General features: G+C 66.5%; 56 protein-coding genes (2 of these 56 cut by a window edge). 31 read left to right on the forward strand and 25 right to left on the reverse strand.

Annotated features, from left to right (window positions below; translation table 11 throughout):
* The 11 genes from ACAM42_RS03935 to ACAM42_RS03985 all read left to right on the forward strand — a co-directional run.
* Nucleotides 1–722: the final stretch of an acyl-CoA dehydrogenase C-terminal domain-containing protein gene (locus ACAM42_RS03935; protein ID WP_070060218.1), read on the forward strand. The gene continues 1,075 nt to the left of window position 1, outside the view; only the last 722 of its 1,797 coding nucleotides appear in the window; its start codon lies beyond the left edge, outside the window; the stop codon is at nucleotides 720–722.
* Between the two features lie 43 nt (nucleotides 723–765).
* On the forward strand, nucleotides 766–1,200 hold the full coding sequence (locus tag ACAM42_RS03940; RefSeq protein ID WP_070060217.1) for a DUF2147 domain-containing protein: 435 nt from the start codon (nucleotides 766–768) through the stop codon (nucleotides 1,198–1,200).
* Between the two features lie 23 nt (nucleotides 1,201–1,223).
* Nucleotides 1,224–1,499 (forward strand): hypothetical protein, encoded by a 276-nt coding sequence (locus tag ACAM42_RS03945; RefSeq protein WP_369631177.1) that lies wholly within the window; start codon nucleotides 1,224–1,226, stop codon nucleotides 1,497–1,499.
* Between the two features lie 168 nt (nucleotides 1,500–1,667).
* On the forward strand, nucleotides 1,668–4,067 hold the full coding sequence (locus ACAM42_RS03950) for a 3-hydroxyacyl-CoA dehydrogenase/enoyl-CoA hydratase family protein (RefSeq protein WP_369631178.1): 2,400 nt from the start codon (nucleotides 1,668–1,670) through the stop codon (nucleotides 4,065–4,067).
* 11 nt (nucleotides 4,068–4,078) lie between these two features.
* Nucleotides 4,079–5,278, forward strand: a complete 1,200-nt coding sequence (locus ACAM42_RS03955) for an acetyl-CoA C-acyltransferase (protein ID WP_070060215.1) — start codon at nucleotides 4,079–4,081, stop codon at nucleotides 5,276–5,278.
* Nucleotides 5,279–5,408: 130 nt separating this feature from the next.
* Nucleotides 5,409–6,314: an alpha/beta fold hydrolase gene (locus ACAM42_RS03960; protein ID WP_159278635.1), complete on the forward strand. Its 906-nt coding sequence runs from the start codon at nucleotides 5,409–5,411 to the stop codon at nucleotides 6,312–6,314.
* 32 nt (nucleotides 6,315–6,346) lie between these two features.
* A complete protein-coding gene (locus tag ACAM42_RS03965; protein ID WP_369631179.1) occupies nucleotides 6,347–7,186 on the forward strand; it encodes an acyl-CoA thioesterase in 840 nt (279 codons plus the stop codon).
* Between the two features lie 4 nt (nucleotides 7,187–7,190).
* The gene (locus ACAM42_RS03970) at nucleotides 7,191–7,937 is read left to right on the forward strand and encodes an SDR family oxidoreductase (RefSeq protein WP_369631180.1); all 747 of its coding nucleotides are present in this window, start codon (nucleotides 7,191–7,193) and stop codon (nucleotides 7,935–7,937) included.
* A gap of 55 nt (nucleotides 7,938–7,992) precedes the next feature.
* A complete protein-coding gene (locus ACAM42_RS03975; protein ID WP_369631181.1) occupies nucleotides 7,993–8,586 on the forward strand; it encodes a 2-hydroxychromene-2-carboxylate isomerase in 594 nt (197 codons plus the stop codon).
* A gap of 201 nt (nucleotides 8,587–8,787) precedes the next feature.
* Nucleotides 8,788–9,552 carry an enoyl-CoA hydratase gene (locus ACAM42_RS03980; RefSeq protein WP_070060210.1) on the forward strand — a complete coding sequence of 255 codons (765 nt, stop codon included), beginning with the start codon at nucleotides 8,788–8,790 and terminating at the stop codon, nucleotides 9,550–9,552.
* Between the two features lie 195 nt (nucleotides 9,553–9,747).
* Nucleotides 9,748–10,866: an ABC transporter substrate-binding protein gene (locus ACAM42_RS03985; protein ID WP_139701560.1), complete on the forward strand. Its 1,119-nt coding sequence runs from the start codon at nucleotides 9,748–9,750 to the stop codon at nucleotides 10,864–10,866.
* Between the two features lie 7 nt (nucleotides 10,867–10,873).
* On the opposite strand, the gene ACAM42_RS03990 is transcribed toward ACAM42_RS03985, so the two are convergent.
* Nucleotides 10,874–11,317: an acyl-CoA thioesterase gene (locus ACAM42_RS03990; protein WP_139701454.1), complete on the reverse strand. Its 444-nt coding sequence runs from the start codon at nucleotides 11,315–11,317 to the stop codon at nucleotides 10,874–10,876.
* Between the two features lie 42 nt (nucleotides 11,318–11,359).
* Here ACAM42_RS03990 and ACAM42_RS03995 point away from each other — a divergent pair, with 42 nt between their 5' ends.
* Nucleotides 11,360–13,195 (forward strand): ABC transporter ATP-binding protein/permease, encoded by a 1,836-nt coding sequence (locus ACAM42_RS03995; protein WP_369631182.1) that lies wholly within the window; start codon nucleotides 11,360–11,362, stop codon nucleotides 13,193–13,195.
* 49 nt (nucleotides 13,196–13,244) lie between these two features.
* Nucleotides 13,245–14,183, forward strand: coding sequence for a 2-hydroxyacid dehydrogenase (locus ACAM42_RS04000; RefSeq protein WP_369631183.1), 939 nt, complete (start codon nucleotides 13,245–13,247; stop codon nucleotides 14,181–14,183).
* A gap of 10 nt (nucleotides 14,184–14,193) precedes the next feature.
* Here the strand turns inward: ACAM42_RS04000 and ACAM42_RS04005 are convergent, their stop codons facing one another.
* Complete coding sequence (locus tag ACAM42_RS04005) at nucleotides 14,194–15,636, reverse strand: amidase (protein WP_369631184.1); 1,443 nt, start codon at nucleotides 15,634–15,636, stop codon at nucleotides 14,194–14,196.
* 61 nt (nucleotides 15,637–15,697) lie between these two features.
* Here ACAM42_RS04005 and ACAM42_RS04010 point away from each other — a divergent pair, with 61 nt between their 5' ends.
* From ACAM42_RS04010 to ACAM42_RS04030, 5 genes are all read left to right on the forward strand, one after another.
* Nucleotides 15,698–16,687, forward strand: a complete 990-nt coding sequence (locus ACAM42_RS04010; RefSeq protein WP_369631185.1) for a LysR substrate-binding domain-containing protein — start codon at nucleotides 15,698–15,700, stop codon at nucleotides 16,685–16,687.
* 384 nt (nucleotides 16,688–17,071) lie between these two features.
* Nucleotides 17,072–17,971: an amino acid ABC transporter substrate-binding protein gene (locus tag ACAM42_RS04015; protein ID WP_062471058.1), complete on the forward strand. Its 900-nt coding sequence runs from the start codon at nucleotides 17,072–17,074 to the stop codon at nucleotides 17,969–17,971.
* A gap of 96 nt (nucleotides 17,972–18,067) precedes the next feature.
* Nucleotides 18,068–18,799: an amino acid ABC transporter permease gene (locus tag ACAM42_RS04020; RefSeq protein ID WP_139701450.1), complete on the forward strand. Its 732-nt coding sequence runs from the start codon at nucleotides 18,068–18,070 to the stop codon at nucleotides 18,797–18,799.
* Nucleotide 18,800: 1 nt separating this feature from the next.
* A complete protein-coding gene (locus ACAM42_RS04025) occupies nucleotides 18,801–19,490 on the forward strand; it encodes an amino acid ABC transporter permease (RefSeq protein WP_070060204.1) in 690 nt (229 codons plus the stop codon).
* Between the two features lie 44 nt (nucleotides 19,491–19,534).
* A complete protein-coding gene (locus ACAM42_RS04030) occupies nucleotides 19,535–20,272 on the forward strand; it encodes an amino acid ABC transporter ATP-binding protein (RefSeq protein ID WP_056576214.1) in 738 nt (245 codons plus the stop codon).
* Between the two features lie 73 nt (nucleotides 20,273–20,345).
* Here ACAM42_RS04030 and ACAM42_RS04035 read toward each other — a convergent pair whose 3' ends face one another.
* The 4 genes from ACAM42_RS04035 to ACAM42_RS04050 are packed head-to-tail and all read right to left on the reverse strand — an operon-like array spanning nucleotide 20,346 to nucleotide 24,291.
* Nucleotides 20,346–21,284 carry a nucleoside hydrolase gene (locus ACAM42_RS04035; RefSeq protein ID WP_369631186.1) on the reverse strand — a complete coding sequence of 313 codons (939 nt, stop codon included), beginning with the start codon at nucleotides 21,282–21,284 and terminating at the stop codon, nucleotides 20,346–20,348.
* 46 nt (nucleotides 21,285–21,330) lie between these two features.
* Nucleotides 21,331–22,368, reverse strand: coding sequence for a DctP family TRAP transporter solute-binding subunit (locus tag ACAM42_RS04040; protein ID WP_062471046.1), 1,038 nt, complete (start codon nucleotides 22,366–22,368; stop codon nucleotides 21,331–21,333).
* Between the two features lie 40 nt (nucleotides 22,369–22,408).
* Entirely contained in the window at nucleotides 22,409–23,707 is a 1,299-nt protein-coding gene (locus tag ACAM42_RS04045) for a TRAP transporter large permease (protein WP_307635951.1), read from the reverse strand.
* Nucleotides 23,704–24,291: a TRAP transporter small permease gene (locus ACAM42_RS04050; protein WP_095743548.1), complete on the reverse strand. Its 588-nt coding sequence runs from the start codon at nucleotides 24,289–24,291 to the stop codon at nucleotides 23,704–23,706. Before ACAM42_RS04050 ends, ACAM42_RS04045 begins: the two co-directional genes overlap by 4 nt.
* A gap of 508 nt (nucleotides 24,292–24,799) precedes the next feature.
* Here ACAM42_RS04050 and ACAM42_RS04055 point away from each other — a divergent pair.
* From ACAM42_RS04055 to ACAM42_RS04065, 3 genes are all read left to right on the forward strand, one after another.
* Nucleotides 24,800–24,946 (forward strand): hypothetical protein, encoded by a 147-nt coding sequence (locus ACAM42_RS04055; RefSeq protein WP_369631187.1) that lies wholly within the window; start codon nucleotides 24,800–24,802, stop codon nucleotides 24,944–24,946.
* A gap of 808 nt (nucleotides 24,947–25,754) precedes the next feature.
* Entirely contained in the window at nucleotides 25,755–26,135 is a 381-nt protein-coding gene (locus tag ACAM42_RS04060; RefSeq protein ID WP_369631188.1) for a hypothetical protein, read from the forward strand.
* A gap of 264 nt (nucleotides 26,136–26,399) precedes the next feature.
* Nucleotides 26,400–26,882, forward strand: coding sequence for a GreA/GreB family elongation factor (locus ACAM42_RS04065; RefSeq protein WP_062471040.1), 483 nt, complete (start codon nucleotides 26,400–26,402; stop codon nucleotides 26,880–26,882).
* 79 nt (nucleotides 26,883–26,961) lie between these two features.
* Here ACAM42_RS04065 and ACAM42_RS04070 read toward each other — a convergent pair whose 3' ends face one another.
* Nucleotides 26,962–28,428, reverse strand: coding sequence for a PLP-dependent aminotransferase family protein (locus ACAM42_RS04070; RefSeq protein WP_369631189.1), 1,467 nt, complete (start codon nucleotides 28,426–28,428; stop codon nucleotides 26,962–26,964).
* Nucleotides 28,429–28,814: 386 nt separating this feature from the next.
* Between ACAM42_RS04070 and ACAM42_RS04075 the strand changes: the two genes are divergently transcribed.
* Nucleotides 28,815–29,051, forward strand: coding sequence for a hypothetical protein (locus ACAM42_RS04075; protein ID WP_062471033.1), 237 nt, complete (start codon nucleotides 28,815–28,817; stop codon nucleotides 29,049–29,051).
* A gap of 435 nt (nucleotides 29,052–29,486) precedes the next feature.
* Here ACAM42_RS04075 and ACAM42_RS04080 read toward each other — a convergent pair whose 3' ends face one another.
* A complete protein-coding gene (locus tag ACAM42_RS04080) occupies nucleotides 29,487–29,930 on the reverse strand; it encodes a hypothetical protein (RefSeq protein ID WP_369631190.1) in 444 nt (147 codons plus the stop codon).
* Nucleotides 29,930–30,337 carry a hypothetical protein gene (locus tag ACAM42_RS04085; RefSeq protein ID WP_369631191.1) on the reverse strand — a complete coding sequence of 136 codons (408 nt, stop codon included), beginning with the start codon at nucleotides 30,335–30,337 and terminating at the stop codon, nucleotides 29,930–29,932. Before ACAM42_RS04085 ends, ACAM42_RS04080 begins: the two co-directional genes overlap by 1 nt.
* Nucleotides 30,338–30,651: 314 nt before the next feature.
* Here ACAM42_RS04085 and ACAM42_RS04090 point away from each other — a divergent pair, with 314 nt between their 5' ends.
* Nucleotides 30,652–31,215 carry a hypothetical protein gene (locus ACAM42_RS04090; RefSeq protein ID WP_369631192.1) on the forward strand — a complete coding sequence of 188 codons (564 nt, stop codon included), beginning with the start codon at nucleotides 30,652–30,654 and terminating at the stop codon, nucleotides 31,213–31,215.
* Between the two features lie 215 nt (nucleotides 31,216–31,430).
* Here the strand turns inward: ACAM42_RS04090 and ACAM42_RS04095 are convergent, their stop codons facing one another.
* Nucleotides 31,431–31,940: a DUF1993 family protein gene (locus tag ACAM42_RS04095; RefSeq protein ID WP_062471023.1), complete on the reverse strand. Its 510-nt coding sequence runs from the start codon at nucleotides 31,938–31,940 to the stop codon at nucleotides 31,431–31,433.
* Between the two features lie 379 nt (nucleotides 31,941–32,319).
* On the opposite strand from ACAM42_RS04095, the gene ACAM42_RS04100 reads away from it, so the two are divergent.
* Complete coding sequence (locus ACAM42_RS04100) at nucleotides 32,320–32,907, forward strand: GIY-YIG nuclease family protein (protein ID WP_369631193.1); 588 nt, start codon at nucleotides 32,320–32,322, stop codon at nucleotides 32,905–32,907.
* A gap of 413 nt (nucleotides 32,908–33,320) precedes the next feature.
* Here ACAM42_RS04100 and ACAM42_RS04105 read toward each other — a convergent pair whose 3' ends face one another.
* From ACAM42_RS04105 to ACAM42_RS04165, 13 genes are all read right to left on the reverse strand, one after another.
* Nucleotides 33,321–33,590: a hypothetical protein gene (locus tag ACAM42_RS04105; protein ID WP_082817980.1), complete on the reverse strand. Its 270-nt coding sequence runs from the start codon at nucleotides 33,588–33,590 to the stop codon at nucleotides 33,321–33,323.
* Between the two features lie 384 nt (nucleotides 33,591–33,974).
* A complete protein-coding gene (locus ACAM42_RS04110) occupies nucleotides 33,975–34,946 on the reverse strand; it encodes a nitronate monooxygenase family protein (protein ID WP_070060187.1) in 972 nt (323 codons plus the stop codon).
* A 12-nt stretch (nucleotides 34,947–34,958) separates the two neighbouring features.
* A complete protein-coding gene (locus ACAM42_RS04115) occupies nucleotides 34,959–35,891 on the reverse strand; it encodes an electron transfer flavoprotein subunit alpha/FixB family protein (RefSeq protein WP_369631194.1) in 933 nt (310 codons plus the stop codon).
* 13 nt (nucleotides 35,892–35,904) lie between these two features.
* Entirely contained in the window at nucleotides 35,905–36,654 is a 750-nt protein-coding gene (locus ACAM42_RS04120) for an electron transfer flavoprotein subunit beta/FixA family protein (RefSeq protein ID WP_369631195.1), read from the reverse strand.
* Nucleotides 36,655–36,691: 37 nt separating this feature from the next.
* Entirely contained in the window at nucleotides 36,692–37,690 is a 999-nt protein-coding gene (locus tag ACAM42_RS04125; RefSeq protein ID WP_369631196.1) for a Bug family tripartite tricarboxylate transporter substrate binding protein, read from the reverse strand.
* Between the two features lie 52 nt (nucleotides 37,691–37,742).
* A complete protein-coding gene (locus ACAM42_RS04130; RefSeq protein WP_369631197.1) occupies nucleotides 37,743–39,698 on the reverse strand; it encodes an acyl-CoA synthetase in 1,956 nt (651 codons plus the stop codon).
* Between the two features lie 46 nt (nucleotides 39,699–39,744).
* Nucleotides 39,745–40,743 (reverse strand): Bug family tripartite tricarboxylate transporter substrate binding protein, encoded by a 999-nt coding sequence (locus ACAM42_RS04135; RefSeq protein WP_369631198.1) that lies wholly within the window; start codon nucleotides 40,741–40,743, stop codon nucleotides 39,745–39,747.
* Between the two features lie 44 nt (nucleotides 40,744–40,787).
* Nucleotides 40,788–41,996: a CaiB/BaiF CoA transferase family protein gene (locus ACAM42_RS04140; protein ID WP_369631199.1), complete on the reverse strand. Its 1,209-nt coding sequence runs from the start codon at nucleotides 41,994–41,996 to the stop codon at nucleotides 40,788–40,790.
* 73 nt (nucleotides 41,997–42,069) lie between these two features.
* On the reverse strand, nucleotides 42,070–42,885 hold the full coding sequence (locus ACAM42_RS04145; RefSeq protein WP_369631200.1) for an oxepin-CoA hydrolase, alternative type: 816 nt from the start codon (nucleotides 42,883–42,885) through the stop codon (nucleotides 42,070–42,072).
* On the reverse strand, nucleotides 42,882–44,024 hold the full coding sequence (locus tag ACAM42_RS04150) for an acyl-CoA dehydrogenase family protein (RefSeq protein ID WP_369631201.1): 1,143 nt from the start codon (nucleotides 44,022–44,024) through the stop codon (nucleotides 42,882–42,884). The genes ACAM42_RS04145 and ACAM42_RS04150 overlap by 4 nt, the downstream gene beginning before the upstream one ends.
* A 13-nt stretch (nucleotides 44,025–44,037) precedes the next feature.
* A complete protein-coding gene (locus ACAM42_RS04155) occupies nucleotides 44,038–45,246 on the reverse strand; it encodes an acyl-CoA dehydrogenase family protein (RefSeq protein WP_369631202.1) in 1,209 nt (402 codons plus the stop codon).
* Between the two features lie 18 nt (nucleotides 45,247–45,264).
* Nucleotides 45,265–46,455, reverse strand: coding sequence for an acetyl-CoA C-acyltransferase (locus ACAM42_RS04160; protein WP_062478557.1), 1,191 nt, complete (start codon nucleotides 46,453–46,455; stop codon nucleotides 45,265–45,267).
* 31 nt (nucleotides 46,456–46,486) lie between these two features.
* Nucleotides 46,487–48,622 (reverse strand): 3-hydroxyacyl-CoA dehydrogenase NAD-binding domain-containing protein, encoded by a 2,136-nt coding sequence (locus ACAM42_RS04165; protein WP_369631203.1) that lies wholly within the window; start codon nucleotides 48,620–48,622, stop codon nucleotides 46,487–46,489.
* A 155-nt stretch (nucleotides 48,623–48,777) separates the two neighbouring features.
* Here ACAM42_RS04165 and ACAM42_RS04170 point away from each other — a divergent pair, with 155 nt between their 5' ends.
* Entirely contained in the window at nucleotides 48,778–49,695 is a 918-nt protein-coding gene (locus ACAM42_RS04170; RefSeq protein ID WP_062478562.1) for a LysR family transcriptional regulator, read from the forward strand.
* Here ACAM42_RS04170 and ACAM42_RS04175 read toward each other — a convergent pair.
* Complete coding sequence (locus ACAM42_RS04175; protein WP_369631204.1) at nucleotides 49,680–49,922, reverse strand: hypothetical protein; 243 nt, start codon at nucleotides 49,920–49,922, stop codon at nucleotides 49,680–49,682. The genes ACAM42_RS04170 and ACAM42_RS04175 overlap by 16 nt on opposite strands.
* Before the next feature lie 47 nt (nucleotides 49,923–49,969).
* Complete coding sequence (locus ACAM42_RS04180) at nucleotides 49,970–50,308, reverse strand: Rieske 2Fe-2S domain-containing protein (RefSeq protein WP_070060176.1); 339 nt, start codon at nucleotides 50,306–50,308, stop codon at nucleotides 49,970–49,972.
* Between the two features lie 176 nt (nucleotides 50,309–50,484).
* Here ACAM42_RS04180 and ACAM42_RS04185 point away from each other — a divergent pair, with 176 nt between their 5' ends.
* The 6 genes from ACAM42_RS04185 to ACAM42_RS04210 form a co-directional block, all read left to right on the forward strand.
* Nucleotides 50,485–51,228 (forward strand): peptidoglycan-binding protein, encoded by a 744-nt coding sequence (locus tag ACAM42_RS04185; protein WP_369631205.1) that lies wholly within the window; start codon nucleotides 50,485–50,487, stop codon nucleotides 51,226–51,228.
* 148 nt (nucleotides 51,229–51,376) lie between these two features.
* Nucleotides 51,377–51,586, forward strand: coding sequence for a DUF2892 domain-containing protein (locus ACAM42_RS04190; protein WP_307582927.1), 210 nt, complete (start codon nucleotides 51,377–51,379; stop codon nucleotides 51,584–51,586).
* A gap of 3 nt (nucleotides 51,587–51,589) precedes the next feature.
* Nucleotides 51,590–52,111 (forward strand): RNA polymerase sigma factor, encoded by a 522-nt coding sequence (locus ACAM42_RS04195; protein ID WP_369631206.1) that lies wholly within the window; start codon nucleotides 51,590–51,592, stop codon nucleotides 52,109–52,111.
* A 135-nt stretch (nucleotides 52,112–52,246) separates the two neighbouring features.
* On the forward strand, nucleotides 52,247–53,278 hold the full coding sequence (pyrC, locus tag ACAM42_RS04200) for a dihydroorotase (RefSeq protein ID WP_369631207.1): 1,032 nt from the start codon (nucleotides 52,247–52,249) through the stop codon (nucleotides 53,276–53,278).
* Nucleotides 53,275–54,093, forward strand: coding sequence for an NYN domain-containing protein (locus ACAM42_RS04205; RefSeq protein ID WP_369631208.1), 819 nt, complete (start codon nucleotides 53,275–53,277; stop codon nucleotides 54,091–54,093). Before pyrC ends, ACAM42_RS04205 begins: the two co-directional genes overlap by 4 nt.
* Nucleotides 54,069–54,547, forward strand: the 5' portion of a protein-coding gene (locus ACAM42_RS04210) for a DUF3025 domain-containing protein (protein ID WP_369631209.1). It continues 307 nt past the right edge of the window; the window shows 479 of its 786 coding nt (coding positions 1–479); the start codon lies at nucleotides 54,069–54,071; its stop codon lies beyond the right edge, outside the window. Before ACAM42_RS04205 ends, ACAM42_RS04210 begins: the two co-directional genes overlap by 25 nt.

Raw genomic sequence — 54,547 nt, forward strand, 5'->3', positions numbered from 1 at the left:
CCGAAGGCGGCCGCGCGCTGCAGATCTTCTGCACGCTGCTGCTGGACAAGGAACACAACCACCCTGACGAAAAGGTGCGCAAGGACAGCGGCGAGCTGGTCGCGCTGCTCACGCCCATCGTCAAGGCCTTCATCACCGACAACGGCCACATCGCGACGAACTCGTGCATGCAGGTCTTCGGTGGCCACGGCTTCATCAAGGAATGGGGCATGGAGCAGTTCGTGCGCGACAACCGCATCAACATGATCTATGAAGGCACCAACACCATCCAGTCGCTGGACCTGCTGGGCCGCAAGATCCTGGGCAACAACGGCGCGTCGCTGAAGAAGTTCGGCAAGCTCGTCGCCAAGCTGGTGGAAGAAGAAGGCGTGAACGAGAAGATGGCCGAGTTCATCAACCCGATCGCAATGCTGGGCGACCAGCTCACCAAGTTCACCACCGAGATCGGCTTCAAGGGCTTCCAGAACCCCGACGAAGTGGGCGCCGCCGCCGTCGACTACCTGCGCGTGGCTGGCCACTTCGTGTTCGGCTACCTGTTCGCCCGCATGGCGCAAGTGGCGCTGCGCGAAATCGCTGCCGGCAACAACGATCCGTTCTACGTCGCCAAGCTGCAGACCGCACGCTTCTACTTCGCCAAGCTGTTCCCCGAGACCGTGATGCTGATGCGCACCGCGCGCGCCGGCAGCAAGGTGTTGATGGACACCGACGCCGCACTCGCTTAAGCGGCACACAGCCTTTCTTCATCGACCCACCGGGAGCCCGCTCATGAAAGCAACGCTTGCAGCCGTCTTGTTCACCGTCACCGCCGTCTCGGCCATGGCCCAGAGCACGCCGGTGGGCCTGTGGCGCAACGTCGACGACAAGACGGGCGAGGCCAAGGCCGAGATCCGCATCGCCGAGACCAACGGTGCGTTGCTCGGTCGCATCGAGAAGTCGTTGAAGAAAGACACCAAGCCCGACGCCACCTGCGACGAATGCGCCGACGACCGCAAGGGCAAGCCCATCGCGGGCCTGGAGATCATCCGTGGCGGCAAGAAGGCCGAGGGCAAGGACGTCTGGGAAGGCGGAAAGATCCTCGACCCCGAGAACGGCAAGGAATACCGCGCGAGCTTCACGCCGATCGACGGCGGCAAGAAGCTCGAGGTCCGTGGCTACCTCGGCCCGTTCTGGCGCACCCAAACCTGGAACCGTGTGCAGTAAGTGTGCAACGGAGGGCAGGTGACATGAGCGTCTCGTCGGGAAAGTTGATCGGTGGCCTTGCTCTCGTGGTGGTTGCTGCTGGTGCGGCCGCTGTCATCACCTTTATTGGGGTACTCGCAACTGTCCCCCTTGCACCCGGGTACAGAGGTGGCGGCGGCGCGATGGCATTCCCGTGGTGGGTCGGTTTCGGTTGGGCGATCTGCGGTCTGTTGGGTTTTGGAGGACTGGTTCTCTTTGCAAATTCACTGGAAGCAGACGAATCGCCATCGACACCAGGTGCCGAGTCGGACTCGGCGTAGCGCATCACCGATGCAGCGGAGGTTCCCTTTTGTTTTTTGATAGCTTGACCCACTCCCGTAGCTGCTCACTTCGTGTAGCAGCCTCCCCCTCAAGGGGCAGCACCAGCGGTCCGGCCAAACCGGTTCCGCGGTGTTTCCCGAACTGATTCATAACTTCGAAACTCAGCCATGTCCCGATTTCAAGTGAAGAAGGTCGCCGTGCTCGGCGCCGGCGTGATGGGCGCGCAGATTGCCGCCCACCTCGTCAACGTGCGCGTGCCTGTCGTGCTGTTCGACCTGGCCGCAAAAGAAGGCCCGAAGAACGGCATCGTCACGCGCGCCATCGACAACCTCAAGAAGCTCAAGCCCGCGCCCCTGGGCGACGTGGCCGACGCAGGCCTGATCGAGCAGGCCAACTACGAAGACGACCTCGCCAAGCTCGGCGAGTGCGACCTCATCATCGAGGCCATCGCAGAGCGCATGGACTGGAAGCTCGATCTCTACAAGAAGATCGCGCCGCACGTGGCCAAGCATTCGATCCTGGCCTCGAACACCTCGGGCCTGTCGATCACCAAGCTCAGCGAAGCACTGCCTGAAGCCCTGAAGCCGCGTTTCTGCGGCATTCACTTCTTCAACCCGCCGCGCTACATGTTCCTGGTGGAGCTGATCAACACGCCCACCACCCAGCCGCAGGTGCTCGACGACCTCGAGGCCTTCGTCACCAGCACGCTCGGCAAGGGCGTGGTGCGTGCGCACGACACGCCCAACTTCATCGCCAACCGCGTCGGCATCGCCGGCATGCTGGCCACGCTGAAGGAAGTCGAGAAGTTCGGCCTCACGCCCGACGTGGTGGACGACCTCACCGGCAAGAAGCTGGGCCGCGCGAGCTCGGGCACTTTCCGCACCGCCGACGTGGTGGGCCTGGACACCATGGCCCACGTCGTGAAGACGCTGCAGGACAACCTGAACGCCGAGACCGATCCGTTCTACGCCAACTTCGCGACGCCGCCCGTGCTCGCCAAGCTGCTGGAGCTGGGCAACCTGGGCCAGAAGACCAAGGCCGGCTTCTTCAAGAAGGCCGGTCGCGACATCCTGCGCTTCGACCTGAAGAGCGGCGAGTACGTGCCCGCCGGCGCCAAGGCCGACGAGGTGTACGGCCGCATGCTCAAGAAGCCCGCGGGCGAACGCCTGAAGCTGCTGCGCGAGAGCGAAGGACCGCAGGGCCAGTTCCTCTGGGCCATCCTGCGCGACGGTTTCCACTACGCCGCCGTGCACCTGGCCGACATCGCCGAGAGCGCGCGCGACATCGACTTCGCGATGCGCTGGGGCTTCGGCATGAAGCAGGGCCCGTTCGAACTCTGGCAGGAAGCCGGCTGGGCGCAAGTCGCCAAGTGGGTGCAGGAAGACATCGACGCGGGCAAGGCACTGAGCACCGCACCGCTGCCCAAGTGGGTCTTCGAAGGCCCGGTTGCGCAAGCGGGCGGCGTGCACACGCCCGAGGGCTCGTGGAGCGCGTCGCAGAACAAATTCGTGCCGCAGCGCAAGCTGCCCGTGCACGATCGCCAGCTGTTCCCCGAGAGCGTGCTCGGCGCGAACGCGGCCGATGCCCACACGGCCGGCACGACGATCAGCGACGAAGGCGATGTGCGCGTGTGGACGCTCGACGGTGAAGTGCTCATCGCGAGCATCCAGTCGAAGATGCATGCCATCAGCCCCGACGTGGCCGAGGCGCTGGGCGCCGCGGTTGACCTGGCCGAAGCCGAATACAAGGGCCTGGTGATCTGGTCGCCCGACGAGGTGTTCTCGGTCGGCGCCGACCTGCAGGCGATGCTGCCGGCCTTCGTGGTCGCCGGTATCGGCGCGGTCGAAGGCGCGGAAGAAGAGCTGCAGAACGTCATGCTCAAGATCCGCTATGCCAATGTGCCGGTGATTTCGGCCGTGCGCGGCATGGCGCTGGGCGGCGGCTGCGAGCTGGCCATCCACTCGGCCAAGCGCGTCGTCGCGATGGAAAGCTACATCGGCCTGGTCGAAGTCGGCGTGGGCCTGATCCCCGGCGCGGGCGGCCTGACCTACATCGCACGCCGCGCTGCGGAGAACGCATCGGCCTCGACGGGCACCGACCTGCTGCCGTTCCTCACCGAAGGCTTCACCGCCGCGGCGATGGCGAAGGTGGGCACCGGCGCGCTCGACTCGAAGAAGCTGGGCTACCTGCTGGACAGCGACGTGATCGTGCCGAACAAGGACGAGCTGCTCTACGTGGCACTGCAGCAGGCCAAGGCCATGGCCGACGCCGGCTACCGCCCGCCGCTGCGCCGCACCTTCCGCGTGGCGGGCCGCAGCGGCGCCGCGACGATCAAGGGCCAGCTGGTGAACATGCGCGACGGTGGCTTCATCAGCGCGCACGACTTCCACATTGCCAGCCTGATCGCGAACGTGGTCACCGGCGGCGACGTGGACGCGGGCTCGCTCGTGACCGAGGAATACCTGATGACGCTGGAACGCAAGGCGTTCTGCTCGCTCATCGTGCACCCCAAGACGCAAGAGCGAATCATGGGGATGCTCAGCACCGGCAAGCCCGTGCGCAACTAAGGACAGATTTCATGAGCAAGCAAGTACAAGACGCCTACATCGTCTCCGCCACCCGCACGCCCATCGGCAAGTCGCACCGCGGCTACTTCCGCAACTACCGTCCCGACGACCTGCTCGCGACCACGCTGAAGGCAGCACTCGCGGCAGTTCCCGGCCTCGACCCGAAGGCCATTGAAGACATCATCTGCGGCTGCGCGATTCCCGAATCGCAGCAGGGCCTGAACGTCGCGCGCATCGGCGCGGTGCTGGCGGGCCTGCCGACCAGCATCGGCGGCATCACCGTCAACCGCTTCTGCGCCTCGGGCCTGTCGGCTGTGCAGATGGCGGCGGACCGCATCCGCGTCGGCGAGGCCGACGTGATGATCGCGGCCGGCGTCGAGAGCATGAGCATGGTGCCGATGATGGGCAACTCGCCCTCGCTGTCGCCCTCGATCTTCGAGCGCGAAGGCGACGTGGGCATTGCCTACGGCATGGGCCTCACGGCCGAGAAGGTCGCGCAGCAGTGGAAGGTGAGCCGCGAGGCGCAGGACGCGTTCGCGCTGGCCTCGCACCAGAAGGCACTGGCCGCGCAGGCCGCCGGCAAGTTCGCCGACGAGATCACACCGATCGAAGTGACCGACCGCACGCCGAACCTGGAAACCGGCGAGGCCATCGCCAAGACCCGCACCGTGAGCCTGGACGAAGGCGCACGCCCCGACACCAGCATCGAAGGCCTGGCCAAGCTGCGCACCGTGTTCGCCGCGCGCGGCACGGTGACGGCCGGCAACAGCTCGCAGACCTCGGACGGCGCGGGCGCGCTGATCCTGGCAAGCGAGAAGGCCATCAAGCAGTACGGCCTCACGCCGCTCGCGCGCTTCGTGAGCTTCGCCAGCAAGGGCGTGCCGCCGCACATCATGGGCATCGGCCCGATCGAGGCGATTCCGGCCGCGCTGCGCTATGCGGGCCTGAAGCACGAAGACATCGACTGGTTCGAACTCAACGAAGCCTTCGCCGCGCAATCGCTCGCGGTGATGAACACACTGGGGCTCGATCCGTCGAAGGTCAACCCGATGGGCGGCGCCATTGCACTGGGCCACCCGCTGGGCGCGACCGGCGCGATCCGCGCGGCCACCGTGGTGCACGCGCTGCGCCGCGAGAAGCTGAAGTACGGCATGGTCACGATGTGCGTGGGCATGGGCCAGGGCGCTGCAGGAATTTTCGAAAGGGTTTGAGCTAACCCCCAGTCTTCGCGCACTTCGTGTCGCTTCGCCAACCCCCTTGCAGGGGGCGACACCAGCGGCCCGGCAAAGCCGGTTCCGCGGTGTCTCGCGAAGGGACCGTGTCTGTATTGAGGAGAAGGGCATGCAACAGCAGGTTCTGCCGGTCGACGCCGGCGCCCACGTGGCGGTGCGCCGCTACGACCCCGCCGGCGCCCCGCGCGCCAGCATCGTCATCGGCGGTGCGATGGGCGTGCGCCAGTCGTTCTACGAGCCCTTCGCGCACTGGCTCGCGGGGCAGGGCCTGCGGGTCTGGACCTTCGACTACCGCGGCAGCGGCGACTCGCTCGGCGATGCGCCGCTGCGTGGTTTCCAGGCCGACCTGTTCGACTGGGCGCGCGACTACGAGGCGGTGATCGACGCCGCCAAGGCCGCGCTGCCCGACGAGCCGCTGTACCTGCTGGGCCACAGCCTCGGTGCGCAGCTGCCGGGCTTCCTGCAGCGGCCCGGGCAGGTCGACGGCCTCGTGAGCATCGCGGCCGGCAGCGGCTACTGGCGCGAGAACGCGCCGAAGCTGCGACGCAGCATCCTGTATTTCTGGTTCGTGCTGGTGCCGCTGGCGACGCGCCTGTGGGGCTACTTCCCGGGGCGCAAGCTGAAGAAGGTCGGCGACCTGCCGCGCGGCGTGATCCTGCAATGGCGCCGCTGGTGCCTGAACCCGCGCTACAGCGTGGGCGCCGAAGGCGAGCCCGCGCTGCAAAGCTATGCGCGCGTGCGCTTCCCGGTGCTCGCGCTCTCGATGACCGACGACGAACTGATGACGCATGCGGGCACGCGCAGCCTCGTGAGCTTCTACGCGGGCGCGCCGAGTGCGGTCGAGCGCATCGCGCCGGCCGACGTGCAGGCGCGGCGCATCGGCCACTTCGGCTTCTTCCGCGAGCAGTTCAGTCAGAGCCTGTGGCCGAGCACGCTCGACAAGCTGCACCGGCTCGCCGCGTTGACTGCGCCTGCGGCAGTGCAGCACGCCAACGTCCCGCACACGACTGCGTGACGTCCTCCTCCGCAGGCACACTGGCGATCACCATGAGCAGCACGACCCCACACCCCCTCGACAAAGCCCTGGCCCTGCACCACAGCGACATCCGCGTGGGGCACTTCACGGGCACCACGAGTCCCGACTACTGGAACATGGTCGGTCCGTTCGGCGGCACCACCGCGGCGCTGGCGCTGCAGGCGGTGCTCCAGCACCCTGACCTGCTCGGCACGCCCATCGCGCTGACCGTCAACTACGCGGCCGCACTCGGCGAAGGCGCGTTCGACATCCAGGCCACCGCCGTGCGCACCAACCGCTCGACGCAGCACTGGACGGTGACGATCACGCAGCCCGGCGCCGACGGCACCGCGAACATGACGACCACCGCCACCGTGGTTACCGCCGCGCGCCGCGACACGTGGAGCCAGGCCGACCTCACCATGCCCGAGGCGCCCAAGCCCGAGGCGGTCGATCGCATCCGCATCGGCCCGTCAGGCGTGGCCTGGCTCGAGCAGTACGAGATGCGCCCCTTCAGCGGCGGCATTCCCGCCAGGTGGGACGGCAGCCTGCAGCACAGCGAAACGCGCCTGTGGGTGCGCGACGCGCAGGCGCGCCCGCTCGACTTCGCCTCGCTCGCCGCGTTGAGCGACGTGTTCTACCCGCGCGTGTGGCTGCGCCGCGCCACGCACGTGCCCGCGGGCACGGTGTCGATCACCACCTACTTCCATGTCGGCGCCGCCGAGTTGGCCGAGGTCGGCACGGGCTACCTGCTGGGCTGCGCGGCGGGGCAGCAGTTCTTCAACGGCTTCTTCGACCAGAAGGCGCAGCTGTGGAGCGAGAAGGGCGCGTTGCTCGCCACGTCGAACCAGATCGTCTACTACAAGGAATGACGCGATGACGCTCACCAAGGCCGCTCTCATCGTCGGCGCGGGCGACGCCACCGGCGGCGCCATCGCCCGCCGCTTCGCGTGCGAGGGCTACGCCACCTGCGTCACGCGGCGCAGCCTCGACAAGCTGCAGCCGCTGGTGGCGCAGATCGAGGCCGACGGCGGCCGGGCCCACGCCTTCGCCTGCGACGCACGCAAGGAAGAAGAAGTGGTGGCGCTCATCGAGCAGATCGAATCGACCGTCGGGCCGATCGAGGTGATGGTGTTCAACATCGGCGCGAACGTGCCCGAGAGCATCCTCACCGAATCCGCGCGCAAGTACTTCAAGGTGTGGGAGATGGCCTGCTTCTCGGGCTTCCTCAACGGCCGCGAAGTGGCCAAGCGCATGGTGGCGCGCGAGATGCCCGCCGGCGGCCATCGCGGCACGATCATCTTCACCGGCGCGACGGCCTCGCTGCGCGGCGCCGCCAACTTCGGCGCCTTCTCGGGCGCCAAGATGGCCCTGCGCGCGTTGGCCCAATCGATGGCGCGCGAGCTGGGGCCGCAGGGCATCCACGTCGCGCACGTCGTGGTCGACGGCGCCATCGACACCGAGTTCATCCGCAGCAACTTCCCCGAGCGCTACGCGCTGAAGGAGAGCGACGGCATCCTGAACCCGGACCACATCGCCGACAGCTACTGGATGCTGCACTCGCAGCCGCGCGATGCGTGGACGCACGAGCTGGACCTGCGCCCCTGGTCCGAGAAGTTCTGACCGGCGCCGCGCTACGCATCGCATCGCGGCGCACAGCCCCAAGGAGACGACACCCATGACGAAATCCGTCGCGTTCTATTTCGACGTCGGCAGCCCCGCCGCCTACCTGGCCGCCACGCAGCTGCCGCACGTGTGCGCCGACACCGGCGCCGAGCTGGTCTGGAAGCCCATGCTGCTGGGCGGCGTGTTCCAGGCCACGGGCAACCATTCGCCCGCCGAGATCAAGGCCAAGGGCCCGTACCTCACGACCGACCTGCAGCGCTTCGCGAAGCGCTACGGCGTGCCCTTCGTGCACAACCCGCACTTCCCGATCAACACGCTGCTGCTGATGCGCGGCGCCACCGGCGTGCAGATGAAGATGCCCGAACGCTTCGGTGCGTACCTCGACGCGGTGTTCCACGCGATGTGGGTCGAGCCGAAGAACCTGAACGACCCTGCGACCGTCGGCGCCGTCTTGCAAAATGCAGGCTTCGACGCCGCAGGCCTGCTTGCGCTGGCCGGCGCGCAGGAAGTGAAAGACCGCCTCAAGGCGGTCACGCAGGAGGCGGTGGAGCGCGGCGTGTTCGGCGCCCCCACCATGTTCGTCGGCGACCAGATGTTCTGGGGCCAGGACCGCCTCGATTTCGTCCGCGAATCGCTCCAAGCTTGAGAAGGTGTGAACGAACCCGCCATGTCCGCTCATCCCGCCCAGACACGCCCCCTCGGCGTTGCAAATGCTCGCCATAGCCCGAGCTATGGCTGCGCTTTGCGCCTTGAGGGGACGCGCCTGGGCGGGCTGCTCGGCCACGCCGGATTCATTCACACCTTCTGAGCGCGTCGCCCCCCGTTTTACCTACCCAAGGATCTTTCCATGAGCGACATCCTCGTCCACACCGAAGCCGGCGTGATGACCATCACCTTCAACCGCGTCGACAAGAAGAACTCGATCACCAGCAGCATGTACGCCGCGCTGGCCGACGCGCTCGCCACGGCCGAGAGCGAAGCGGCCGTGCGCTGCGTGCTGATCCAGGGCGACCCGACGATCTTCAGCGCCGGCAACGACATCGGCGACTTCCTCAACGGCCCGGCCTCCACGCAGGAATCGCCGGTGTTCCGCTTCCTGCGTGGCATCGCCACCTTCCCCAAGCCCATCGTCGCCGCCGTGTGCGGCCCGGCCGTGGGCATCGGCACCACGATGCTGTTCCACTGCGACCTCGTCTACGCGGGCGACAACGCGGCCTTCTCGATGCCTTTCGTCAACCTGGGCCTGTGCCCCGAGGCCGCGTCGAGCCTGCTGGTGCCGCAGATGCTGGGCTACCACCGCGCCGCCGAAGCCCTGCTGCTGGGCGAGCCCTTCATGGCCGAGGCCGCGCTCGAAGTGGGCCTGGTCAACCGTGTGGTGCCGCCGACCGAAGCCAACGGCATCGCCCAGACGCAGGCGCGCAAGCTCGCGGCCAAGCCGCTGAGCGCGCTGATCGAGACCAAGCGCCTGCTGAAGAAGGCGCAGATGCCCGCCGTGCTCGAGCGCATGGGCGAAGAAGGCGCGAGCTTCGGCCGCATGCTGCGCGAGCCGGCCGCGAAGGAAGCTTTTGGCGCCTTCATGGAAAAGCGCAAGCCCGATTTCTCGAAGGTCTAAGCCTTCCGTGGACTTGCCTGCGGACGGTGCCTGCGTACACTGTTCCTCGTGCCTGCTCCAGACGTCAACCCGCCCACATCGCCCGCCATGCGGGCGATGCGTGCTACTGAAAAAGTAGCACTCGAGCCGACGCGCCGGCATGCTTTGGGCTTACTCGCGGGCTCGCTCGCGGCGCCCTCGCTGGTGCTGGCGCGCGTGCGGCCGTTGCGCATCGGGGTCATCGGCTCGTGGTCGGGGCCTTATGCGGGCGGCGGGCGCCAGTTCGATGCCGGCATGGCGGTCTGGCTGGCCGACCACAAGCAGCAGATCGCGGGCCGGCCGGTCGAGCTGCTGCGCCGCGACGTGCCCGGCAGCGCGCCCGAACAGGCGCGGCGCCAGGCGCAGGACCTCATCGAGAGCGAGCGCGTCGACCTGCTCACGGGGCTGGACTTCAGCTCCAACGCCTACGCCGTCGGCACCGTCGCCACGCAGGCGCGCGTGCCGACCGTGATCATGAACGCCGCCTCCTCGGGCATCCCCGGGCGCTCGCCGTTCATGGTGCGGGTGTCGTTCACCATCGCGCAGGTCACGGCGCCGCTGGCGCGCTGGGCGCTGCAGCAGGGGCTGCGCGACGTGTGCACCGTGGTGGCCGACTACGCCTCGGGCGTCGACGCCGAAAGCGCCTTCGTCTCCGGCATCACCGCGGGCGGCGGGCGCGTGGGCGCGATGCTGCGCGTGCCGCTGAACACGCTCGACTACTCGGCCTACATGCTGCGCCTGCGCGAGCTCAAGCCGCAGGCCGTGTTCTTCTTCCTGCCCTCGGGCCAGATGCCGGCCATCTTCCTGAAGTTCTGGCGCGACCGCGGCATGGCCGACACCGGCATCCGCCTGCTCGCGACGGGCGACGCCACCGACGACCACTACCTGGACGGCATCGGCGAACTGGCCGAGGGGCTGGTCACCAGCCACCACTATTCCTTCGCCCACGAGTCGCCGGCCAACCGGCGTTTCGCGGGCGCCTTCGAGACCGAGTACGGCAGCCACCTGCGCCCGGGCTACTTCGCCGTGGCGGCGCACGACGGGCTCGCGGCCATCGACGCCGCGCTGAGCGCGCCGGGCGCGCGCGGCGGCAAGGCGGGCGCCGAGCGGCTGGTGGATGCGTTCCGCGGCCTGCGGCTGGACAGCCCGCGCGGGCCGGTCGAGATCGACGCCCACACGCGCGACGTGGTGCAGTCGGTCTACATCCGCCGCGTGGAGCGGCGCGACGCGCGCTGGATCAACCGCGAGTTCGAGTGCTTCGAGCGCGTGCGCGACGCCGGCATGGGCGTCGCCTGAAGGCGGCTCAGGCCGCCGGCTGTTCGATGGGGCGGGGGCGGCCGTTGTCGTCGATGGCCACGTAGGTGAACGTGGCCTGCGTCACCTTGATGTACTCGCCCTGCGCCCGGAAGCGCTCGGCGAACACCTCGACCGTCACGGTGATGGAGGTGCGGCCCACGCGCACCAGCTTCGAATAGAACGAGAGGATGTCGCCCAGCCGCACCGGCTGCTTGAAGATGAACTCGTTGACCGCCACGGTGGCCTGGCGGCCCTTGGCGTAGCGCGCCGGGATCACCGAGCCGGCCAGGTCGCACTGCGCCATCACCCAGCCGCCGAAGATGTCGCCGTTGGCGTTGCAGTCGGCCGGCATCGGGATGACCTTGAGCACCAGCTCCATGTCGGTGGGCAGGCTCTTGAGGGTGGCGGCGGCCGCCGCTGCGGCGGAAGCGGCACTGGAAGGGGTGGACATGGGCACAATCTGAAGCAACAACAACACCCACGATTGTCCCCCATGCGCCGAAGCGGCGAAGCCCTTTCCTCCTCTCCCCATGCGCCCGGCGGCCACCCGCCCGCGCGCTCCGACCGTTCCGACTGGGCGACCCTGCGCCGCCTCTTTCCCTATCTCTGGCAGTACAAATGGCGCGTGATGGCCGCGCTGGCTTTCATGGTGGGCGCCAAGGTGGCCAACGTGGGCGTGCCGGTGCTGCTGAAGAACCTCATCGACACGATGACGCCCAAGCCCGACATGGCGCAGGCGCTGCTCATCGTGCCGATCGGGCTGCTGCTGGCCTACGGGTTGCTGCGCTTTTCCACGGCGCTCTTCGGCGAGCTGCGCGAGCTGATCTTCGCCAAGGCCACCGAGGGTACGGCGCGGCAGATCGCGCTGGAGGTGTTCGGCCACCTGCACTCGTTGAGCCTGCGCTTTCACCTGGAGCGCCAGACCGGCGGCATGACGCGCGACATCGAGCGCGGCACGCGCGGCGTGCATTCGCTCATTTCGATGTCGCTGTACAGCATCGTGCCCACCATCATCGAGCTGACGCTGGTGCTGACCATCCTGGGCGTGAAGTTCGACGCGCTGTTCGTGTGGATCACGGGCGCGGCGCTGGTGCTGTACATCGTCTTCACGGTCACCGTGACCGAGTGGCGCACCCAGTTCCGCCGCACCATGAACGAGCTCGACTCCATGGCCCAGAGCCGCGCCGTCGATTCGCTGCTGAACTACGAGACCGTCAAGTACTTCAACAACGAGGAGTTCGAAGCCAAACGCTACGACGCCAGCCTCGACCGATACCGCAAGGCCGCCATCAAGAGCCAGCGCACGCTGAGCATGCTCAACACCGGCCAGCAGCTGTTGATCGCCGTGAGCCTGGTGCTGATGCTGTGGCGCGCCACCTCGGGCGTGGTCGAAGGGCGCATGACGCTGGGCGACCTGGTGATGGTCAACGCCTTCATGATCCAGCTCTACATTCCGCTCAACTTTCTGGGCGTGATCTACCGCGAGATCAAGCAGAGCCTGACCGACCTGGACAAGATGTTCGTGCTGATGGAAAAGGAGCGCGAGGTGCGCGACGCGCCCGGTGCGCAGCCGCTGGCGGGCGCCGACTCGACCGTCCGCTTCGAGGACGTGAGCTTCGCCTACGAGCCCGATCGCCCGATCCTCAAGCACGTGAGCTTCGAGATCCCCGCCGGCAAGACCGTGGCCGTGGTCGGCCCGTCGGGCTCCGGCAAGTCGACGCTCGCGCGGCTTCTGTATCGCTTCTACGACGTGCAGCAGGGCCGCATCACCATCGGCGGCGAAGACATCCGCGCCGTGCAGCAGTCCAGCGTGCGCCGCGCCATCGGCATCGTGCCGCAGGACACGGTGCTGTTCAACGACACGGTCGAATACAACATCGCCTACGGCCGCCCCGGCGCGACGCGCGAGGAGGTCGAGGGCGCCGCACGCGCCGCGCGCATCCACGACTTCATCTCGGCCACGCCCAAGGGCTACGACACGACGGTGGGCGAGCGCGGCCTGAAGCTCTCGGGCGGCGAGAAGCAGCGCGTGGCCATCGCGCGCACGCTCCTGAAGAACCCGCCGATCGTGATCTTCGACGAGGCCACCTCGGCGCTCGATTCGGCCAACGAACGCGCGATCCAGTCCGAGCTGCGCAGCGCCGCGCAGGGCAAGACCACGCTGGTCATTGCGCACCGCCTCTCGACCGTGGTCGAGGCGCACGAGATCCTGGTGCTCGAATCGGGCGTGATCGTCGAGCGCGGCACGCACGCCGATCTGCTCGCGCAGCAGGGCCGCTATGCCCAGATGTGGGCTTTGCAGAAGAGCGAAGCAGTGCCGATGCTCTAGCCCGATCATTCACCCCTTCTTTCTTTTCACCGATCCCAGGAGTTCAGACGTGTCGACCAAGATTCCCCTGCTGGTGCTCAACAGCCTCTCGAGCGCCCACCAGGCCCAGATTGCCGAGGTCTACGACATGACCTACGCCTTCGGCGACGCGCAGCGCGCCGCCGCCATCGCCGAGCACGGCCCCAAATTCCGCGCGGTGCTGACCATCGGTGTCATCGGCCTCACGCCCGCCGAGATCGACGCCATGCCGGCGCTCGAGCTGGTCTGCTGCATGGGCGCGGGCTACGAAGGCGTGCCGCTCGATGTCACGCGCGCACGCGGCATCGCCACCGCCAACGGCGCGGGCACCAACGACGACTGCGTGGCCGACCATGCCTTCGGCCTGCTGATCAGCATCGTGCGCGAGTTCCGCACGCTCGACCGGCTGTGCCGCGAAGGCGTGTGGCGCGAAGCCATTCCGCAGCCGCCGAACGTGTCGGGCAAGAAGCTCGGCATCCTGGGGCTGGGCACCATCGGCCAGAAGATCGCCAAGCGCGCCGCCGCCTTCGACATGGAAATCGGCTATCACAACCGCAAGCCGCGCGAAGGCGCCACGCACCGTTACTTCGACGACCTGAAGTCGCTCGCCACCTGGGCCGACTTCCTGGTGCTGGCCGCGCCGGGCGGGCCGGCCACGAAGCACCTGGTCAACGCCGAGGTGCTCGACGCGCTGGGGCCGCAGGGCTACCTCGTGAGCATCGGCCGCGGCAGCGTGGTCGACACCGAGGCGCTGGCGAAGGCGCTGCGCGAGCACCGCATCGCGGGCGCGGGCCTGGACGTGTACGAGAGCGAACCCAAGCGCCCCGAACCGCTCATCGGCCTGGACAACGTGCTGCTCACGCCGCACATGGCGGGCTGGTCGCCCGAGGCCACGCAGAAGTCGGTGGACCACTTCCTCGCGAACGCCCAAGGGCACTTCGCGGGGCGCGGCGTGCTCACGCCGATCTGATCAGATCGGATCAGGACAGGGCCGGCGGGCGCCGCGCCGACCAGCCGCAGGCCTGGTCGTAGGCATGGCCCAGCCGCAGCACGTCGAGGTCGGCATGGATCGGCCCGGCCAGCTGCAGGCCCATCGGCAGCCCGCCGTCGCCGAAGCCCGCGCGCACATTGAGCGTGGGCAGGCCCGCCAGCGTGAAGGGCGTGACGATCTCCATCCAGCGGTGGTAGGTGTCGCTCTTCACGCCGTTCACCTCGGCCGGCCAGTGCAGCTCGGCATCGAACGGGAACACCTGCGCGGCCGGCGCGACCACGAAGTCGAAGCGCTCGAAGAGCTTCAGGAACGCGCGGTACACGTTCGAGCGGTAGTGCGAGGCCTGGTACAGCGAGGCGGCGTCCAGGTGCCGGCTTTGCTCGATCTCCCATTGCGCCTCGGGCTTGAGCTGCGCGAACAGCTTCGGGTCGCTCAGGTAGGCGCCGAGCTTGCCGCCCACCAGCAGTTGCCTCAATCGCAGCCAGGCGCTCCAGTTGTGCTCGCGCGGCACGTCGAGCGTGCAGGGCTCGACCTCGCAGCCGATGGTGCGGAAGGTGTCGAGCGCCTGCTCGCCGAGTTCGCGCACGCCCGGTGCCAGCGGCAGTTCGGGCCAGAGGCTGCCGAGCCAGCCGATGCGCAGGCCGCGGCCGTCGCCGTCCAGCTGCAGGTCGTCGGGCGAGGGCAGGGCGTGCGGCGACGACAGCGGCACGCGCGTGTCGAAACCCGCCTGCACGGCCAGCAGCCGGGCCGTGTCTTCCACCGTGCGGCCCATCGGGCCTTCGCAGCCCAGCTGCTGGAAGAAGAGTTCCTGCTCCGGGTCGCCGGGCACGCGGCCGCGCGAAGGGCGCAGGCCGATCACGTTGTTGAAGGCGGCGGGGTTGCGCAGCGAGCCCATCATGTCGCTGCCGTCGGCCACGGGCAGCATGCCCAGGGCCAGCGCCACGGCCGCGCCGCCGCTGCTGCCGCCCGCGCTGCGATCGGGCGCGTAGGCGTTGCGCGTGATGCCGAACACCGTGTTGTAGGTGTGCGAGCCGAGACCGAACTCGGGCGTGTTGGTCTTGCCGATGACCACGGCACCGGCCGCGCGCATGCGCGCCACATGCAGGCTGTCGGTGCGCGCGGGCGAGCGCGGCGACAGCGGCGAGCCCATCGAGGTCGGCAGGCCGGCGGCGTGGCTCAGGTCTTTCACAGCCAGCGGAAAGCCGTGCATCCAGCCGCGCCGTTCGCCGCGCGCCAGCTCGGCGTCGCGTTCGTCGGCCTCGGCCAGCAGCTGGGCTGCATCGCGCAGGGAGACGATGGCGTTGAACTGCGGGTTGAGGGCGTCGATGCGGGCGAGCGCGGCCTGCATCACCTCGCGGCAGGACACGTCGCGGGCCGCGATCTTGCGCGAAAGTTCGGTGGCGCTGAGGTCAGGCAGGTCGTCGAAAGGCATGGCGCATGCGGGAAAAGGAGGGGGCGCCCAGTATGGCGCGGCGCTCGCATAATCGCCGCGTATGGAAACAAAGTGGCTCGAAGACTTCATCAGCTTGGCGGAAACCCGCAGCTTCAGCCGCTCGGCCCAGTTGAGGCACGTGACGCAGCCGGCGTTCTCGCGGCGCATCCAGGCGCTCGAGGGATGGGCCGGCACCGACCTGGTCGACCGCAGCTCCTACCCCACGCGCCTCACGCCCGCGGGCCAGACGCTGTACAGCCAGGCCATCGAGATGCTGCAGTCGCTGCAGAGCACGCGCGCCATGCTGCGCGGCCATTCGGCCGCCGGCCAGGACGTGATCGAGATCGCCGTGCCGCACACGCTGGCCTTCACCTTCTTTCCCTCGTGGGTCACCAGCCTGCGCGAGCACTTCGGGCCCATCAAGAGCCGGCTCATTGCGCTCAACGTGCACGACGCGGTGCTGCGCCTGGTCGAGGGCAGCTGCGACCTGCTGATCGCCTACCACCACCCCTCGCAGCCGCTGCAGCTCGATGCCAACAAGTACGAGATGGTCAGCCTGGGCGAGGAAACCGTGGCCCCCTGGGTCAAGGCCGATGCCGAAGGTGCGCCGCGCTACCGGCTGCCGGGCCGCCCGGGTCAGCCGTTGCCCTACCTGGGCTACGCGCCGGGCGCGTACCTCGGGCGCGTGGTCGACCAGCTGCTGAAAGAGTCGGGCACCGCCATCCACCTCGACCGCGTTTATGAAACCGACATGGCCGAAGGCCTGAAGGTGATGGCGCTCGAAGGCCACGGCATCGCCTTCCTGCCACAGAGCGCGGTGCGCAAGGAGATCAAGGCGCGAAAGCTCGTGAGCGCGCTGCCGCCCGAGATCGACAGCCTCGAGGCCAAGATGGAAATCCGCGCCTACCGCGAGCGGCCCAGCACGCCGGTCCCGGTGAAGGCCGGCGCCGGCCGCTCGGCGGCCCGGGCGGGGCTGTCCGAAAGCCTGCAGCCCAAGCGCACGGCCGACGCCCTGTGGTCCTACCTGGTCGGGACCCAGCCGCCGCAATGAGCGGGCGAGTGTGAATGGTTGTGGATTTGTGCGCTGCACAATCTATAAGCACCACGCATACGACCCCCCGCAATCAGCATTGGCGGCCCGGCCACGGCGCCACTACAGTCGCGGCAGTTTTTTTCGGCCGTTGCACGCCGGGGATCGCCGGTCGCTGCTTGCGCCACGCACAGCCGCCCGAATGCCGGGCACAAAGGCTGCTTAGTGAAAGTCGGACAATGCGAAATGTCTGGATTGCACCAGGCTGGCGCCCCGATGGGCGCAGCCGGTGCGAGGCGGGCGGCGATGCCCGTGGAATGCACCGGGTTGGTCCGGGTATCCCGCAAAATGCGAGTGTCTAGAATTTCGTTCTATTTGTTTCAGTCACCCTCAGGAGCTTTTCGTATGAAAAAACAAGTATTGGCATTGGCTGTCGCAGCGCTCGCCACCAGCGGCGCCTTTGCACAGGCCAATGACACCCTGGCCAAGATCAAGGCCTCGGGCACCATCACCGAAGGCGTGCGTGAGTCCTCCGGCCTTTCGTACACGCTCGGCAATGGCCAGTACACCGGCTTCCATTACGACGTCTGCGCCAACATCATCAAGGACCTGGAGAAGGCCGCCGGCAAGAAGCTCGAAGTCAAGTACCAGCCCGTGACTTCGCAGAACCGCATCCCCCTCGTGCAGAACGGCACCGTGGACATCGAGTGCGGCTCCACCACCAACAACGCCACCCGCCAGAAGGACGTGGCCTTCGGCGTGACCACCTACGTCGAAGAAACCAAGATCGTCGTCAAGGCCAACTCGGGCATCAACTCGCTGGCCGACCTGAAGGACAAGACGGTTGCCACCACCACCGGCACCACGCCGCTGCAGACCGTGCGCAAGCAAAAGCGCGCCGAGAACCTGACCTTCAAGGAGGTCTACGGCAAGGACCACTCCGACAGCTTCCTGCTGCTGGAAACCGGCCGTGCCGACGCCTTCGTGATGGACGGCTCGATCCTGGCTGCGCTGGCCGCCAAGTCGAAGTCGCCCAAGGACTACAAGATCCTGAACGACGTGCTGGCCGTGGAACCCATCGCCATCATGATCCGCAAGGACGACCCGGCTTTCAAGAAGGCCGTGGACGACAGCATCAAGGCACAGGCCAAGTCGGGCGAACTCGCCAAGCTGTATGACAAGTGGTTCCTCAAGCCGATTCCCCCGGCCAACGTGACCATCAACCTGCCGCTGGGCGAAGCCACCAAGAACGCGTGGGCCAACCCGAACGACAAGCCGGCCGAAGAGTACGTCACCAAGGAATAAGCGCGCGTCGCTGCGTGAATGGACGCCCACCTTTCGCGGTGGGCGTTTCTTTTCAAGGGACGGTTTTTCGAAAAGAAGCTGAAGGAGTAAACACACATGGGAAACTGGGATTGGCAGGTCTTCCTGCAAGACCCCGGGGGGGAATATCCGAGCTACCTGCAATGGATGCTCTCGGCCTGGGGCTGGACCGTGTCGGTTGCGCTGCTGGCGCTGATCGTCGCGCTGGTGCTGGGCTCGCTGATCGGCATCATTCGCACGCTGCCCGACAGTCCGTGGCTGGTGCGCTTCGGCAATGCATGGGTGGAGCTCTTTCGCAACATCCCGCTGCTGGTGCAGATCTTCCTCTGGTACCACGTGATTCCGGCGCTGGTTCCCGTGATGAAGGGCGTACCGAGCTTCATCCTCGTGGTGCTGGCACTGGGCTTCTTCACCTCGGCGCGTATCGCCGAGCAGGTGCGCTCCGGCATCCAGGCGCTGCCCAAGGGCCAGCGTTACGCGGGCATGGCGGTGGGTTTCACCACGCCGCAGTACTACCGCTACGTGATCCTGCCGATGGCGTATCGCATCATCATCCCGCCGCTCACGAGCGAGACGATGAACATCTTCAAGAACTCGTCCGTCGCGTTCGCCGTGTCGGTCACCGAACTCACCATGTTCGCCATGCAGGCGCAGGAAGAAACCTCGCGCGGCATCGAGGTCTACCTGGCGGTGACGGCGTGCTACGTGGTGTCGGCCCTGGCCATCAACCGGCTCATGGCGTTCATCGAGAAGAAGACCCGCGTGCCGGGCTTCATCGTCTCGGCCAGCGCTGGCGGCGGAGGACACTGACATGATGAATCTCGACCTGTCCTTCTACAACTGGGACGTCATCAGCAACTTCGTCATCAAGGGCTTCTACTTCAGCATCATGCTGACGGTGGTGGCCACCATTGGTGGCGTGATCTTCGGCACGATCCTGGCGCTCATGCGCCTGTCGGGCAAGAAGTGGCTCGATGCGCCCGCGGCCCTGTACGTCAACGGCATGCGAAGCATCCCGCTGGTGATGGTGATCCTGTGGTTCTTCCTGCTGGTGCCGGCGTCGTTCTATTCGCTGTTCGGTTCGCTCGGCTCGAACTACCGCTCGGAAATCTCGGCGGTGATCACCTTCGTGGCGTTCGAAGCGGCCTACTTCTCCGAGATCATGCGCGCGGGCATCCAGTCGATCCCGCGCGGCCAGGTGAACGCGGGCCAGGCGGTGGGCATGACCTACGGCCAGAACATGCGCCTCGTGGTGCTGCCGCAGGCCTTCCGCAACATGCTGCCGGTGCTGCTCACGCAGACCATCATCCTGTTCCAGGACACCTCGCTGGTCTACGCCATCGGTGCCTACGACATGCTCAAGGGCTTCGAAACGGCGGGCAAGAACTTCGGCCGTCCGATCGAGGCCTACCTGCTGGCGGCGGTCGTGTACTTCGCCATGTGCTACGCCCTTTCCTGGCTGGTGAAGCGCCTGCACAAGAAAATCGCCATCATTCGCTGATTGAGTGGCTGAACTGAACCGGAGAGAAACAAATGTCCGAAAAAATGATTGAAATCAAGAACGTCTCCAAGTGGTACGGCCCGGTGCAGGTGCTCAACGACTGCTCGGTGAACATCTCCAAGGGCGACGTGGTGGTGGTGTGCGGCCCGTCGGGTTCCGGCAAGTCCACGCTCATCAAGACCGTGAACGCGCTCGAGCCCTTCCAGAAGGGCGAGATCACCGTCAACGGCATCCCGCTGCACGACCCCAAGACCAACCTGCCCAAGCTGCGCTCCAAGGTCGGCATGGTGTTCCAGCACTTCGAGCTGTTCCCGCACCTGTCGGTGACCGAGAACCTCACGATCGCGCAGATCAAGGTGCTGGGCCGCACGCCCGACGAAGCCAAGACCCGCGGCCTGAAGATGCTCGACCGCGTGGGCCTGATGGCGCACAAGGACAAGTTCCCGGGTCAGCTGTCGGGCGGCCAGCAGCAGCGCGTGGCGATCGCCCGTGCGCTGAGCATGGACCCGATCGTGATGCTGTTCGACGAACCCACCTCGGCGCTCGACCCCGAGATGGTCGGCGAAGTGCTCGACGTGATGGTGAGCCTGGCCAAGGAAGGCATGACCATGATGGTCGTCACGCACGAAATGGCCTTCGCCCGCAAGGTCGCGAGCCGCGTGATCTTCATCGACGTGGGCGGCAAGATCCTCGAGGACTGCCCGAAGGACGAGTTCTTCAACCACCCGGAGAACCGCCAGCCGCGCACCAAGGACTTCCTGAACAAGATCCTGCAGCACTGATTCGCTGCGGCGCCCCAAGCAAAAAGCCACGCTGTTCGCAGCGTGGCTTTTTTCATGGGGTTCGGGTTGAGGCTCAGGGCAGCCGCGCGATGTGCTCCGTCAGCAGGTCGAAGAAGCCCTGCGCATCGCCATCGACGACCCAGTGCACGTTCGCGGGCCGCTTCAGGCTGCCGTGCCAGTCGGCCACGGTCTGGCCGAAGCCCATGCCTTCGCGGCTGTCGATCTCGACGTGGATGCGGCGGCCCTGGAACAGGTCGGGCCGCAGCAGGTAGGCCGTCACGGTGGCGTCGTGCACCGGGCCGCCCGGCATGCCGTAGTGGGCCATCTCCTGCGGCGCATAGGCGTCGAGGATGTCGGCAACGATCGCGCCGGCGCGGTTGCCCAGCTGGCGCAGCCGCGCGATGCGCGCGTCGCTCGTGAGGATCTTGTGCGTCACGTCCAGCGGCAGCATGGTGATCGGCACGCCGCTTTTGAGCACCGCCTCGGCCGCATGCGGGTCGGCGAACACGTTGAACTCCGCCACCGGCGTGATGTTGCCGCCGTTGAAATGCGCGCCGGCCATGAGCACCAGCTCGCGCAGGCCGCGCACGATGTCGGGCGCCTGCTCGAGCGCCAGCGCGAGGTTGGTCTGCGGGCCGAGCATGGCGAGCGTCACGCTGTGCTCGGGCGCGGCGCGCAGCGTGCGCACGAGGTAGTCGACGGCATGGCCTTCGGCCAGCGGCACGGCGGGCTCGTGCACGGCCACGCCCGTGAGGCCTTCGCGGCCGTGGATGTTGGCGGCGTAGATCGGTGTGCGCTGCAGGGGCCGTTCGGCGCCCGCGTAGACCGGAAGCTCCGGCCGTTCGGCCCATTCGCAGGCCAGGCGCGCGTTGCGCGAGGTCTTGGCCAGGGGAACATTGCCCGCCACCGTGGTCAGCGCCTGAATCGCCAGCGATTCGGGCGCCGCCAGGGCGAACAGCAGCGCGATCACGTCGTCCGCGCCGGGGTCCGTGTCGATGATCAGGGTGTGCATGGCGACATTGTCATGCCGCCCCGATCCACCGACGGCGATGCGCGGCTTACTTCGCGCGCGCGGCGATGGCCTTCTCGGCCTTGGCCACCAGGTCGACGCCGACGGTCGACTTCCACTTGTCGTACACCGGGCGCGTGGCCTTCACGAAGGCGTCGCGCTCGGCCGGCGTGAGGTTGGTCACCGTCACGCCCATGGCCGCGATGTCTTTCAGCACGGGCTTGTCGGCTTCGACCAGGCCCTTGCGCGCGATGGCGATTTCCTGCTTGCCGGCGTCGAGCGCGGCCTGGCGCACGATGGCCTGGTCGGCCGGCGTCCACGAGGCCCAGATTTCCTTGTTCACGACGAACACCAGCGGGTCGGCCACATAGCCCCAGGTGGTGACGAACTTCTGGCCCACCGTGTGCATCTTGAGCACGGTGAACAGGAACAGCGGGTTCTCCTGGCCGTCGACTGCGCCGCTGGCGAGCGCGGGCTGCGCGTCGGCCCAGCTCATCTGCGTGGGGTTGGCGCCCAGCGCGGTGAGCATGTCGGAGTAGATGGGCGAGCCCACCACACGGATCTTCATGCCCTTGATGTCGGCCGGTGACTTGATCGGCTTCTTCGAGTTGGTGATTTCGCGGAAGCCGTTCTCGCCCCAGGCGAGCGGCACCACGCCGGCCTTGTCGAGCGTCTTGAACATGTCCTTGCCCACCTCGCCCTGCGTGAGCGCGTCGATGGCCGCGTAGTCGGGCATCAGGAAGGGCATGGAGAACAGGTTGAGCTGCTTCACTTGCGGCGACCAGTTGATGGTCGAGCCCACCGCCATGTCGATCACGCCCTGGCGCAGCGCGCTGAACTCGCGCGTCTGGTCGCCTTGAATGAGCGACACGCCCGGGTACAGCTTGATGTTGATGCGGCCCTGGGTGCGTTCCTTCACGAGGTCGGCCCAGATCTTGCCGGCCTGGCCCCACGGCGTGGGCGGGCCCAGCACCAGCGACATCTTGTACTCGGGCTTGTAGGTGGCTTGCGCCATCGCGCCGGTCGAGAACAGGCCGAGCGTGGCGGCGACGGCGGCAAGGCCCAGCAGGGTGCGGCGGAATTTCATGAGAGAGGTCTCCTCTTGGTCTGTCGATGGATCGAAAAAATCAGTAGCCCAGCTTGCGCGGCAGCCAGAGCGCGAGTTCGGGGAAGGCGATCACCAGCACCATCACCACGAACATCGAGAACAGCATCCAGCCCACCCACTGCACGGTTTCTTCCATGCGCACCTTGGCGATGCGGCACGAGACCATGAGGTTGACCGCCAGCGGCGGCGTGAACTGGCCCAGCGCCACCTTCAGCGTGAGGATCACGCCGAACCACACCGGGTCCCACTTGTAGTGCTGCACGATGGGCAGCAACAGCGGCACGAAGATCAGGAAGATCGACACGCCGTCCAGGAACATGCCCACGGTGATCAGCAGCAGGATCAGCAGCGCCAGGATGCCGTACTCGCCCAGCCCCGAATTCACGATGGCGCGCGTGACCGGATCGATGACGCCCAGCGTCGAGAGCGAGTACGCGAAGATGCCCGCCAGCGACACCACCAGCAGGATCACCGCCGACAGCTCGCCCGACTCGCGCAAGATCACGAACAGGTCGCGCACCTTGATCGTCCGGTGGATGCACATGCCCACGAACAGGCCGTAGAACACGGCGACCACGGCCGCCTCGGTCGGCGTGAACCAGCCCGCGCGCATGCCGCCCAGAATGAGCACCGGCGCCGCCAGGCCCCAGATCGCTTCGCGAAAGCTCTTCCAGAACGGCGGGCGCGGCAGCGTCGATTCGAGCGCGCCCATCTTGTGCTTGCGCGCCAGCCACACGGCCGGAATCATCAGCGCCAGGCCGGCCATCACGCCGGGGATCATGCCGGCCGCGAACAGCGCCGGCACCGAGGCGCCGGGCACCAGCACCGAGTACACGATGAACGCGACCGAAGGCGGAATCAGGATGTCGGTGGCCGCCGCGGCACCCACCACGCTGGCCGAGTAGGCGGCCGGATAGCCGGCGCGGCTCATGGCCGCGATCATCACCGCGCCCACGGCGGCGGCATTGGCCGGGCCCGAGCCCGAGATGCCGCCCAGGAACATCGCCACCGCAATCGCCACCAGCGGCAGCATGCCGGGGCCGCGGCCCACGATGGCGATGGCGAAGTTGACCAGCCTCAGCGCCACGCCCGAGCGGTCGAAGATGGAGCCGACCAGCACGAACATCGGAATCGCCAGCAGCGGGTACTTGCCCAGGCCGGCGTAGAAGTTCTGCGGCACGGCCAGCAGGCCGAACCACTGCGCGTCGGCGTTGGCCAGCGCAATGCAGGCCGCGCCCGCCAGACCGAGCGCGGCGCCGATGGGCACGCCCACCAGCATCATGAGCACGAAGGCGACGAAGAGCAGGGTGGCGATCACTTGGCGTCGCCCTTCTTGCTGCTGCTGTTGTCGTCAGACTTGTAGTTGGTCTTGCGCCCACGGCGGACCATCAGGCCGATGGCGCGCCCCGCGATCGCGAACGACACGATGGGCAGCCAGATCGAATACCACCAGGCCGGCAGGCCGATGCCGGGCGTGGTTTCCTCGAAGCGGTAGTCGTCCCAGACCATGCGGATGCTGAGCGCGCCGATCAGCGCGAACAAGATGGCGATCATCAGCGCACCGAACTGGGCCAGGCGCTTGCGCCGCGCCATGGAGCCGCTTTCCGAGAAGTACTCGATGCGGATGTGCCGGTCGCGCGCCACCGCGGCCGAGCCGGCCACCAGCGCCAGCATGATCATGAGGAACACCGAGAACTCCTCCGTCCACGCGAAGGACGAGTCGGTGAAGTAGCGCACGATGACGTTGGCAAACGTGATGAGCGCCAGCGCACCCATGATGAGGACCGTGAGCCAGTCTTCGATGGCGAGGGGAACCTTGGTGGGTTCGTCGGCGGCTTCGATGTCGGGGGGGAGGGGACTGGCGGCGTCCAGCGTGGGGCCGGACTCGGGAGGAGTTGTCATCGCAGGAAAGGGCAGCTGAGGCAGGCGCCAGGTCACCGGGCGGACGCCGGGACGCGATCCGTACACCTTGACAGGCGAGCAGCGCTCGATGCTAGGGGGTCAATGACCATTCATATATCGGGGGTTTCCTTAGCTGTGGCGGCTGGTTGACTGCCTCTTTGCGGCCCTTGTTCGGGGCGCTGTTGTCGGGGGCGCGTGCACAGGACACCGGGTACTCCCCTCCGCGAATGTCCCCCGGCCTGCGGCCTCCTCCTTGATTTCGCTGCGGGGAGCACCCGATGCCCTGCGCACGATGAGTGCGGCTGTGGCGTTGGCGGTTCGACCGCTGCGGCGGATTGCAGATGGATGTGCGGGGGCGTACCACTGAGCTTTCGTGAGCGACAGGCACTGGCGAAGCAGAAGCCCGAAGGGCTGGTGCCGGATGCGGTCGACATGGACAGGGCTGCGTTCAATTTCGAATCACGCTGATCAGGCCCACCTTGCCCTAACAGTGCGAACAGAAGACCAAATGGTCCTCGCCTGTGCTGGCGTGCGCATCATGGACTGCGACGATGGCCCCGATAGCATCGAGGTGAACGTCTTGGGCATTTCCTACCCGGCCTATGAGACGTTGTTTCCCGAGCACGTCGCAGCCTATGAGCGACAGTGGGGCTGATCACGTCGGCTACTCGGTCACGACGGTAGCGCGACTGGCTGCAGTCGGCCGGAACCGGCCGTTCGCCGTGCCGGCACAATGTGCCAACAAGCGGGCGTCCACGGCTTCGGCACAGTCTGTTCGAAAGAGCGCGGACGTGGTGACCCGATGGTTCCACGACCCCTCGCACCTTGGGCCTACGAATGTTGCATCGCCTTTATTGCTCGAGCGGAAATACGGCCGGAGTCGACGAGTACATCTGTTATTCGGAGATCGGAGCCGACGGCTCCTGGGTACGTTACGTTGAAATAAAGTCAGATGGAACGGCGCTCCGGTACGACACCGAATGTGCCGCGGATCAGTACGGAATCCTTCCTGAAGGTAAATGGGACGAAGCGGAATCAACAATGGGCGAGTACGGCGCAGTTGTAGCGATATCCGCCGAGCTGTTCCAAGCGGTTTGGTCCGTGACGCGATGCATCAACGACGAGAAGGGAACAGATGAAAGCAGAGTTCACCGTTCTTGAGGATGCTGAGGGCTACTGGTTTGTTCCACGTAGCGAGGAAGATGCTGCTATTGCGGATCCGTCTTCATATCGTGTTTCTTTGCATCCCACGGCTTCGGGTCAACCACCAGCATCAAGCGGGAGGCGACTTCAAGTGGGGTGAAGCCCTTTATCTACTGGCCTTCGATCACCACTCGGATCGCTCCGTTTGTGCGAGCCAAGAAGCCATAGTTCAGAACTTTCTTTGCTGGCTCGTGACGGCCAGAAGGAGCCATCCGTCTTGATGGGGCGTTCTTCCAGTTCAGGCGGAAAAAAGGAAAAAAATGGATGCCCCAGAGCCAAGCGTGGCGTGTAGAGAGGTAATTTTGGAGTGGACCAGGCTTTCTCAGCTGGCAGACTTTGCTGAGCGGCGACATGGATATGGCAACAGCAACGGTGGCTTTGGCGTCGACTACCCTGAAGACTTGGACGAGTACGACATCCACGTTGATGGCGTCCGAATTCCAGAAGGTTCACTTCTGCTTTACGGCTATGCGATCGCAATCCCACCTGGATATGAAATCTTGGTTGATGAGAAGGTGTACCTCTGCACCCTCAGGGAGATCTTGTTGGAACGTGGGCTCGTTGCTGACGCAGAGCGGGTCGCTGTTCTGCTAGCAGACGAGATGAATCCATCGAGTGAGGGGAAAAGAAAGAGAATTTAGTACCGGCAAGTTGCTTAGCCGCCGATCAAGTCGACGATGCTGCGGTCTACGTCTCAGTACTTGCAGACCGCCCGGGGAACGCCCCATGTCTGGAGCGGGCATGAAGCCGAAATCGCTCTGAAGGTCCGCTTTCGCAAAGCCCGAAGAGCGGCTTCGGGCCCATAGCTCAAGTTAACCTGCAGCCAACAGAAGCGTCGAAGGCTTCTGGAGCCCTTCATAATCAAAATCTGCCCCCCCGCTTGTTTGAGATACCGACCTTTCGTCATGGATAAATTCTTGCTGCAACAGCAGGTGCTGGAACGGCTCGCCGAAGACCTGCTGCAAGCCGAACAGGCAGTGCGGGCAGCCCATGAAACGGCGACTCACGAAGAGAACATCGCCGAAAACAAATACGACACATTGGGACTCGAGGCCGCCTACCTGGCCACCGGCCAAGCTCGGCGCGCCGAAGCCATACGCCAGGCGATGGCCAATTGGCGCCAATTCCGCCCGCGTCCCTACGACGCCAGCATAGGAATACGGCTCGGCGCGTTGGTCTGCCTGGTCGATTCCGACGACAAGCAGCAACAGCTCTTTCTCGGCCCGGATGGGGGCAGCATGACGTTGGTCAGCGGCACTCAGCTTGTTCAGGTCATCAGCAGCGAAGCCCCTTTGGGTCGGGCAATGCTGGGCAAATGCGAGGGTGATGAGGTGTCGATACAGGTCGCTCCAATCCGACAGCAGTTTGAGGTGCTGCGGGTTCTTTAAGCCGCGACTGGACAGAAGCGGCACGCGTGACGTTGAGAGTCAGTCGAAGGCGGCGGACCTCGACCTGCATGGACGCGAACTAGGGTCTCGACAAACGTTCCTCGAAGATTGGCCCCGAATTTCCGGTTGTAGATTTCAGCTGCGCGTTGGCGAGATCTCCAAGACTCCTGATAGCCCCTTCCAAGCGCGGGTCGCCGAGATACCCGTAGTTGATGCGCAGGTGCCGGGTGTATCGGCGGTCGGCTGAAAACAAATGGCCCGGCGCTACGCCTATGCCGAGCCGAAGAGCGTCCTGGTGCAGCGCGAGCGAGTCGACACCTTCTGGCAGCGCGAGCCACAGGAAATAGCCACCCTCGGGGCGCGTGACCCGCGTTCCAGTTGGAAAGTATCGATCGATAAATCGCAAGCATGCAGCCTGCTGGCGGCTGAGCGAATGCCGCAGGGCGCGCAGGTGACGATCGAAACTCTTGTGTTGCAGGTACTCCTGCAACGCCAGTTGCGAGGGGAGTGCCGTCGCCAGCGAGCTCATCAACTTGTTGCGACCCAAAGTGGCGGCAAAGCGACCGCCCGCTACCCAACCGATGCGATATCCGGGTGCCAGGGATTTCGAGAAAGAACTGCAGTGCAGCACCCAGCCATCCCGGTCCCAGGCCTTGGCTGGTGGCGGTCTCCGAGCCCCATGCGCGAGCTCGCCGTACACGTCGTCTTCGATCAGCGGTATGGCGCGGGCGGCGAGCATGCTGACCAGTTGCTCTTTGGCTGCGTCGCTCATGGTGCAGCCCATTGGATTCTGGAAGGTCGGCATGAACCAGCAGGCCTTCACCGGATGCTGGTCGATCACGCGAGCAAGAGAGTCGAGATCTACGCCTGTTCGCGGGTGGGTCTCAACCTCGACCGCGCGAAGACCGCGCCGCTCCAGTGCCTGCAACGCACCATAAAAGGTTGGCGTTTCGATCGCCACGAGGTCGCCTGGCTGCGTCACCGATTCGAGCGCAAGATTGAGTGCTTCCATCGCCCCGCTGGTGATGACCAGTTCAGACGCAGGAACATCCATTCCGACGCTGCCGTAACGCAGGGAGATCTGATGGCGCAATTGGACGTTTCCTGGTGACAAATCCTCGACGGTCTGCCAAGGATCCATCCGCTTGAGCGCTCGCGTCAGGCCGGCGGCAAGTTGTTCGAAGGGAAACAGCTCTGGCGACGGAAAGGCCGAGCCGAGCGGGACCATATCGCGCTCGCGAGCCTGCGCAAGGACCTGAAAGACAAGCGACGAGACGTCGACCGACATGGACCGCAGGACAGGCTCGCTGGCGGCGAGTTCGTGGGTCGGCATTTCCGCGCCCGCTCGAACGAAGTATCCCGACCGCTGCCGCGCTTCGACAAGCCCTTGCGCCTCCAGCAGGTAGTAAGCAGAGAACACGGTGGACGCACTGATGCCCATTTGCGACTTCAGTTCGCGCACGGAGGGAAGGCGATCGTTCGCCTTCAGGCTACCCGCGCGAATACGCTGAGCGATGTTGTCGGCAAGCTTCTCGTAGCGGTTCATGGGCATCTCTTTCTGATACGGTCGTTCTGGACCGCTCCAGAGATTGTCATATCAGACGTCGGCCCGCCCCGGCGCGACTACCGGCCTCCTTGCATCTGATACGGAAATTTTCGGCTGATCTGGTTCTGTACGTATCAGCCTGGAAGATGAACACTCGTCAGCACGATGAGAGTGCTTCTGTGGTGCAGGCAGACTGCTCCGCCTTTCGACCCATGTCTTGCGTGCCTTTCGACGCGCCTTGCGGACGCCCATTTAGCTCACCGCAACCGTTTCGTTAGATTGATTGATTGATTGATTGATTGAATTTCCGTTTCTTCATCGGTCTATTGAGCTAATCGCCGCACCCGGGCACTTCGCCGTCTGTCACCATTGATATCCCTTCAATCATGAATTCAATCCCTATCTCTTTTGTTATTTTCAAGGTTCTCGTGCTCAGCGTGGGCATGTATTTAGCCGTCAAGTGGCATTACGAACGGGGACAGAAGGACAAGAATCAGAAGACAGCTGCAGTGGTACTGACATCCATCAAGGTGGGCGGGGCGTTCGTCGCTTCTGCGTTCCTCGTGCTCTTCCTTACCTTTGAATTTTGCAATTGGATGGGTCTGGACCTGGCCATGCAGTGATTGGAAGTTTTCGGTCGATAGCCCGGATACGGTGTGACTAACGGCACGACCCTTTCAGAGACGGACATCGACACGACGGCGCGGTATTTGGCTGGCATGCCGACGTGCGAGGCGAGCTCGCCGATGGCAAAGTGCTCGCCCAGAATTCATGTCAAGTGGTCGCCTAGCTGCATCGTCTCTGCTCCTGCGCCAACCTGCGTTGGTGCCGGGCATCAGGCCAGCTACCTTCTTGCCAGCAGCCTTGAGGCGGCGCCAGAACTCGATCTGGCCATCTTCGATTTTCATATTCGATGAGCCCGCCGAGTGGCTGCTTGTGGCCGACTGTAGCCGGCCGCGCTACCGTCTTGAGCGGGGCCCAAGCGGTAGTTCGCTCGTTCTGGAAAGCGGTCACTCAGCGGCTACTGGCGAGACCGCGCGCCTCGTTGCTCAGGAGTGTTAGCGCTCGCCGGCCGCCTCCGCGATTTCTTGTGCGGCCTTCCAGTTCGACTCTGCCTGTAGCCAAGTAACGAAGGACATTGGCAGTCCCAACCCACCGAGAGCGGCCGAGACCACTTCGTTGACATCTAGGCCAACGAGAGCTGAGGCGTCAACATGGACAGTCGTACCAGGCTGCGGCGACGATAAAAACTCATCAAGAAAGACCATCATTCCATTAGGAAGGTGGCAGCCAAAACCACGCGCCTCCCCCATGCCTAGCTCTTGCCAGCTCTCAACCGGTAGTTCCAATTGAGCAGAGATCTGCGCAATTGGCAGGCTGAGAGCGCAGATCGGAAACTGCATCCGCAAGGTTTCGCTTTCCAACAAGGGGCGAAGAGGGCTCATCAGTTTGAAAGTCAGGTCGTGGCCGAATCCCGGCGCATGTGATGCGGCTCCGAGCATCAGTTTTCGCCAGCGACAATTTGATTCCGATACTTTCGCCACTTCTGCAGATTCTGTGCGGGATGGGCGGACTGCTCAAGGAAGCCACCGGCGCTGTAGTCAATCGCTTGACAGTCAAGTTTCTCGCAGAGAAGCAAGATGCCTTCTACGATGGCATCGCCAGCACGCACGTGTAGCGCCACAGACGTAACCGGATCGTCCTTTCCGACGTTGAATTCGATGGAGCCAAGCTCACTTCCGAATATTCCCCATGAAGGATCGGTCCAGTCTGTCCCAGGAAAGACGGCCGTTACGGTTTGCTGAACAACGCTTAACGCGCCGAGCGGATTGGGTTGTTCATCGCGGGGCATCTCTGAGACGTCGGTGTAGCGACGGCTGAATTTAAAAAGACCGACATCCCAGGACACGAGATCTCCTTATGCAGCGAGTGTTTGCATCGAATGACCGCTCCTAGCCGATAGTACCCATTCGCGCGAGGCCGAGGGATGTCGGCAACCGCTGCATAGCCGTCCTTCGCGTGCGCCCGCTTCAGTCTGTTGCGAGACAGGCCCGCACGCCTGGCTATCTCGCGAATGCACAACCATTCATTTCATTTGCATCTTTTACTCAGAGCAAATCAGCCGGCGCATCATGCCTTGTGCATGTCGTATTGATGCACTTTGGGTCTCGGCTCGACCCACCCGGCCGCTCCGGTATCCAACTACTTCAATTGGAGACCCAAATGAAAAAATTCATTCCCAGCGCCATCGCCAGCCTCCTGATCGCAGGGGCAATTTTGCCGGTCGCCGCCAAGGAGAAAGTCGTCGACCGGAGCATCACGGAAGCGGAAGTCCTGGGGGCCCAGCAGGCCTGGTGCAAGGCGCTGGTCGACATCAGCGCTGCGAATTCCAGCGCAGGGCAGCCGGCCGCCAGGGCGCTGGCCGAGAAGGTCATCGACAGCGCCTACGCCTACCAGTTGGGCGCAGTGCTGTTCAAGCCGACGCTCACGACATCGCCGCAAACCTTCCGCACCGCTCGCGACGGCGCGCTGGCGTACTTCGTGGGCGGCAACCCTGCCTTTCCCAACGACACCGGCTTCGCCCTGAAAGGCTGGACCAAATGCGAGATTGCCAACAGTGCCGTGCTCATCCACGGCGACGTGGCCAGCACGCTGGGTAACGTGCTGTTCACCGACCCGGACGGCAAGGTCACCACGGTCGACAAGACCTGGACTTTCGTGAAGGACGGTGCCGGCAAGCTGCGCATCGTCGTGCATCACTCGTCGCTGCCGTACGCTGGCCGTTGAACACCGCGTTCGAGTGCCGGCATTGGTGGCTCAAAGGCGCGAATCGGTGGCAGCACGCCGTCGTAGCGCGCGACCTGCACCGTAGTGCGTTGCCCCGCGCAACCCTGCGCCAGCGATGAGGTGCCGATGTCGCGCGTCAACACATTGGGGTTGCCGTGCACGCTTGCACTTCGAGCGGCAGTGGCCAGAGTGGCTGAACGCCTGTCTGTCTTGGGTCAGTAGGCACCCATGTAGTCGCGCTTGCCGATCTCCATACCGTTGTGGCGCAAGATGGCATAGGTGGTGGTCACATGGAAGAAAAACTGCGGCAGTCCATAGTGCAGAAGATATGCGCTTGCGGTCAGCTTCTTTTCCTTGGGGGTGCCGGGGCGCAACACGATCTCGCGGCTCTCGCTGGAATCAAATTGCTCAGGCTTGAAGGAGCCGATATGGGCCAGAGCTTTGGCGATCAACGCTTGCAGGTCGGCGAAGCTGACCTCGGTGTCGGGCCAGGACGGCACCTCGGCACCCGCCAGGCGGGAGGCAATGCCCTTGGAGAAGTCTGCGGCGATCTGTACCTGACGTACCAGCGGAAACATGTCGGGGAACAGCCGCGCCTGCAGCAGCGCATTGGGATCGATATTTTTCTGCGTCGCCTGGTCTTCGGCCTTCTTGAGCACGTCGGACAGGGCGCGCAGCATCTGCTGCATGACGGGAACGGAGGCGTTGTACAGCGGGCTGGTCATGGTGAGTTCACTTCTAAAAAATTGGGCGCGATGGCCGGAGTTGGCGTGGCAGAGGCCCTGCCTACCATGCAAGGCTAACAGCACAGGGTGAACTGAATCGCCCCGGCTTTTGTGGCCAGCTTTTCTTCCCGCTGGTAGTCGGAGCCGCCGCGTTGAAGGGCAGGTCACTGGCAAGAAGCGGACGTCAATTGCAGATGCACGACAGACCGTGATCGCTGCATAGCAGTCGGTCGACCTCTCGCATCGAAGGACCGCATCGGGCCCTTTGCAGCCATTCAACTATTGATAAGTTTCCAATTTATCGGGGCCCAAAAAACGCTCCCAGTTGGGCGAGGTTTTTGCGGTGTGCTCTGATAGATTCGGAGAGCGAGAGGTAAAAATGACAAACTTTGATTCCGACAACGAAAGGTTGTTTCCCATCATCCTGACTGCCCCAAGAGCAGAGCGTGGAGGGTGGATCTACATACTGATGACGGGCAGCGACGGAAACAGGGTCAAAATTGGAAAGACCAAGAACAATCCGATTGAGCGATTGGCGAAGCTCCGATGCGGTGACCCATACTTGGCAATGATTGGGTCGTTTTTCATTCCTGAATCAATGGGTGAAATCAAGCACATTGAAAAGTGGGTGCATGATCGGTTTGAAGGCTGGCGCATTAGGTTTGCAGAGCACATTCGTCCATACGGCAACGTGCCCGCACACTGGCTAGATGATGGCGATCTTATCGCTTACTCCGAGTGGTTCAGGATGGATCTATTTGATGCACCAACCTATTTGCAACAGGCGCTTGAAGAATACCTCGGAGTCGATCAGATTTACTTAGCGCATTGGCATAGTGCCGGCGCCTATCCAACCGGCCTTGCCTTCTACAACCAAGATATGCTGACCGAAATGTTCGGAAGGCTAGTAAATGTGGATGACGACTACGAGCTAGGCGATCAGCCTGACGGTCGCATTCCTTGGTGAGATCTGGCTTGCAAAACATGTCTGCCACCAGCCACCGAAAAGAGCCTTTTGAGGAGCTTTTTGGAGGAGCGAAGATGTTTGCCCTTGACAGCCGACTTAATTGGTTCGCTCCAGCCGCAGTATGCTTTTCTTGTTAGCTCGATAGTTGACTTCCAATAACTACCCATCGAGTGTCGGCTTCTGGCCGATAGTACCCATTCGCGCAAGGCCGAGGGATGTCGGCAATGGCTGCAAAGCGGATGCTCGCATCGTCTGCCGACGATCAGCATGGAGTGCATGGCTGCCACCGAGGCCTGCACCGCAAGCACCTCGACCGAACCGAATTCCCTCCATCACAAGGGCTTCAGCCGTCGCACCCCAAAGAACCTGTTCACCAGGGCGGGCCGCGAAACACGCAGCCCGCAGACCAGCCGCTAACCGCCGGTCTCAAGCGCTGCGCGTCGCGCCTTCTCGCTCAGCTGAAACAGCTCTCCAGCCTTGCGAGCGAGATCAGCCGCAAGCCAAAGCAGGTTGTCCAGTTGTCGAGGCCCGTCACCACTGGACCAGTCGATGTCTTCCCCATGGCAGACCCACAGGAGCGCTTCGAGTTGCGAGAGGGTGTTTTCGAGAAGATCCGCCGGGTCTTGGGCGTTGTCTTCGGAAGCTACCGGCGTAGTTGGCCGGGCTATAGTCTTGGTAGCCATTTTTGTGCGGTCCTTTAGAGGGTAGTGCACGAACTTGGTTAGACGGCTGGGGTGCTAGTAACACCTCGGCCGTCGCCTTTTGATACCTCGCATCTGCATCGCTGCTTTCGCACCGACGACCTGCCGCGAGGCAAGCAGCCTTCAAACATCTCAGTAGGGGGTGGGGTGTGGCGCCTTTCTTCTTCCCTGGGTGGGGTGTCGAGTGACAGGGGCATTCACTCTAGAGAAGAACCCGGCGAAGTGGCCGGTTCATGCGGCACGAAGTCTCGGCGAGCGCCAACAAATGCAGCTTCTGCGACGCGCTGAGCACGGACCTCGTGGGCCCGTGCCGCGCCAGTCCGAAGCGGCTCTGAACGCTCCCGTCGGCGGGAGCGCGGCAGAGCTTCAGTTCATCCAGCTGCGGGCGCGGTCCAGATGCTCACGGCACTCGCGCACCATGCGTTCCAGCAATTCAGCGCAGGTCGGGATGTCGTCGATCAGCCCGATGCACTGGCCGGCCGAGACCACGCCGTTGTGCACCTCGCCCGACTCCAGCGCCGCGCGGCCGCGTGCACCGGCCACCAGCGGGCGGATGTCTTCGAACTCGCAGCCGCCCGGACGGCGTTCGGTGGCCACCACTTCTTCGGAGATCGCATTGCGGAACACGCGCGCCGTGTTGTGCAGCGTGCGGAACATCAGCTTGGTGTCGCGCTCGGTCGCGGCCACCAGTGCCTGCTTGATGTTGTCGTGGATCGGTGCCTCCTGGGTCACGCAGAAGCGCGTGCCCATGTTGATGCCCTCGGCGCCCAGCGCGAGCGCCGCAGCCATGCCGCGGCCGTCGGCGATGCCGCCCGAGGCGATGATCGGAATGCGCAGCTTGCGCGCCGCCACCGGCAGCAGCACGAGGCCGGGCACGTCGTCCTCGCCCGGGTGGCCCGCGCATTCGAAGCCGTCCACGGACACCGCGTCGACGCCGTTGCGCTCGGCCGAGAGTGCGTGGCGCACCGAGGTGCACTTGTGGACGATCTTCACGTCGTGGCGCTTCAGGGCCTCGATGAAGTCCTTCGGGCTGTTGCCCGCGGTCTCCACGATCTTCACGCCGCTGTCGATGATGGCCTGCACGTACTCGGCGTACGGCGGCGGCTTCACCGCCGGCAGGATCGTGAGGTTCACGCCGAAGGGCTTGTCGGTCATCGTGCGCGTGCGCGCGATCTCGTTGCGCAGGTCGTCGGGCGTGGGCTGCGTGAGCGCCGTGAGAATGCCCAGGCCGCCGGCGTTCGACACGGCCGCGGCCAGCTCGGCGCGGCCCACCCATTGCATGCCGCCCTGGATGATGGGGTAGCGGATGCCGAGCAGTTCGGTGATGCGGGTCTTCATCGTCGCAGCCGCTTACAGCGTGGTCACGAGTTCCGGCACAGCCGTGAACAGGTCGGCCACGAGGCCGTAGTCGGCCACCGAGAAGATCGGTGCTTCTTCGTCCTTGTTGATCGCGACGATGACCTTCGAGTCCTTCATGCCGGCCAGATGCTGGATGGCACCCGAGATGCCCGCAGCGATGTACAGCTGCGGCGCGACGATCTTGCCCGTCTGGCCCACTTGCCAGTCGTTCGGGGCGTAGCCTGCATCCACTGCGGCGCGGCTGGCGCCCAGGCCGGCGTTGAGCTTGTCGGCCAGCGGCGTCATCACTTCGGTGAACTTCTCGGCGCTGCCCAGGGCACGGCCACCCGAGACGATGATCTTGGCGGCGGTCAGTTCGGGGCGGTCGCTCTTGGTGACTTCACGGCCGACGAAGGCGCTCTTGCCGCTGTCGGCCACGCCTTCGGCGGTTTCAACGGTGGCGCTGCCACCGGTGGCGGCTGCTGCGTCGAAGCCGGTCGTGCGCACGGTGATCACCTTGGTGGCGTCGGTGCTTTGCACGGTGGCGATGGCGTTGCCGGCGTAGATCGGGCGCTCGAAGGTGTCGGGGCTATCGACCTTGGTGATGTCGCTGATCTGCGCCACGTCCAGCTTGGCAGCCACGCGCGGCGCGACGTTCTTGCCGTTGGCGGTCGAGGGGAACAGGATGTGGCTGTAGTTGCTGGCGATGGCCAGCACTTGGGCTGCGACGTTCTCGGCGAGGTTTTCGGCCAGCGATGCGCTACCAGCGGCGATCACCTTGGAAACGCCGGCGATCTGCGCGGCGGCCTTGGCGGCTTCGGCGGCGTTGGCACCGGCCACGAGGATGTGGACGTCGCCACCGCAAGCCAGGGCGGCGGTCACGGTGTTGAGGGTGGCCGGCTTGATGCTGGCGTGGTCGTGTTCGGCAATGACGAGTGCGGTCATGTTCGTTTCTTCCTCAGATCACTTTGGCTTCGTTCTTGAGCTTGTCCACCAGGGTGGCAACGTCGGGCACCTTGATGCCGGCGCCACGCTTCGGGGGCTCGCTGACCTTGAGGGTCTTCAGGCGGGGCTTCACGTCCACGCCCAGGTCTTCGGGCTTGAAGGTATCCAGCTGCTTCTTCTTGGCCTTCATGATGTTGGGCAAGGTGACGTAGCGCGGCTCGTTCAGGCGCAGGTCGGTCGTGATGACCGCGGGCAGCGTGAGCGTGAGCGTTTCCATGCCGCCGTCGACTTCGCGTGCCACGGTGACCTTGTCGGCAGCCAGGTCGACCTTCGAGGCGAAGGTGGCTTGGGGCAGATCAGCCAGTGCAGCCAGCATCTGGCCCGTTTGGTTGGCGTCGTCGTCGATGGCTTGCTTGCCCAGGATGATCAGCTGGGGCTGTTCCTTGTCGACCAGCGCCTTCAGCAGCTTGGCAACCGCGAGAGGTTGCAGCTCTTCGGTGGTCTCGACCAGGATGCCGCGATCGGCGCCGATGGCCATCGCGGTGCGCAGGGTTTCCTGGCACTTGGCATCGCCGCAGGAGACGGCGATGACTTCGGTCACGATGCCCTTTTCCTTCAGCCGCACCGCTTCTTCGACAGCGATCTCGTCGAAGGGGTTCATGCTCATCTTGACGTTGGCAATGTCCACCCCGGTGCCGTCGCTCTTGACGCGCACCTTCACGTTGTAATCGACGACCCGTTTGACAGGCACCAGAACTTTCATGGCTGTTCCTCTTGAATGACAAAAATGGGAAATGGGGTTACTCGAGCTTGGCGCCCGACTGCTTGATCAGGCGCTCCCACACGGGGCGCTCCTGCTTCCAGGCAGCGGCAAAGAGCTCGGGCGAGCTGTCCTTGATCTCGAAGCCCATGGCCGCCACGCGCTCGCGCACGTCGGGCTGCTGCGTGGCCTTGCGCACTTCGTCGGCGATGCGGTCGACGATGGCCTTGGGCGTCTTGGCGGGCGCTGCAATGGCGAGCCAGCCGGTCACGCGGTAGGCCTCGTCCTTCAGGCCCTGCTCGGCCAGCGTGGGCACGTTGGGCAGCGTGCTCATGCGGCGCTCGCCGGTCACGCCGACGGCCTTGAGCTTGCCCGCATCGATGTGCGGCTTGGCCGCGAGCGCGCTGGCGTAGGCCATCTGGATCTGGCCGCCGATGAGGTCTTGCACCATTGGTGCCTCGCCCTTGTAGGCGACGTGGTTCATGTCGGCCTGCTGCGTGAGGCTCATGTGCGCGCCGGCCAGGTGTGGGTAGGCGCCCACGCCGTACGAACCGTAGGCCACCTTGCCCTTGTTCGCGGCCACGTACTTCAGCAGCTCGGGGCCGGTCTTGGCGGGCACGCTGGGGTGCACCACGAGCACCAGCGGCGCCATCGCGATCTGGTAGACCAGCGTGAGGTCGCGCTGCGTGTCGTAGGGCAGCTTGTCGTACAAGAACTCGTTGGTCATGAGCGAGTTGCTCAGCGACAGCACGATCGTGTAGCCGTCGGGCGCGGCCTTGGCGACCGTGTCGGTGCCGATGATGCCGGCCGCGCCGGGCTTGTTGTCCACCACGATGGGCTGGCCCATGCTGGCCGACATCTTCTGGCCCAGCACGCGCGCCAGCACGTCGGTCGCGCCGCCGGCCTGGAAGGGCACGACGAGGCGGATCGGCTTGTTCGGGTAGGGCGCCTGCGCATGCGCGGGGGCCAGCGCGAACAGCGCGGCGGTCGATGCTGCCGCGCACAGCAGGGCGCGGCGGGTCGAGGGTTGATGGGTCATGGTTTGTCTCCCGTTCGGTTTCAGAAAATCGTTGTGAAGAAGCAGATCAAGATCACTTCAGCGCGATGCGCGTCTTGAAGGGCAGCGGCTCCAGGGCCTTGTGCAGCCGTTCCTGCAGTGCTGCGGCTTGCGCACCCGCCGCGGCGGCGTCGATCTGCACATGCACGAGGCTTTCGCCTTCGGTACTCACCGCTGGCCGGGCCGCATCGTTCACGCCGAGTGCGGCGCAAACCTCGGCGACCGTGGCCGCCACCACCTGCCGCGCGGCCATGGCGCGCAGCTCGGGCTTGTAGATCTTGCCGACGTTGGTCATGGGCATCGTGGCGATCACCGACACCCACTTGGGGCGCGCGGGCGATTCGTCCACGCGCGCGGAGGTGAAGGCCAGCAGCTCGTCCTCGGTGGCCGAGGCGCCGGGTACCAGCGTCGCGAAGATCACGGGCAGTTCGCCCGCGTAGGCGTCGGGGGCGCCGACGGCGGCGCACAGCTGCACGGCCGGGTGCGCGCCCAGCGCGTCCTCGATGGTCTTGGGGTCGATGTTGTGGCCGCTGCGGATGATCAGGTCCTTCGAGCGGCCCGTGAGGTGCAGCCGCTCTTCGGCGTCCATCCAGCCCAGGTCGCCGGTCGCGAGCCAGCCGTCGGCCGTGAAGGCCTTGGCGTTGTCGGCCGGATCGACGAAACCCGAGAACACGTTGGGCGACTTGAACAGCACCATGCCGGTCTCGCCCTGCGCCACCTCGCGGTCGCTGGCGTTGCCGTTCTCGTCGAGCGCCACGATGCGCACCTGCGCATAGGGCAGGCGAAAGCCGACACAGCCCGCGGGCCCGTTCACGCCGGGCGGCGTGATGGTCGAGATGCCGGCCATCTCGGTCATGCCCAGGCTCTCGTGCACGTGCAGGCCGAACAGGCGCTCGAAGCGCGCGGCCAGCTCGGGCGCGAGCACGGCGGCGCCGGTGCGGCAGTAGGTGATGGACGAGATGTCGGCGCCGTCCAGCGGCACGTTGGCCAGCGCGGCCAGCACCGTGGGCACGGCGGACAGCGAGGTCGGGCGGTACTTCTCGACCAGCTTCCAGTAGTTGGCCAGCACCTCCTTGTTGCGCAGCAGCGAGGGCGTCGGAATGATCACCTCCACGCCCGCCGACAGCGACGAGAGCGAGGCCGGCAGCACGCCCGCCACATGGAACAGCGGGTAGCCGTTGATCGAGATGCCCTGTTCGTTCATGCCCGCGAGCTGCACGCTGGCCCACGCGGTGAACACCTGTGCGCCGTGGCTGTGGCGCGCGAGCTTGGGCGCGCCCGTGGTGCCGCCGGTGTGGAAGTAGGCGGCGATGTCGGTGGGGGCGATGTCGCGGCCGCTCACGAGGCGGTCGCTCGGTTGCGCGGCGCGCAGCACGTCGAACTCGGCCACACCCTCGGGCAGCGTGCCGGCCGCGCCGGGCGCTTCGTCGTGCGGCGCCACGCGCAGCACGGTGGTGAGCGTGGGCACCTGGCCGCGCAGGCGCATCGCCTTCGACCACATGCCCGATTCGCTGTCCGAGCCGTAGGCGATGAGCACCTTGGCGCGGCCCGCGGTCATCAGCGCGACCAGCTTCTCGTCGGTGAGCAGCGGGTTCAGCGGCTGCACGATGCCGGCCGCCTCGCCGCCCCACAGCGCCAGGTGGTACTCGAGGCAACCGGGCAGCAGCACCGCCACTGCATCGTCAGGCCCCACGCCCAGCGTGTGCAGCAGGTTGGCGGTCTGGTGGATGCCCGCGAGCAGCTGCGCATACGACCAGCGGATGGGTTCATCCGCCGGGTTGCCGCTGCGCAGGAAGGTGAGCGCGGTCTTGTCGCCGAAGGCCGCGCCGGAATTGCAAAAGAGCTCGTAGGTGCTACGCACCGTGAGCGCTTCTTCGAGCGGCGTCTCCTCCAGCCGCCGGATGTCGGCGAGACCGCGCACCGGAAACAGGGGGCGGAACGGCGCGCCGGCCGTTCCCGTGGGGTTGTTCTTGTCGTTGCCTGTTGTCATGTTGTCTCCTTGAGGGGTCTTGCCGGCTGCGGACGGAGGCCGTGTCTTACTGGTTCGTGATCTTGTTGTCGCGAATGACCTTGCCCCAGCGCTCGAAGTCCTGGCGCATGCGCGTGGCGGTCTGTTCCGGCGTGCCGTAGGCCGCGAAGGAGCCCACGCTCTGCAGCTTCTCGCCGACTTCCTTGTCGGCCAGCGCCTTCTTCAGCTCGGCGCTCATGCGCTCCACCACGTCCTTCGGCGTGCCGGCCGGGGCCAGCAGCCCGCCCCAGGAGGTTGCGTCGAAGCCGGGGAAGCCCTGCTCGGCCACGGTCTTCACGTCGGGCAGCAGGCTCACGCGCTTGCCGGAGCCCACGGCGATCGGGCGCAGCGTGCCGGCGCGGATGTGCGGGATCACGGCCACGAGGTCGGAGAACATGGCCGGCACTTGGCCGCCGATGAGGTCGGTCACGGCCGGGGCGCTGCCGCGGTAGGGCACGTGCTGCATCTCGAACTTGCCGATGTTCTTCAGCTGCTCGGTCGTCAGGTGGCCGAAGCTGCCGGCGCCGGCGGTCGTGTAGTTGAGCTTGCCACCGTCGGCCTTGGCCTTGGCGATCAGGTCCTGCAGGCCGTTCACGCCGGGCAGCACCTTCGGGTTCACCACCATCACGATCGGCAGGTCGTACACCGTGCCCACGGGCGTGAAGTTCTTGAAGATGTCGTAGGGCACGGTGCCGTACAGGTGCGAGGCCAGCAGCGTCGGCGTGGCCAGCATCACGAAGGTGTAGCCGTCGGGTGCGGCCTTGGCGGCAAAGGCCGCGCCGATGGTGCCCGAGGCGCCGCTGCGGTTGTCGACCAGGATGTTCTGCTTGAGCGACAGGGACATCTTCTGCGCCACGATGCGCGAAGCCACGTCGGTCGGGCCGCCGGGCGGGAAGGGCACGACCAGCGTGATGGGCTTGGTCGGCCAGGCCTGGGCGAAGGCGCTGCCGGCCAGCAGGGGAAGGGCCAGCGCGAGCAGGGCGCGGCGCACGGGGTTGCGGGGGGTACGGAGGAACGGGAAGGCCATGGATTTCTCTTCAGGGATGCGGGCGTTGTCTTCGCGTGGTGCGATCAGACGACGCCATTCGTTTTCAGCGCTGCCAGCTTTTCATCCGACAGGCCGAGCAGGGACTTCAGCACGTCGTGCGTGCCTTCGCCCAAAGTGGGCGGCGCGCTGCGCACGGGCAGGCGCTCGCCATCGAAACGGTAGGGCGGCGCCAGCACATTGACCTCGCCGGCCACCGGGTGCGGCTGCTTGGTCACCAGGCCGGCATCGGTCGCGCGCGGGGAGTTCAGCGCTTCCAGCAGGCCCAGCACCTCGCCGCAGGGGATGCCCGAGGCGTTGAGCTTTTCGAGCAGCGCGGCGCGCGGGCGCTTCGCGAGTTCGGCGGTCAGCTCGGGCAGCAGCGCCGCGCGGTTGGCCGAGCGCAGGATGTTGGTCTTGAAGCGCTCGTCGGCCGCCAGGTCGGGGCGCTCGATCACCTCGGTGCAGAAGCGCATGAACTGCGCGTTGTTGCCCACGGTGATCACCAGCGGGCCGTCGGCCGCGTCGAACACGCCGTAGGGCACGATCGACGGGTGCGAGTTGCCGTAGCGCGGCGGGTCTTCGCCCATCAGCAGCGCTTCGAGGCCGTAGTAGGCGGTGATCATCAGGCCGCAGTCGAACAGCGCCATCTCGATGTGGCGGCCGGTGCCGGTCTTCTCGCGCTGGTAGAGCGCGGCCAGAACGGCTTGCGCCGAGTACATGCCGGTGAACAGGTCGACGGCGGCCACGCCGAACTTCAGCGGCGGCTGGTTGGCTTCGCCGTTCAGCGCCATCAGGCCGGCCTCGCCCTGCACCACGAGGTCGTAGCCGGGGCGTGCGGCCTCGGGGCCGGTGCGGTCGTAGCCCGAGATCGAGCAGTAGATGAGGCCCGGGTTCTCCTTGCGCAGCTGTTCGTAGCCCAGGCCCAGCTTGTCGATGCCGCCGAACTTGAAGTTCTGGATCACCACATCGCACTGCTTGGCGAGGTCTCGTGCGATCTGCTGGCCTTCGGGTGTCTGCAGGTCGAGCGTGACGGAGCGCTTGTTGCGGTTCACGCTGTTGAAGTAGGCGGTCTCGGTCTTGCCCACGCGCAGGCCCCAGTCGCGCGTGTCGTCGCCGCGGCCCGGGTGCTCGACCTTGATCACCTCGGCGCCCATGTCGGCCAGCACCATGCCGCACCAGGGGCCGGCAAGGATGCGGGACAGATCGAGGACGCGCACGCCGGCGAGCGGCAGCGAGGAATTCAGCGAGGGCATGGGAACAACTCCAGGAAAACGAAAGACCCCCGCATCTGCATCGGCATGCACACGGGGGGGAGGGCGCGGCGCGTCAGGACGCGTCAGGCTGGGGTGCGTGGCGCAACGCGACGAAGTCGGCCTTGCGCTTGCCGAGGAAAGCGCCGATGCCTTCGGCGGCCTCGGCATCGGCCTGCGACGCCACCATGTAGACCGCTTCGGCCTCGAGTTGTTCCTCGAGCGTTGCACGATGGGCCTGGCGGCACAGCGTCTTGATGCGTGCGCTCGCGCGCTGTGGGCCGTTGGCCACCTTGGCCGCGAGGGCGATGGCCTCGGCCAGCGCGCCGCCCTTGTCGGTCAGGCGGTTCACGGCGCCCATCGCGTGCAGGCGCTCGGCCGACAGGCGGTCGCCGGTGAGGCACAGCTCGGTGAGCAGCTGGCGCGAGACGAACTCCGCGAGGAAGGCCGTGGCGCCGCCGTCGGGCGTGAGGCCGACCTTGACGTAGGCCACCGTGTAGAACGCATCGCGCGCCGACACCAGCATGTCGCAGGCCAGCGCCATCGACAGGCCCGCGCCGGCCGCGCCGCCTTCGACCGCCGCGATCACGGGCTTGCCGCAGTCGCGGATCGCGCGGATCAGGTCGTGCAGGCCTTCGAGCTTCTCGCGCCGTTCGGCCTCGGGCAGTTCGCGGCGCTTGGCCAGCAGGTTCAGGTCGCCGCCCGAGCAGAAGAAGTCGCCCGCGCCGGTGAAGACGATGGCGCCCACCTCGGGGTCGTTCTGCGCGTCGGTGAGCGCGGCCGACAGCTCTGCGTACAGCGTCGGCGTGATCGCGTTGCGCGCGGCCGGGTTGCTGTTGGTCAGGATGCGGACCGAGCCTTCCTGCGAGATGAGGACGGTCTTGTCCGTCATGCCGCGACCTCTTTGCCCAGAGCGATGTAGCGCTGCAGGTGGTGGTCTTCGTCGCCGAGCTGGTGGTCGATCATCACGAGGCGCTTGGCGTAGTGGGGCAGTGGCAGCTCCCAGGTCATGCCGATGCCGCCGTGCATCTGGATGCTTTCTTCCGCCACCAGCGCGCCGATGCGGCCGATGCTGAACTTGGCGGCCGACAGCGCGCGCTCGCGCGCCACGCGGTCGCTGCCGTCGATGGCGGCGGCGGCGTTGATCACGGCCGAGCGGGCCTGTTCGATCTCCAGCAGCAGGTCGGCCATGCGGTGCTGCAGGGCCTGGAAGCTGCCGATGAGGATGCCGAACTGCTTGCGCGTGCGCAGGTACTCGAGCGTGGCGGTCTTGGCGGCTTCCATTGCACCCAGTGCTTCGGCGCACAGCGCGAGCACGCCGCGGCCGATGGCGCGCTCCAGCGTGGCGGCGCCCTGGCCTTCGGCGCCCAGCAGCGCGTCGGCGCCGAGCGTCACGCCGTCGAGCGTGAGTTCGGCCACGCGGCCCCCGTCGATCGCGGGGCAGCCGCGCACGGTGAGGCCGGCGGTCCTGGCGGGCACGAGGAAGAGCGAGATGCCGGCTTCGTCGTCCACGTTGCCCGAGGTGCGGGCCGACACGAGGAACAGGTCGGCCTGCTCGCCTTGCGGCACCACGGCCTTGGCACCCTTGAGCACCCAGCCGTCGCCGCTGCGTTCGGCGGTCGTGGCCACGCGCGTGCGTTCGTAGTGCGTGTCGGCTTCGTCGTGCGCAAAGGCCGCCACGGTCACGCCGTTGACGATGTCGCCGATCTTCTCTTTCTGCGCATCGCTGCCGGCGGCGCTGATCGCCTCGCCGACCATCACGGCGCCCAGCAGCGGCTCGACCACGAGGCCGCGGCCCAGGGCTTCGAAGACCACGGCAATGTCGAAGCCGCTGCCGCCGAAGCCGCCGTCGGCCTCGCTGAACAGCGCGCCGATCACGCCGAGCTCGGCGAAGTTCTGGAAGATCTCCTTGCTGAAACCGTGCGCCGACTTCGCGATGCGGTCGCGCGCATCGAAGGCGTACTGCTCGGCGATGAAGCGGTTCAGGCTGTCGGCGAGCATGCGCCGGTCTTCGGTGTGTTCGAAGTTCATGTGCGTGTCTCCTTTACAGCCCGAGGATCATCTTGGAGATGATGTTCTTCTGGATTTCGTTCGAGCCGCCGAAGATCGACAGCTTGCGGTTGTTGAAGTAGCGCGAGGCGGCGGCCTTGGCATAGGCCGGGCCGAAGGTCTCGCCGGTGAAGCCGTCCTGCAGCGCTTCGGCGACGAAGGGGCGGCCGTACACGCCCATGGCGCGGCGCGCGAGCGACGAGATCTCCTGGCGGATCTCGGTGCCGCGAATCTTCAGCATCGAGCTTTCCGCACCGGGCACGCCGCCGCCGGCCACCGCCGCGATCACGCGCAGGTTGGTGGTCTTCATGTTCTCCAGGTCGATCTCGACGCGCGCCAGGCGTGCGGCAAAGGCCGGGTCGTCCGCCAGCGGCTTGCCGTTCTTGGTCTGCGAGGCGGCGATGCCCTTGAGCTGTTCGAGTGCGGCCACCGAGAAGCCCACGCCCGCGATGTTGGTGCGTTCGTAGGTCAGCAGGTACTTGGCGCAGGTCCAGCCCTTGTTCTCTTCGCCCACGAGGTTCTCGGCGGGCACGCGCACGTCGGAGAAGAACACCTCGTTGACTTCATGCTCGCCGTCCAGCGTGATGATCGGGCGCACTTCCACGCCGGGCGAGGTCATGTCGACCAGCAGGAAGCTGATGCCTTCCTGCTTCTTCGCCTCGCGGTTGGTGCGCACCAGGCAGAAGATCATGTTGGCGTGCTGGCCCAGCGTGGTCCAGGTCTTCTGGCCGTTCACGATGTAGTGATCGCCCTGCGCGTCGATGCCGCGCACGGCCGTGGTCTTCACCGCGGCCAGATCGGAGCCCGCGCCGGGTTCTGAATAACCCTGGCACCACCAGTCGGCGCCGCTCAGGATGCGCGGCAGCCAGTAGCTCTTCTGCGCTTCGTTGCCGTACTTGATGAGCACCGGGCCCAGCATGTTGACGCCGAAGGGCACGATGCGCGGCGCGAAGGCCAGGGCGCATTCGTTCTCGAAGATGAACTTCTCGACCGCGGTCCAACCCGGGCCGCCGTACTGCTCGGGCCAGTGGTTGGCGAGCCAGCCGCGCTCGTTCAGGATGGCGTGCCATTCCTGCATGTCGGCCTTTTCCAGGATCTTGCCGCCGCGCACCTTGTCGGACAGCCGCGCAGGCAGCTTGTTCGCCAGGAAGCTGCGCACTTCGCTGCGGAAGGCTTCTTCTTCGGTCGTGAAGTTCAGGTCCATCGCGGACTCCTCAATGAATCAATAGATTTCGAACAGACCAGCGGCGCCCATGCCGCCGGCGATGCACATCGTGACCACGGCGTACTTGGCGCCGCGGCGCTTGCCCTCGAGCAGCACGTGGCCCGTGAGGCGCGCGCCGGTCATGCCGAAGGGGTGGCCGATGGAGATCGCGCCGCCGTTCACGTTCAGGCGTTCCGAGGGAATGCCCAGCTTCTCCTGGCAGTAGATCGACTGCGAGGCGAAGGCTTCGTTGAGTTCCCACAGGTCGATGTCCTGCACCTTCAGGCCGTGGCGCGCGAGCAGCTTGGGCACGGCGAAGACCGGGCCGATGCCCATCTCGTCGGGCTCGCAGCCGGCCAGCGCCAGGCCGCGGAACGCGCCCAGCGGCTTCAGGTTGGCGCGCTCGGCGTCCTTGGCTTCCATCATCACGCAGGCCGAGGCGCCGTCGGACAGCTGCGAGGCGTTGCCGGCGGTGATGAACTTGTCGTCGCCCATCACGGGCTTGAGCTTGGCCAGCGCCTCGTAGGTGGTGCCGCGGCGGTTGCAGTTGTCTTCCGTGGCGGTGACTTCGCGGTGCGTGACTTCCTTGGTCTCCTTGTCGGTCACGGCCATCGTGGTGGTGCAGGCCACGATCTCGTCCTTGTAGCGGCCGGCCAGTTGCGCTTCTTCGGTCTTGCGCTGGCTCTCGGCCGAGAAGCGATCCTGCGCTTCGCGGCTGATGTTGTAGCGCTTGGCGACGATGTCGGCGGTGTCGATCATCGCCATGTACAGCTCGGGCTTGTGCTCGACGATCCACGGGTCCAGGCTGAGGTCGCCGCCGTCGCCGGGGCTGCGGCCGCGAATCTGCGAGATGCTTTCCACGCCGCCCGCGATCATGGCCGGCGCGCCGTCCACCACGATGCGGCCGGCGGCCATGGCGATGGCCTGCAGGCCCGAGGCGCAGAAGCGGTTCACGGTGGTGCCGGCGATGCTGATCGGCAGGCCCGAGCGGATGATCGACTGGCGCGCGATGTTGCGGCCGGTGGTGCCTTCGGGGTAGCCGCAGCCGAGGATCGCGTCCTCGATCAGGGCCGGGTCCAGGCCCGAGCGCTCGACCGCGGCCTTCACCGCGAACGAGGCCAGCGTGGCGCCGGAGGTGATGTTGAATTCGCCGCGGTGCGCCTTGGTGAGCGGGGTGCGGGCGGTAGAAACGATGACGGCTTCACGCATGGGGTTGTCTCCTGGGGGCTCTTGCTACGGGTTACTCGGATTGATTCAGGCTGGCGAAATCGGCGCCGCGTTCGACCAGCTCCACGAGCAGCGGCGACGGCTTCCAGAAGATCGGATCTTCTTTCGCGAACTCGCGGATGTCGGCGAGCACCTTGGGCAGGCCCACGGTGTCGGCGTACTTCATGGGGCCGCCGCGGTGGCGCGGGAAGCCGTAGCCATAGAGGAAGGTCACGTCCACGTCGAGCGGGCGCAGCGCGATGCGCTGGAGCACGACGTTGGCGCCTTCGTTGACCATGGCGGCCATGTAGCGGCGCATGATTTCTTCTTCGGTGAAGGTGCGCGGCGTGATGCCGGCGCGCACGCGCTCGGCGTCGATGATGGCCAGCACCTCGGGGTCGGGCACGCCGGTGCGCGCGCCTTCGGGGTACAGGTAGTAGCCGCGCTGCGTCTTCTGGCCGAACCAGCCGCGCTCGCAGATGCGGTCGGCCACCTGCACGTAGCGCGCTTGCGGGTCGCGCGTGGCGGCCTTGCGCTTGCGCGTGGCCCAGCCGATGTCGCCGCCGGCCAGGTCGGACACCTGGAACGGGCCCATCGGGTAGCCGAAGTTGCGCACGGCCGCGTCGATGTCGTAAGGCGAGGCGCCGTCTTCCATCATGTGGTCGGCGGCCTGGCGGTACACGGCCAGGATGCGGTTGCCGATGAAGCCGTCGCACACGCCGGCGCGCACGGGCACCTTCTTGAGCTTCTTGGCGAGTTCGAAGCCGGTGGCGACCACGTCGGCGCTCACCTTGGCGGGCACCACGATCTCCAGCAGCTTCATGATGTTGGCGGGCGAGAAGAAGTGCAGGCCCACCACGTCCTGCGGGCGCGAGATGCTGGCGGCGATCTCGTCGATGTCCAGGTACGAGGTGTTGGTGGCGAGCACGGCGCCCTTCTTGCACACGCGGTCGAGTTCGGCGAACACGGCCTTCTTGACGCCCATCTCTTCGAACACGGCCTCGACCACGATGTCGACGTTGGCGAAGGCGTCGTAGCTGGTCGAGCCCGAAAAGCGCGCCATCACGGCGGCCTTGGCCTCTTGTGTCATGCGGCCCTTGGCGATGAGGCCGTCGTACACCTTCTCGACGTGGGCACGGCCGCGTGCCAGGCTGGGCTCGTCGCGCTCGACCATGGTCACGGGCAGGCCCGCGTCGAGCATGGCCACGGCGATGCCCGCGCCCATGGTGCCGCCGCCGACGATGCCGGCCGAGGCCAGCGCGCGCGGGCTGGCCGAGCGGGTCTCGGGCGCCTTCAGCACTTCGCGCTCGGCGAAGAAGGCGTGGATCAGGCCGGCGCGCTGCGGGCTGTCGATGCACTGCAGGAACAGCTTGCGCTCCAGTGCCATGCCTTCGTCGAAGGGCAGCGTGAGCGCGCCTTCGACCGCTTCGACGATCTTCATCGGCGAGAACAGGCCGCGGCTCTTCTTGGCGGTGTCGGCGCGCGCGGCGTCGAGCGCGGCGCGGGCTGCGTCGGTGTCGGCCAGGCCGGCGGCTTCGCGCGTGCGGCGCACCGGGGCATTGGCGGCGACGAGTTCCTGCGCGTAGGCGAGGCCTTCGGCGCGGGCATCGGCTTCAGCGCCGAGGCGGTCGACGAGGCCGAGCGTCAGCGCTTCCTTGGCGCCCGCATGGCGGCCGCTGAGCATCAGTTCGAGCGCGGGCTTCACGCCGATCAGGCGCGGTGCGCGCTGCGTGCCGCCCGAGCCGGGCAGCAGGCCCAGCGCCACTTCGGGCAGGCCCAGCTTGGCGGTGGGCGATGCGAGGCGGTAGTGCGCCGACAGGGCAATCTCCAGCCCGCCGCCGAGCGCGGCGCCGTGAATGGCGGCGACCACCGGCTTGGTGCAGTTCTCGATCTTCAGGCAGACCTCGGGCAGCGAGGGCTGCTGCGGCGCCTGGCCGAACTCGCGGATGTCCGCGCCGGCGATGAAGTTGCGGCCCGCGCCGACGATCAGCACCGCCTTGGCGCCGCTGTCGGCCTCGGCCGCCTCGATGGCGGCGGCCAGGCCGCGGCGCACGTCCACGCCCAGGGCGTTGACGGGCGGGTTGTCGATGGTCACCACGCACACGTCGCCTTGACGCTGGAAGGTGACGGGACCGTTGGACGTGGAAGGGCTGGGAGTGGGGGTGGCCATGTGCGTGTCGCTTGTCTCTTGCTTGCGTGGCAGGCCCTCGTGAAGCCGAGGGGTCCGGGGCTCTGGGGAGCCCTGCATTCTTGGCCGGCATCGCTGCTTTGACAATTGCATAGGTGGTTGACAGACTGTCAAAGAATTTTTGACACAATCCGCCCATGGACCTGCAATCGCTCACCCTGCTGGTGGAAATCCTTGACGCGGGCAACCTGAGCGCGGCGGCGCGCCGGCTCAAGATGACCCGCGCCAACGTCAGCTATCACCTGAACCAGCTGGAGCGCTCGGTGGGCGCGCAGTTGATCCGGCGCACCACCCGGCGCGCCGAGCCCACCGAGATCGGGCTGCGGCTGTACCAGCACGGCGTGGCCATCCAGGGCGAGTTGCTGGCGGCGCGCGAGTCGGTCACCGCGCTGGGCGAGGGCCTGCAGGGCCGCGTGCGCCTGAGCGTGCCCAGCGGCTACGGCCAGCTCGTGATGGCCGACTGGCTCATCGACTTCAAGCGCCAGTACCCCGGCATCGTGCTCGACGTGGTGTTCGAGAACCGCATCGAAGACCTGCTGCGCGACGAGGTCGACATCGCCATCCGCGTGATCCCCGAGCCGCCGCAGAACCTCGTGGCGCGCGAGATGGGCCCGGTGCGCTACGTGGCCTGCGCCACGCGCGCGTACGCCGAGCGCCACCCGCTGCCCGTGCAGCTGGACGCGCTGCGCGCCACGCCGGTGGTCACGGCCGCCGTCATCGGTCGGCAGCTGCGCATCTCGGCCTACCAGGGCGAGACGCGGCGCGAGGTGATCCTGGAGCCGACGCTGATCTCGGAAAACTTCTTATTCCTGCGCCAGGCCATCCTCGCGGGCCTGGGCGTGGGCCTCGTGCCCGACTACGTGGTGCAGGAAGACGTGCGCCGCGGCGACGTGGTGACCACGCTGGACGACTGGCGCCTGTCGATCTTCGGCACCCAGATGTTCATGCTCTACATGCCGAACCGCCAGCACACGCGGGCGATCCGGACGTTCATCGATTTCATCCTGGCGCGGGTGCGGCCGGAAGAAGCCGAAGAAGCTCAGTCGCAGCGGTAGACGACTTCGCCTGCCGGCACGCCCTGCGCCGGCACCTCCGACAGCGTGCTGCTCAAGAAGCGCATCGGCGCGCCGAAGTTGCGGCAGTAGTTCTCGGCGTCCTGCGCGGTGGGCGACTTGAACACGCCGTCGGCCAGGAAGGTGACGCGCGGCGCGGGTCGCGAGACGCAGCCCGCGATGATGAACAAGGCCGGAACGAGGACGGAGACAGCAGCGAATCGGCGCATGGGGCAGGGCGGAAAGAAGAGCTCGCGACTGTAGCCGCTTGGCGGCGTCAGTCGGCCAGCCACACGCTGCCGTCCGCCGCCTCGCGCAGCGCCAGCGGCGTGAGGCGCGCGCCACGGCAGGGGCCGCCCACGCAGCGCCCGGTGTCGGGCTCGAAGATCGCGCCGTGCCGCGCGCACATCAGGTAGCGCCCGGAGCTTTCGAGGATCTGGCCTTCGAAATCGAGGGGGCCGCCGGCGTGCGGGCACTGGTTCAGGTAGCCGTGCACGGCGCCCTGCCAGCGCACCGCGAAGGCCGGCGCGCCGCCGGGTGCAGTGAACAGGGCCGCGAGGCCGCCGTCGGCGAGTTCGGTGGCGATGGGCTGGGCGGTCGGGGCGGGCGCGGTCATGGGGAGCGAGCCTACCAAGGTCCGCCACGGGGTTGGCGCCCCGGGGGACACCCCCGCGTCATCACATGTTTCGGCTATGTCATCCGACCAATAGACGCAGGGGCGTGCCGTTTTCACAATGCATCCGCTCGCTTTCCTTCGTCCGTGCATCCTTGTGTCAAGGGGGATTCCCACCGATGAGCACGCTGAAACAGGGCTGGCGCGGGGCCGATGTCCGTCGCCTGCAGGAGGCCCTGAACCGCAAGCTGCAACCCAGCCCCGCCCTCGTACCCGATGGCGACTACGGCCCCGTCACCCGGGCGGCCGTGCTGCGCTTGCAGGCCGCGCACTGGCTGTGCGAGGACGGCGAGGCCGGCCCCTGCACCCGCAACGTGGCCTTCGACAACGAAACCCACGCGCCGCTGCTGCACCCCGTGGCGCTGATTCCGCAGCCCGCGCCCGCGCTGTGCTGGGCGGCGGCCACCGCGATGCTCACGCGCGCCACCGTGCAGACCGTGGTCGCGCGCACGCCCTCGGAGCTGATGGGCGCCGACAGCGCCTTGCGCCGCCGCGTGGACAGCGACCGCCATGCGCAGGGCAGCGACCCCGATGACGACGACAACCGCCGCTTCGCCGCCGCGCACGGCCTCACGCTGCGGCCCCACGGCCCGTGGACCGTCGCCGCGCTGCGCACCGCGCTGCACGCCGGGCCGCTGATGTTCGACCTGCGCTGGGGCGCCAAGGGCGGCGCGCCCGCCGGCCAGCCGGGCCACATGGTCGTGCTCGCGGGCATCCGCGGCGACAACGACCCTGGCGGGGGCGGCACCACGCTGCGCCTGTTCGACCCCTGGCCGCCGGGCCGCGGCGCGCGCAGCTCGACCAGCCACGTGCGCTGGATGCAGGCTGTGGCCGACCGCATCTGCGGGGTGTTCCAGCGGTAGTGGCGCCTGGCTGCCGTGGCCGTTGGCACCGGCGCATGAAAAAATCCTGGTTTTCCGCGAACCGTTTCGGCGGGTGACCGCCTCTTTCCATGCGGGAGGGGCGCTCTGCTCCCCCGCATTCACACGTCACGGATCGAAGGAAACCACCATGCTCTACGTCAAGAATGTTCCCGGCTGGGAACGCGCCCTGCGCATCGCCCTGGGCCTCATCGGCCTCGCCTTCGCCGCCATGAACTGGCCGGCGGACGTCCTGGCCGTCGCGGTCGGCCTCATGGGCGCGATGCTGGCCCTCACCGGGCTCGTCGGCTTCTGCCCGATGTGCGCGATGGTCGGGCGCACCCTCGACAAGGGCCGCTGACCCATGGCCACCGCAGCGATCGACCGCACCTGTCTGATCCTGGCCGCGCAGACCGGCGACCCTGTCGCCATCGAGGGCCTGCTCGCCGCCTGCCAGACCGACGCGCGTCGCTACGCCCGCCGGCACTGCCAGGCCAGCGACGTGGACGACGCCGTGCAGGAATCGCTGCTGGTGGTCGCGCGCCGGGTGCGCGGGCTGCAGGCGGCTGCGGCGTTCTCGTCGTGGCTGTTCACGGTCATCCGGCGCGAATGCCTGCGCCTGCAGCGCGCGATGTTCCGCCACGACCCGCTCGACGAAGACGTGGTCGAACGCCAACTCGCGGCCCGCAGCGACGATGCGCTGCGCATCGACCTGGCCAACGCGCTCGAATCGCTGCCGGCGCACTACCGCGAGGTCGTGCTGCTGCGCGACTTCGAGGAACTCACCATCGCCGAGATTGCCGAGCGCCTGGGCGAGCCGCCGGGCGCCGTGAAGAGCCGGCTGCACCGTGCGCGATTGCTGGTGCGTGAGTACCTGCTGGGGTAGGGGCCGTCGCGGGGGGACACCGCGGAACCGGCTTTGCCGGGCCGCAGGTGTCGCCCCCGGCGAGGGGGTTGGCGAAGCGACACGAAGTGCGCGCAGCCTGGGGGAGTTCCCATTCCAGCGACAATTGCGCCCGCCATGACAGACACCCTCACGATCACCCGCCCAGACGACTGGCACCTGCACGTGCGCGATGGCGCCGCCCTCGAAGCCGTCGTGCCCCACAGCGCCCGCCAGTTCGGCCGCGCGCTGATCATGCCGAACCTGCGTCCGCCCGTGACCACCGCCGCCCAGGCCGTGGCCTACCGCGACCGCATCCGCGCCGCCGTGCCCGCGGGCACGTCCTTCGAGCCCGTGATGTCGCTCTACCTGACCGACAAGCTGCCGCCCGAAGAGATCGCGCTGGCCGCCGAAGCCGGCGTGCGCGCGCTCAAGCTCTACCCGGCCGGCGCCACCACCAACAGCGATGCCGGCGTGACCGACATCCGCAAGACCTACAAGACGCTCGAGGCCATGCAGAAGCACGGCCTCCTGCTGCTGGTGCACGGCGAAGTGACCGACCCGGCCGTCGACCTGTTCGACCGCGAAGCCGTGTTCGTCGACCGCGTGATGATCCCGCTGCGCCGCGACTTCCCCGAGCTCAAGGTGGTGTTCGAGCACCTCACCACCAAGGAAGGCGCCCACTACGTGCGCGACGCCGGCCGCTTCACCGCCGCCACCATCACGGCGCACCACCTGCTGTACAACCGCAACGCCATCTTCACCGGCGGCATCCGCCCGCACTACTACTGCCTGCCCGTGCTCAAGCGCGAGACGCACCGCGTGGCGCTGGTCGAGGCGGCTACCAGCGGCAGCGACCGCTTCTTCCTGGGCACCGACAGCGCGCCGCACCCCGCGCACCTGAAGGAGCACGCACTGGGCTGCGCCGGCTGCTACACCGCGCTCACCGCCATCGAGCTGTACGCCGAGGCCTTCGACAGCGTGAACGCGCTCGACAAGCTCGAAGGTTTCGCCAGCTTCCACGGCCCCGACTTCTACGACCTGCCGCGCCACACCGACACCATCACGCTGAAGCGCGAAACCTGGACCCTGCCCGAGACCGTGCCCTACGGCGAAGCCACGCTCAAGCCGCTGCGCGGCGGCGAGACGGTGAACTGGAAGCTCGCATGACGGCGCCGATGCCCCTGTCGTCGCTGCGCGTGATGCTGCTGATCGACGCCGACAACGTCTCGGCCGACGTGATCGAGCAGGCCGTGCAGCGCACGATGGAGGACTACGGCGCCATCCACGTGCGCCGTGCCTACTGCAACGCCGAGATGGCCGTGAACCGCCAGGCGCTGTTCAAGCGGCTGTCGGTGCGGCCCATGGTGAACCTGTCGGCGGGCAAGAACAGCACCGACATCGCGCTGGCCGTCGACGCCATCGACCTCGTGATCGCCGAGCGGCCCGACGTGGTGGTGCTGGTGTCGTCCGACTCCGACTTCGCACCGCTCGTGATTCGCCTGCGCGAAAAGGGCTGCCGCGTCTGCGGCATCGGCCAGCAGGGCAAGACCGGCGAAGAGACCGTCGGCGTCTACGACAGCTTCATCGACCTCGCGCACCACGGCATCAAGCCGGCCGTGCGCACCGCGCCGGCCAAGAAGGCCGTGGCCGCAAAGAAGACGCCGGCCGCCAAGACCGCCCCTGCGAAGAAGGCGGCTGCCAAGACCGCGCGCAAGACGGCGGCAAAGACGGCCAAGCCTGTGGCACCGCCACCGCCGCAGCAGCCTGAAATCTCCGAAGCCGCCGAGTTCATCCTGCAGGCCGTGCCCGCATTGCGCCGCGGCACCGACGTGCCGCTGAACGACGTGGCCAAGGCCCTGCGCACCGCCGGCCTGCTCAGCAAGAGCGGCAGCTCGCTCAAGCTCTTCGACAAGCTCACGGGCGAGTTCGCGGTGATGCAGCACCCCGACCGCATCCGATGGACGGGGGCGTCCGCGCCTTGAGCCCGGGCCTGCCGGCGGTCGCGGCCATCGATTGGGCCGCACCCTGGCTGGCGCCGTACCGTGATCCCGGCGAAGCCGTGGCGCGGGCTGTCGCACACAGCGGCACCGTCGCCGCCGCGCTGCAGGCGGCCAAGCCACCCGCCGTGCCCGACTTCGTCACGCAGGACGCGCTGCCCGAGGGCCAGGCCTACGAGGCCCACATCTTCCGCACGCGCACCGTGCCCACGCGCGACAACCTGCACGACTTCTTCAACGGCCTGGTCTGGCTGGCCTTTCCCGAAACCAAGCGCCGGCTCAACGAACTGCAGGCCGCCGAGATCGCACGCGCCGGCGTCGGCGCCACGCGCGGGCCGCTGCGCGATGCGCTCACGCTGTTCGACGAGAACGGTGCGGTGCTCGATGCACCGCCCGCTCTGTGGGAGGCGCTGGTGGCGCGCGACTGGCAGGCGTTGTT

Source organism: Variovorax sp. V35, from assembly GCF_041154465.1.
GTDB classification, from domain to species: Bacteria; Pseudomonadota; Gammaproteobacteria; order Burkholderiales; family Burkholderiaceae_C; genus Variovorax; species Variovorax boronicumulans.

Bases quoted from the DNA above. Each gene is read 5' to 3' on its own strand.
- ACAM42_RS03940 (WP_070060217.1), top strand. From the start codon at position 766: ATGAAAGCAACGCTTGCAGCCGTCTTGTTCACCGTCACCGCCGTCTCG.
- ACAM42_RS03945 (WP_369631177.1), top strand. From the start codon at position 1,224: ATGAGCGTCTCGTCGGGAAAGTTGATCGGTGGCCTTGCTCTCGTGGTG.
- ACAM42_RS03950 (WP_369631178.1), top strand. From the start codon at position 1,668: ATGTCCCGATTTCAAGTGAAGAAGGTCGCCGTGCTCGGCGCCGGCGTG.
- ACAM42_RS03955 (WP_070060215.1), top strand. From the start codon at position 4,079: ATGAGCAAGCAAGTACAAGACGCCTACATCGTCTCCGCCACCCGCACG.
- ACAM42_RS03960 (WP_159278635.1), top strand. From the start codon at position 5,409: ATGCAACAGCAGGTTCTGCCGGTCGACGCCGGCGCCCACGTGGCGGTG.
- ACAM42_RS03965 (WP_369631179.1), top strand. From the start codon at position 6,347: ATGAGCAGCACGACCCCACACCCCCTCGACAAAGCCCTGGCCCTGCAC.
- ACAM42_RS03970 (WP_369631180.1), top strand. From the start codon at position 7,191: ATGACGCTCACCAAGGCCGCTCTCATCGTCGGCGCGGGCGACGCCACC.
- ACAM42_RS03975 (WP_369631181.1), top strand. From the start codon at position 7,993: ATGACGAAATCCGTCGCGTTCTATTTCGACGTCGGCAGCCCCGCCGCC.
- ACAM42_RS03980 (WP_070060210.1), top strand. From the start codon at position 8,788: ATGAGCGACATCCTCGTCCACACCGAAGCCGGCGTGATGACCATCACC.
- ACAM42_RS03990 (WP_139701454.1), bottom strand. From the start codon at position 11,317: ATGTCCACCCCTTCCAGTGCCGCTTCCGCCGCAGCGGCGGCCGCCGCC.
- ACAM42_RS03995 (WP_369631182.1), top strand. From the start codon at position 11,360: ATGCGCCGAAGCGGCGAAGCCCTTTCCTCCTCTCCCCATGCGCCCGGC.
- ACAM42_RS04005 (WP_369631184.1), bottom strand. From the start codon at position 15,636: ATGCCTTTCGACGACCTGCCTGACCTCAGCGCCACCGAACTTTCGCGC.
- ACAM42_RS04010 (WP_369631185.1), top strand. From the start codon at position 15,698: ATGGAAACAAAGTGGCTCGAAGACTTCATCAGCTTGGCGGAAACCCGC.
- ACAM42_RS04015 (WP_062471058.1), top strand. From the start codon at position 17,072: ATGAAAAAACAAGTATTGGCATTGGCTGTCGCAGCGCTCGCCACCAGC.
- ACAM42_RS04020 (WP_139701450.1), top strand. From the start codon at position 18,068: ATGGGAAACTGGGATTGGCAGGTCTTCCTGCAAGACCCCGGGGGGGAA.
- ACAM42_RS04025 (WP_070060204.1), top strand. From the start codon at position 18,801: ATGATGAATCTCGACCTGTCCTTCTACAACTGGGACGTCATCAGCAAC.
- ACAM42_RS04030 (WP_056576214.1), top strand. From the start codon at position 19,535: ATGATTGAAATCAAGAACGTCTCCAAGTGGTACGGCCCGGTGCAGGTG.
- ACAM42_RS04035 (WP_369631186.1), bottom strand. From the start codon at position 21,284: ATGCACACCCTGATCATCGACACGGACCCCGGCGCGGACGACGTGATC.
- ACAM42_RS04040 (WP_062471046.1), bottom strand. From the start codon at position 22,368: ATGAAATTCCGCCGCACCCTGCTGGGCCTTGCCGCCGTCGCCGCCACG.
- ACAM42_RS04050 (WP_095743548.1), bottom strand. From the start codon at position 24,291: ATGACAACTCCTCCCGAGTCCGGCCCCACGCTGGACGCCGCCAGTCCC.
- ACAM42_RS04055 (WP_369631187.1), top strand. From the start codon at position 24,800: ATGGTCCTCGCCTGTGCTGGCGTGCGCATCATGGACTGCGACGATGGC.
- ACAM42_RS04060 (WP_369631188.1), top strand. From the start codon at position 25,755: ATGGATGCCCCAGAGCCAAGCGTGGCGTGTAGAGAGGTAATTTTGGAG.
- ACAM42_RS04065 (WP_062471040.1), top strand. From the start codon at position 26,400: ATGGATAAATTCTTGCTGCAACAGCAGGTGCTGGAACGGCTCGCCGAA.
- ACAM42_RS04070 (WP_369631189.1), bottom strand. From the start codon at position 28,428: ATGAACCGCTACGAGAAGCTTGCCGACAACATCGCTCAGCGTATTCGC.
- ACAM42_RS04075 (WP_062471033.1), top strand. From the start codon at position 28,815: ATGAATTCAATCCCTATCTCTTTTGTTATTTTCAAGGTTCTCGTGCTC.
- ACAM42_RS04080 (WP_369631190.1), bottom strand. From the start codon at position 29,930: ATGCTCGGAGCCGCATCACATGCGCCGGGATTCGGCCACGACCTGACT.
- ACAM42_RS04090 (WP_369631192.1), top strand. From the start codon at position 30,652: ATGAAAAAATTCATTCCCAGCGCCATCGCCAGCCTCCTGATCGCAGGG.
- ACAM42_RS04095 (WP_062471023.1), bottom strand. From the start codon at position 31,940: ATGACCAGCCCGCTGTACAACGCCTCCGTTCCCGTCATGCAGCAGATG.
- ACAM42_RS04100 (WP_369631193.1), top strand. From the start codon at position 32,320: ATGACAAACTTTGATTCCGACAACGAAAGGTTGTTTCCCATCATCCTG.
- ACAM42_RS04105 (WP_082817980.1), bottom strand. From the start codon at position 33,590: ATGGCTACCAAGACTATAGCCCGGCCAACTACGCCGGTAGCTTCCGAA.
- ACAM42_RS04110 (WP_070060187.1), bottom strand. From the start codon at position 34,946: ATGAAGACCCGCATCACCGAACTGCTCGGCATCCGCTACCCCATCATC.
- ACAM42_RS04115 (WP_369631194.1), bottom strand. From the start codon at position 35,891: ATGACCGCACTCGTCATTGCCGAACACGACCACGCCAGCATCAAGCCG.
- ACAM42_RS04120 (WP_369631195.1), bottom strand. From the start codon at position 36,654: ATGAAAGTTCTGGTGCCTGTCAAACGGGTCGTCGATTACAACGTGAAG.
- ACAM42_RS04125 (WP_369631196.1), bottom strand. From the start codon at position 37,690: ATGACCCATCAACCCTCGACCCGCCGCGCCCTGCTGTGCGCGGCAGCA.
- ACAM42_RS04130 (WP_369631197.1), bottom strand. From the start codon at position 39,698: ATGACAACAGGCAACGACAAGAACAACCCCACGGGAACGGCCGGCGCG.
- ACAM42_RS04135 (WP_369631198.1), bottom strand. From the start codon at position 40,743: ATGGCCTTCCCGTTCCTCCGTACCCCCCGCAACCCCGTGCGCCGCGCC.
- ACAM42_RS04140 (WP_369631199.1), bottom strand. From the start codon at position 41,996: ATGCCCTCGCTGAATTCCTCGCTGCCGCTCGCCGGCGTGCGCGTCCTC.
- ACAM42_RS04145 (WP_369631200.1), bottom strand. From the start codon at position 42,885: ATGACGGACAAGACCGTCCTCATCTCGCAGGAAGGCTCGGTCCGCATC.
- ACAM42_RS04150 (WP_369631201.1), bottom strand. From the start codon at position 44,024: ATGAACTTCGAACACACCGAAGACCGGCGCATGCTCGCCGACAGCCTG.
- ACAM42_RS04155 (WP_369631202.1), bottom strand. From the start codon at position 45,246: ATGGACCTGAACTTCACGACCGAAGAAGAAGCCTTCCGCAGCGAAGTG.
- ACAM42_RS04160 (WP_062478557.1), bottom strand. From the start codon at position 46,455: ATGCGTGAAGCCGTCATCGTTTCTACCGCCCGCACCCCGCTCACCAAG.
- ACAM42_RS04165 (WP_369631203.1), bottom strand. From the start codon at position 48,622: ATGGCCACCCCCACTCCCAGCCCTTCCACGTCCAACGGTCCCGTCACC.
- ACAM42_RS04170 (WP_062478562.1), top strand. From the start codon at position 48,778: ATGGACCTGCAATCGCTCACCCTGCTGGTGGAAATCCTTGACGCGGGC.
- ACAM42_RS04175 (WP_369631204.1), bottom strand. From the start codon at position 49,922: ATGCGCCGATTCGCTGCTGTCTCCGTCCTCGTTCCGGCCTTGTTCATC.
- ACAM42_RS04180 (WP_070060176.1), bottom strand. From the start codon at position 50,308: ATGACCGCGCCCGCCCCGACCGCCCAGCCCATCGCCACCGAACTCGCC.
- ACAM42_RS04185 (WP_369631205.1), top strand. From the start codon at position 50,485: ATGAGCACGCTGAAACAGGGCTGGCGCGGGGCCGATGTCCGTCGCCTG.
- ACAM42_RS04190 (WP_307582927.1), top strand. From the start codon at position 51,377: ATGCTCTACGTCAAGAATGTTCCCGGCTGGGAACGCGCCCTGCGCATC.
- ACAM42_RS04195 (WP_369631206.1), top strand. From the start codon at position 51,590: ATGGCCACCGCAGCGATCGACCGCACCTGTCTGATCCTGGCCGCGCAG.
- pyrC (WP_369631207.1), top strand. From the start codon at position 52,247: ATGACAGACACCCTCACGATCACCCGCCCAGACGACTGGCACCTGCAC.
- ACAM42_RS04205 (WP_369631208.1), top strand. From the start codon at position 53,275: ATGACGGCGCCGATGCCCCTGTCGTCGCTGCGCGTGATGCTGCTGATC.